The organism is Conexibacter sp. CPCC 205762, from assembly GCF_030646155.1.
GTDB lineage: Bacteria > Actinomycetota > Thermoleophilia > Solirubrobacterales > Solirubrobacteraceae > Conexibacter.
The window spans coordinates 1-53855 of sequence record NZ_JAUTDN010000007.1; the positions used below are offsets into that span (position 1 = coordinate 1).

Sequence of the window (53855 nt, forward strand, 5' to 3'; positions counted from 1 at the left end):
GGCGCCGGCGCGGCGGGGCCGCCCGGCCCGGCCCCGGCGGGCGCCGGCGTGCCGGTCGGAGCGGGCGTGGCCGTCGCGGGCACGGCGCCCGGCGCGGCCGGCAACGGCGGGGTGGAAGGCCGCATCGCGGAGCTGGAGGCTGCGCTGATCGGCCTGCGCGCCGAGATCGCCGACGGCGGGGAGACGCCCAAGTGAGCGTCTCGCCCGCCTGTCCGGGCTCAGTCCTGCGGGGCGGCCTTCGCGGCCGCCTCGTACAGCGGCGTGAGGTCGGGCTCGGCGCCGTGCAGCGGATGGTCGAGGAAGGTTCTGAAGAGCCGGTGCTCGGGACCGTGGTAGTCGGACGAGCCGGTCGTCAGCAGGCCCAGCTCGGCGGCCTTCTCGACGATCAGCCGCGTCTGCTCGGCGCTGTGCGTCGGGTAGAAGGCCTCGACGCCGTCGAGCCCGGCCGCCTTGAAGCGCTCCAGCGCCCCGAGGACCTCCGCGTCGCTGTCGAGGTCCCAGTAGGGGTGGGCCCAGATCGCGAGGCCGCCGGCGTCGTGGACCCAGGCGATCGCGTCGACGACCGTCGGATGCGTCCGCGCGAGATACCCCGGCGTTCCCGGAATCAGGTACGCGGGGATGAACGAGGAGATGTCGTCATGTCCCTCGCGCTCCAGCCGCTCCGCGTTCGCGGGATGGATCAGGACCGCCTCGGCGAGGTGCGGGCGGCCGATCGGCTTGCCGGCCTCGCGCCGCTTCTTCAGCGGGGCGTCGTCGACCTCGAAGCCGAGCTCGTTGAGCTTCGCCGCCATCCGCTCCGCGCGCAGCTCGCGGTCGGCGCGGGCGGCCAGCAGCCGCTCGGCGAGGACGGGATCGTGATGGTCGATCCCGTAGCCGAGCAGGTGGAGGTCCTCGTACTTGCCGTCGACCGAGGAGATCTCGGTCGCGGGCACGACGGCGATGCCGTGGCGCGCGCCGGCGGCGAGCGCCTCGTCGACGCCGTCGACGGTGTCGTGGTCGGACAGCGCAAGCAGCTTCACGCCCGCCGCCGCCGCGTTGGCGACGACGTCCTCCGGGGCGAGCACGCCGTCGGAGTGGAGCGAGTGCGACTGCAGGTCGAAGGTCGGCTTCGTCATGGCGGAGCACCTTACTGGTCATGCGCGGGGTCGCCGCTCGCCGCGCACGGGGGTCGGATCGCGGCGACGAGGAAGGAACGATGATGACGAGCGCCAACGTCACCTGGCACGAGGGAGTGGTCGGCCGCGAGCAGCGCTGGCAGTCGCTCAGCGCGCGCGGGGCGACGATCTGGTTCACCGGCCTGCCGGCCTCCGGCAAGTCGACGGTCGCCGCAGCGCTCGAGGCGCGGCTGATCGCCGAGGGGCGCTCCGCCTACCGGCTCGACGGCGACAACCTCCGTCACGGCGTCTGCGGCGACCTCGGCTTCAGCGCCGAGGACCGCGACGAGAACGTCCGCCGCACGGCCGAGGTCGCGCGGCTGTTCGCCGACTCCGGCACCGTCGCGATCGTCTCCGTCGTGTCGCCGTTCGAGAGCGGGCGCAACGCCGCTCGCGCGCTGCACGAGCGCGACGGACTGCACTTCGTCGAGGTGTTCGTCAACACGCCCGTCGAGGAGTGCATGCGGCGCGACCCCAAGGGTCTCTACGCGCGGGCGATGGCAGGCAGACTGACCGGCATGACCGGCGTCGACGCGCCCTACGAGGCGCCGCGCGCGCCCGACCTGGAGCTGCGCGGGCCGTGCGACATCGGCGAGGCCGTCGAGCGGGTGCTCACGGTGCTCGATCCGGTCCGCGCGGTCTGACGCCCGCGCCGGCGCTGCCGCGCAGCCTGAGGTAGTCGGCGCGCGCGGCGAAGGTCGCGCGCATCTGGGCGGTCACCTCGTCGAGGAACTCCTCGCGGTAGGCGCCGTCGGTCAGCACCGCGATCGCGTAGTAGAGGCCCGACAGCGCCGCGATCGCGCCCGCGACGCGCAGCAGCTCCCAGGTCAGCAGCAGCGGCACGTCGAGCACGGTCGTCGCGAGCAGCGCGTCGCCGCCGTCGCCGGTCCACGCCTCCAGCACCGAGCGGTCGATCACGATCATCCCGAAGGCGACGAAGAAGGCGCCGATCGCGAACGTCACGACGACGATCTGGAGGCCGTGGCTGATCAGCAGCACGAGCCCGACGTTGAGCCGCTGCCAGGTCGTCAGCTCGGGCTGATCGGCGACCTCCGGGCCGGCCGAGTCGAGCAGCAGCTCGACCTCCTTCGGCAGCCGCGCGACGAGGAAGACGGTCGCGACGAGCGCCAGCAGCGCGCCGGTCGCGATCAGCGTCGCGGTCGTGCGGTCCGCGAACACCTGCCACATCTCGGTGTTGATGAACAGCACCAGCGCGAAGATCAGCAGCAGCGGGATCGCGCGCGCCAGCAGCAGCAGCGACCGCTGCAGCTGGCCCGTCAGCCGCCGTCCGGCCCACACGACGATCCAGCCGAGCCCGAAGCCGTAGCCGAACGCGACGAGCCCGAGCAGCACGAGGTTGAAGGCGACCGTCGCCAGTCCCCAGCCGCCGTGGAAGATCCCCTGCACGACCGCCGGCAGCAGCACGAAGACGGTCAGCTCCCACGGCCCGATCCGCTGCGGGATCGCCAGCGCCGGCTGCCCCCGCAGCCGGTTGACGAGCGCCACCGCCCCCAGCGTCAGCGCCAGCGCCGCCGCCAGCGCCCCGAGATTGGCCAGCGGCGACCAGTCGACGTCGAGCCCCGCCAGCAGCTCGCCCAGCAGCACCAGCGCCAGCAGCGGGAAGGCGCGGTTGAAGACGTCCTCGCGTGCCGAGAACCCCTCGATCAGCAGCGGCAGCCCGGCCCGCCGGAACCCCCGCTCGTAGTCCTGAAGCTCCTGCTCGCGCGCGTCCATCCGCGGGTGATTTCCACCTCCGCGCGCGAGTTCCCCCTCACAACACAAGTGGTGGCGACAACCGCAGTTCGCCGGAGTACGGTGGTTTGCATGAGAACGAGCGTGATCCGGGGGAAGAACGAGGCAGGTGCGGACATGCACGGGAACAACGGCAGCGAGAGCGACGATCGTCCGTTTGACGACGCGGTCGACGCTGTGACGGGGATCGTCGAGCTTCCGTGCTCGGTGGACGAGTTCGTCGCGATGCTGCGAGGACGCGCATGACGACCGCAGTCGACACGAACGTGCTGCTCGACGTCCTGGCGGAGGACTCCCGGTTCAGCTCTCAGTCACGCGCAGCGCTGAGCGCGTGCGGCCGACGCGGGCCGCTCATCGCCTGTGGTGTCGTCTGGGCCGAGACGACCGCTGCGTTCGCGGATCGCTGTGCCGGTGCGCGTGCGCTGGTGCGGCTGGGCGTCCGTCTGGTGCCGCTCGACGCGACCGCTGCGACCGCGGCCGGACAGGCGTGGCGCAGCTACCGCGCGGAGGGCGGCACACGCAGTCGGGTGATCGCCGACTTTGTCGTCGGCGCGCATGCGGCCGTGCATGCCGACCAGTTGCTGACGCGGGATCGGGGGTTCAGACGGCTTCGCTTCAGCGGGCTGACGCTGGTCGATCCGTCGTGCTGACGGGCGTCAGCCGCCGGTCACGTCGCGGCGCATGAAGGTGAGCAGGGCGGCGGTGAGGGAGGGGACGGCGTAGAGGGCGCAGACCCAGGCGGAGCGGGCGATCGGGGCCCAGTCGATCGGGTCGCGGAGGAGGCCCTGCCAGGCGTCGAACTGGGTTGAGAGGAGGTAGGGGCGGATGCTCTCCAGGCCGGAGATGATGCCGACGATCTGGAGGATCAGGGACAGCATCAGCGTGCCGACGACGGCGGCCGCCGAGTTGCGGGTGACGGTCGACAGCAGCAGCGCGATCGAGGCGACGGCGAGCACCGGCATCAGGTAGGCGAGCAGGGCGGCGCCGAGCAGCAGCAGGCCGCGGCCGACCTCGATCGGGGTGCCGGAGAGCGAGGTCAGCGGGTCGAGGCCGTAGCGCAGCGCGCCCAGCAGCAGGCCCGTGCCGGCGAACAGCAGCAGCGCGAGGATCGCGTAGGAGAACGACGCCAGCAGCTTCGCGAGGAAGATCTGGTGACGGTCGGCGGAGCGCGTGAGGATCGTCTTCAACGTGCCGTTGCTGTCCTCGTTGGCGACGATGTCGCCGGCGACGAGCGCGACGATCAGCGGGAACAGCCAGATCGAGCTGAACAGCAGCAGCACCGGCGGGACCGCGAGGCCGGTCTCGGTCACGTAGCGTCCGAACGGCACCTCGTCCGGCCCGTTGCCGTTCGCGGCCAGCGCGACGATGAAGATCACCGGCACGAGCACGGCCGCGCCGAGCCCGAGGAAGGTGCGCTTCTGCGCCCGCAGCTTCAGCAGCTCCCAGCGGTAGATGCTCGCGACCGACGGGCGGCGGCCGCGGCGGGCGGCGGACGTGGCCGCGGCTGTGCCGGGGCGGGTGGCGGTCGCGTCGGCGCGGGGAGCCGGCGGCGCCTCGGTGGCGGCGGCTGCGGTGGCGGCGCTGCGGAGGAACTCGGGCGCGCTCACGCGGCCTCCTCGCCCTCGGTCAGTTCGAAGAACAGCTGCTCCAGCGAGGCCGCGGCCGGCACCAGGGCGACGATCGCGATGTCTCTGCGCGCGAGCGCGAGCGACAGCTGCGCGACCTCGCGCTCGTCGGCGGCGAAGGTGAGGCCGTCGCGGCCGGAGGCGAGCGAGGTCAGACCCGGGCGGTAGGAGCAGACGTCCCAGGCGGCTTGGTCGTCGGTCGTGCGCAGGCGCCAGCCCTGCGCCTGCCCGCTGGCCCGGTGCAGCAGCGCGTCCAGCTCGCCCTCGTAGATGACGCGGCCGGAGCGGACGATCGCGACGCGGTCGCACAGCTCCTCGACCTCGCCCATCAGATGCGAGGACAGCAGCACGGTGATGCCGTCGGCCGCGAGCCGTCTGACCAGCTCGCGCATGTCGCGCATGCCGGCCGGGTCGAGGCCGGTCGTCGGCTCGTCGAGCAGCAGCAGCCGCGGGTCGCGCAGCAGCGCCGCGCCGATCCCCAGCCGCTGCTTCATCCCGTGCGAGTAGCCCTTGACCTTGTCGCTGTCGCGGTGCGCGAGGCCGACCGTCTCCAGCGCCGCGTCGATCCGCTCGGCCGCGTCGCCGCCGTCGAGCGCGGCCATCAGCTCGAGGTTGCGGCGGCCGCTCAGGTACGGGTAGAAGCGCGGCGCCTCGACGAAGCCGGCGACGCCGTCGAGCGCCGCCGCGCCCTCCAGCAGCGGGTCGCGCCCGAACAGCCGCGCCGCGCCCTCGTCGGGCCGGATCAGCCCCAGCAGCATCCGCAGCGAGGTCGTCTTGCCCGCGCCGTTGGGGCCGAGGTAGCCGTAGACGGTGCCGGCCTCGACCGTCAGGTCGACGTGGTCGACCGCGGTCAGCTCGCCGTAGCGCTTGACGAGGCCGCGCGCCTCGATCGGCGGGGCGGCTGTCGCGATCGCGCCCACTAGCGCAGCTCCCGTGCCGCCGTCTCGGCCGCCTGCGGCCCGACCGAGCCGAAGACGACATGCCCGACGCCGTCGCGCTCGAACGTCACGATCGTGCCGAGCGCGGTCGCCAGCTCGCTGCCGCTGCCGCCGTCGATGTTGATCTGCGGCAGCTGCAGCGCGTGGTCGCCGCCCATCTGCCCGAACGCGCCGCCTCTCTCGGCCTGCGTCTGCACGACCACGAGCGCGCCGACGCCCTCGCCGTAGAGGCTGATCGCGGCCTCCTCGCCGTGCGGTCTGACGAGCCAGACGGCACGCCGCGGCAGGCCGGCGAGCGACTCCGGCGCCGCCAGTCTGAACGGCAGCTGCGCCTGCACCGCCGCGACGCCGCGCACGGCTCTGCCGCCGCCGTGGGCCTTGCCGGGAAGCCCGTCGAGCTGCGGGCTGAGGTCGGTCACGGTCGCGTCGGCGGGGATCGCGTCGGCGAAGACGCTGTCGTCGACCGGGCCGTAGGAGACGTCGCTGGCGCTCAGCTGCAGCACCGGCTCGGGATCGTCGTCGGCGTAGATGCCGAACCGCAGCGGCGCGCCGTTGGCGGCGTCCCAGACGAGCTGGGCGGCGCCGAGCAGGCCGCCGTCACCGGGCGGCGCGATTCGCACCGAGTAGCTGGGGCGGCCTGCGACGTTGGTCGGCTGCGGGCCGCTGACGTCCCATTTGCGCGTCAGCCGGTCGAGCCCACGCTGGATCTGCGCGAGCGTCGGCGCGGCCGCGTCATGCGCGGGCGCGGCGTCTCTGCCCTTCGGCAGCGCGAAGCGGTAGGCGCTGTTGGAGGCGCCGTCATAGGCGGTGATCGTCTCGCCGTCGCTGACGATCTGGGCGTCGCCGCGGTCGGACTGCAGCTCCAGCCGGAAGCGGCCGTCGGGCGCCCACCACAGCCGGCCGCTCGCGTTCGACAGCAGCGGCGAGACGCCGCGCGCCGGCAGCGAGCCGGCGGGGATCAGGCGGTTGTCGAACTCGACGCGGGCGCTGACGCCCGCGACCGGCGGCGCGTCGAGCGCCTGCTTGACCGCCGGCGCGAGGCCGATCTGCGGCGGGCGCGCGTCGCTGCCGCCGAGCGCGGCCTGCGCGATGCCGACGCCGGCGAGCAGCGTCACGAGCGCGGCGATCAGGAACGTGAGTCTGCGGGTGGAGATCGTGCGGAGCCGGTGCATGACGGTCCTTCGCGTCGAGGGGACGCGGGTGTTGTATGCCCGATCCTTGAGAGATCTGTGAGAGCGACCGCGTGCGCCGGGCGCGTCAGCGCGCGGGTGCGGCGGCGGGATCGGCGCGCGGCAGCTCGATCGTGAAGGTCGCGCCGGCCGCGCTCGCGCTGCCGCCGTGGCGCTCCGCGGTCGCGCGGACGATCGCGAGGCCGAGCCCGGAGCCGCCCGCGGCCGCGCCCTCGGCGCGCCAGAAGCGCTGGAAGGCGCGCGCCGCCTGTTCGGGCGTCAACCCGGCGCCCGTGTCGCTGACGCTGAGGCGGGCGCTGCGGGCGCCGCCGGCGACGGCGATCGCGACCGGGCCGCCGGCCGGGCCGTGGCGCTCGGCGTTCTCGACCAGGTTGCGCAGCGCCCGCTCCAGCGCGGCGCGGTCGCCGCGGACGAGCGCGCGCCCGCCCTCGGCCGTCACCGTCGCGCGCGGGTGGTCGGCCGCGACGGCGCGCGCCAGCTCGGCGAGGTCGAGCGGCTCGCCGGCCGCCGCGATCGGGTCGCCCGGCGTGGGTGTTGTGAAGCCGCCGCCGGCCGCGTCCTCGCGCGCGAGCGCGAGCAGGTCGTCCAGCAGCGCCGCCATCCGCGCGGCGTCGGCCTCGATGTCGGCGAGCGCGTCGGCGTCGGCGCCGTGGCGGGCGACGTAGGCGGCGTTGCCGCGCAGCGCGGTGAGCGGCGTGCGCAGCTCGTGCGAGGCGTCGTCGACGAAGCGGCGCTCGCGCACGCGGGCGGCGGCGAGCGAGTCGAGCATCGCGTTGAGCGTCGCGGTCAGGCGGCCGATCTCGTCATCGCCCGCGCCCGCCGCGCCCGCCGCGCTCGCGCCCGTCGCGCCCGCGCCCGCCGCGCTCGCACCCGTCGCGCCCGCACCCGCCGCGCCCGCGCCCGTCGCCCCCGCGCCCGCATCCGCCGCGCCTCCGTTCGCGCGGCGTCCGCCCAGCCGCCGCTGCGGGTCGCCGGTGCGGGCGATCGCCTCGGCGTCATCGGTCAGGCGCGTCAGCGGGCGCAGCGCCCGCCGCGTCAGCAGCACCGCCAGCAGCCCGGCGAGCGCCGCCGCCAGCAGCGCGGCGATCAGCACGAGCGTGCGCAGCGGGCCGGTGATCTGCTCGATCGACGCGGTCGTGCCGGCGACGGCGACCGCGCCGCCGGCCGCCGCGCCGCCGCCGACGACGCCGAGCGGCGCGGCGTAGACGCGCAGCGGCTCGTCGCCGAGGCGGACGTCCTCGAAGCCGCTGACGCGTTCGTTCAGCGCTCTTCTCAGCGCCCGCCCGGCCGGCAGCACGCGGCCGCCGAGCGCGCCGGAGCGGGCGACGATCCGGCCCTGGTCGTCGACGATCTGGACGTATGCAGCGCTCGTGCCGACGCGCCCTTCGAGCACGCCGGCCGCGGTCACCAGTCTCGGCGTGGTCGCCGCCAGCCGCGCGACCTCGACGGCGCGGTCGCGCAGGCCGTCGTCGAGCGAGCGGTCGAGCTGGCGGTCGACGAGCGCCAGCGCGGCGGCGCCGAGCAGCGCGACGGCGATCAGGATCGCCAGCGCCGCGGCGAGCGCCACGCGCATGCGCAGCGGGAGGCGGGACATGGCCGCGAAGCCTAGTGGTTGACACAAACCCCCCTTCGTGTCAATCTCACGAACGCAGTGGGGGTTGGCGACTACGGAGGAGACGTAGGTATGTCATCTGTTGCACACGGCGACGAGGCCGGTCAGCATCACCACCATCACGACGACGGCGTCGAGCTGACGCCGGCGACGTGGAAGGACGGCAAGCGCTACGCCTGGCTGCTCGGGCTGCTGGTGCCGACGCTGCCGTTCATCGCCTACGGCCTCGTCCAGGCGACCGGGCTCGGGGTCTTCTGGTTCTTCGGCCCGTTCCTCGTCTTCGGCATCTTCCCGCTCGCCGACCTGATCGTCGGGATGGACGCGAGAAACCCGCCCGACTCGGTCATCAAGTGGCTGGAGCAGGACCGCTACTACCGCTGGTGCACCTACGCCTACATCCCGATCCAGTACGCCGGGCTGATCTTCGCCTGCGTGCAGTGGAGCAGCGGCGACCTGTCGGTCGTCGACTCGATCGGGCTGGCGCTGACGATGGCGATGGTCAGCGGGATCGCGATCAACACCGCCCACGAGCTCGGCCACAAGCGCGCGAGCCTGGAGCGCTGGCTGTCGAAGGTCGCGCTCGCGCAGTCCGGCTACGGCCACTTCTTCATCGAGCACAACCGCGGCCACCACGTGCGCGTCGCGACGCCGGAGGATCCCGCCAGCTCGCGCCTCGGCGAGTCGTTCTGGGCCTTCCTGCCGCGCACCGTCAAGGGCAGCCTCACGTCCGCCTGGGAGCTGGAGGGCGTGCGGCTGGACCGCCTCGGCGCGCGCCACGTCAGCCTCAAGAACGACATCATCAACGCCTGGCTGATGACGGTCGTGCTGTTCGCCGCGCTGACCGCGGTCTTCGGCTGGGTCGTGCTGCCGTACCTGCTGCTGCAGGCGGTGATCGGCTTCTCGCTGCTGGAGGTCGTCAACTACCTCGAGCACTACGGCCTGCTGCGCCAGAAGCGCGAGGACGGCCGCTACGAGCGCACCCGCCCCGAACATTCCTGGAACAGCAACAACGTCGCCTCCAACGTGCTGCTCTACCACCTCCAGCGCCACAGCGACCACCACGCCAACCCGATGCGCCGCTACCAGGCGCTGCGGCACATGGACGAGGCGCCGCAGCTGCCGACGGGCTACGCCGGCATGATCGTGCTGGCGACGATACCGCCGCTGTGGCGGCGCGTGATGGACCGTCGCCTGCTGGAGCACTACGGCGCGGACGTGACGCGCACGAACATCCAGCCGCGCAAGCGCGCGAAGCTGGTCGCGCGCTACGGAGCGACGGCATGAGCGCCTTCCGCTGCCCCGGCTGCGGCTACGTCTACGACGAGGCGGCCGGCCACCCGCGCGAGGGCTTCCCCGCCGGCACGCCGTGGAGCGAGGTGCCGGACGACTGGGCCTGCCCCGACTGCGGCGTGCGCGACAAGGTCGACTTCGAGCCCGACGAGTGACGCCGGCAGGCGCGGCTGCCACCATTGGGGCGATGGGACCGGCCCGCACGCCCTACGCCGTCGCAGCGAGAGAGCTGCTGCGCGACACGCTCTTCGACGCCGCGCGCGACGCGATGCAGGAGCGGCCGTGGGCGGAGGTGACGATGGCTGAGATCGCCTCCGCGGCCGGCGTCAGCCGCCAGACGCTCTACAAGGAGTTCGGCTCGCGCGACGAGTTCGCGCAGCTGTTCGTCGTGCGCGAGGGGACGCGCTTCCTCGACGCCGTCGAGCAGGCGGTGCGCGCCCATCTCGACGATCCGAGAGCGGCGCTGGCGGGCGCGCTCGGCGTCTTCCTCAGAGCGGCCTCCGAGGATCCGCTCGTGCGGGTGCTGCTGACCGATGACGGCACCGGCGGGATGCTGCCGCTCGTGACGACGCAGTCGCGGCCGGTCGTCGCGTTCGCCTCCGCGCGCCTGACCGAGGTGATCCACGACGGCTGGCCGCAGGTCGCATACGCCGACGCCGAGCTGCTCGCCGAGACGCTCGTGCGGCTGGCTATCTCCTACGCGATGCTGCCGAAGGACCCGCCCGACGCGGCGATCACGACCGTGATGACGGTGATCGAGCCGTTCGTCGAGCAAGCGCTCGGCCGCGGTCCCGCCTAGGTCTCCGGCTTGGCCTCGGCGGCGTCGAGCGCCGCGAGCTGCTGCTCGGAGGGCAGCGGCCGGGGCTACGCGTCCATGACGAAGCCGACGCCGCGCACCGTGCGGATCAGCGGCGGGTCGCCGAGCTTTCTGCGCAGGTAGGCGACGTAGCGGTCGACGACGTTCGGCTGCGCTTCCAGCTCGCCGCCCCAGACCTGCTCCAGCGCCTGCTCGCGCGTGACGACCGCGCGCGGGTCGCGCAGCAGCAGCTCCAGCAGCGCGCTCTCGCGCGGGGTCAGCTCGAGGTCGCGGCCGGCGCGGGCGCCCTGGCCGCTGCCGAGGTCGAGCGTCACGTCGGCGAAGGCGAGCAGCTCTGGCACCGCGCGGCCACGCCGCAGCAGCGCGCGCAGGCGGGCGCTCAGCTCCTCGCTGGCGAACGGCTTGACGAGGTAGTCGTCGGCGCCGGCGTCGAGCCCGGCGACGCGATCGGAGACCGCGTCGCGCGCGGTGAGCAGCAGGATCGGCGTCGCCAGCCCCTTGCCGCGCAGCCGCCGCGCGACCGCGAGCCCGTCGAGGCCCGGCATCGCGACGTCGAGCACGACGGCGTCGGGCACCGAGCGCTCCATCTCGGCCAGCGCGGCGCCGCCGTCGGCTGCGGCGCGCACCTCCCAGCCCTCGGCACCGAGCGTGCGCGCGAGCATGCGGCGGACGGGGGCGTCGTCGTCGACGACGAGCACGGTCGGCTTCGACATCACCCAGGAGCGTAGTCCGGCGGGGAGCTGTGGTCGGTACGGGAGACCGCACGCCGCGTCCGCGATCGGGGTCCGGCAGGCGGCGGGCACGCGGCGGAGATGCGACGACGTGCAAGTTAGGCTACCCTAATAAAGGCACCCTAACTCTGACCTGAAGGCCCCCTTCACCCATGGATCACACCGTCGCCCGCCCCGGGGCGCGCGGTCGTCGCACGCTTGCGCTCGGCGCGGGCGTGCTCGCCGCCGTGCTCGGATCGCCGGCCTTCGCCGCCGCCGCACCGACCGCAACGCTGTCCCCGACGACCGTCTACGAGGCGGGCGCGCGCCAGCTCGCCGCCGGCCCCGGCACCGCCCGCACCTACACGGTCAGAAGCACCGGCAGCGACCCGCTCGCGATCGCCGCCGTGAGCCTGACCGGCCCCGACGCCGGCCAGTTCGCGATCACCGCCAACGGCTGCGCCGCGCGCGGCGCCGCCAACCCGCTGGCGCTGAACGAGACCTGCACCGTCGCGGTCGCCTTCGCGCCGACCGCGGCCGGCGCCGGCGCGCGCACGACGACGCTGCAGATCGCCACCGACGGCGGACCGACGCTGACAAGCGCCGCGATCAACGGCAGCGGCCGCAACCTCGAGGCCTCGGCGCCCGCGCTCGCCTTCGGCGCCGCGCGCGTCGGCGCCGCGCCGGTCGAGCGCACGGTCACGCTGACCAACCGCGACAGCGCCGCCTACACGCTCGGCAACGTCACGCTCGCCGGCAGCGGCGCGAGCCAGTTCTCGAAGCTCGCCGACACGTGCAGCGCGGCCGTGCTGGCGCAGGACGCGAGCTGCTCGATCACGCTGGCGTTCGCGGCGACGACGCCCGGCGTCAAGGCCGCGACGGTCGCCGTCGCCGGCTTCGGCCCTGCGCCGGTGACGCTCTCGGCGATCGGCACGCAGCCGGCCGCGGCGCTCGCGCCCGCGCGGCGCGACTTCGGCGTGCTGAGAGCGGGGACGGCCTCCGAGCCGCAGACCTTCACGCTGCGCAACAGCGGCAACGGCCCGCTCGCGGTCGGCGCCGTCACGCGCGAGGGGCTCGACGCCGAGCGCTTCACGGTCACCACCGACAGCTGCTCGAACACGACCGTCGCGGCCGGCGCGAGCTGCGCCGTCGCGGTCGTCTTCGCACCCGAGCGCAGCGGCTGGCGGACGGCCTCGCTGCGCTTCCCGACCGACGTCGGCAGCGCCGGCGCGGCGACCGTCGCGCGCCTCTCCGGCCGCGGTGCCGGCCTCGGCGACGACAGCGACCCGCTCGGCCTCTTCGCGCTCGCCGACCAGCCGCTGCTGCGGCTCGACGGGGACGGCGGCGACGGCGTCTCGAATGTCGCCTCCGGCTCCTGCGATCTTGACGGCGACGGCTACGACGACGTGATCGCGGGCGCGCCGCTGTGGAGCCGCACGCCGGTGACGAACTCGTGGGAGGGCGGCGCCTACGTCCGCTTCGGCGGCCCGGCGATCGGCTCCGGCGATCTCGCCGCGCACGGCGACGGCGACGTGCTGCTGATCGAGGGCGAGCAGCCCTCCAGCCAGACCGGCACCGGCATCGCCTGCGCCGGCGACGTCAACGGCGACGGCATCGACGACCTCGCGATCGGCGCCTGGGCGTACGAGTACGGCGACGGCCGCCCGAGCGGCACCGGCGGCTCGCGCGGCGTCGCCTACGTCGTCTACGGCGCCAGAGACCTGCGCCAGCAGAGCCCGCTCGACCTCGGCCACCTCGGCGAGCGCGGCTTCCGCGTCGTCGGGCCCGACCTGCCCGAGTACGACCACCTCGGCTTCGCCGTCGCCGGCCTCGGCGACCTCGACGGCGACGGCCGCGGCGAGCTGGCCGTGATGGCCAACACCGGCGACACGACCGACGCGACGCCGGCGCGCGCGAACAACGGCATCGTCTGGGTGCTGCGCGGGCAGGCGGCGGCGACGACCGTCGACCTGTCGGCGCCTGGCGCCGCGCTGCTGCGGATCGACGGCGCCTCGCCCGGCTCGACCGCCTCCCCGTTCGGCCAGATGATCGGCCTCGAGGGGATCGGCGACTTCGACGGCGACGGCACGCCCGACCTCGCGATCGGCACCTACACCGCCGTCGCGTTCGGCCGCTCGACCGCCTCCGGCGCCGCCTTCGTGATCAGCGGCGCCGCGCGCGGCCGGATCGACCTCGCCGACACGTCGTCGTGGCTGACCGCGATCGGCGGCGCCTTCGCCGGCCACCGGCTCGGGATCGACGTCGCCGCGGCCGGCGACGTCGACGGCGACGGCAAGGCCGATCTCGCGATCGGCGCCGACTCGACCTCCGCCGCCAACAGCGACGCCGCCTACGTCGTCTACGGCCGTGCCGGCGCGCACGCCGACCTGCTCGATGCGGCGACGCTCGGCAGCGCCGGCTACCGCATCCTCGGCGCGCCCGGCAGCTCGACCGGCTTCTCGCTCGACGGCGTCGGCGACGTCGACGGCGACGGCCACGACGACCTGCTCGTCGGCGCCTACGGCGCCGGGGCGGCCGGCAGCGCCTGGCTCGTGCACGGGATCGCCGACCCGGCGACGCTGCCGCTGACCGGCGCCGACGGCGGGCTGATCCCCGCCAACGCGGCCGACACGACGCGCACGCTGCCGCTCGCGACGGCAACGCCTGAGCAGGCCAGCCGGCTCGACGGCCAGCAGGCCGGGGACCGCTTCGGCCGCGTCGTCGCCGGCATCGGCGACGTCGACGGCAACGGCGCGCCCGACCTCGCGATCGGCGCCGACATGGCGCTGCGGCGCGAGCGCGCGAACGCCGGCGAGGTGACCGTCGCGCTGCTGCCGGCGGCCGCGCCCGCCTACACGCCCGACCCCGATCCGGAGCAGCCGGGCAGACCGGTCGACCCGACCGACCCCGGCGCCCCGGTCGATCCGGGCACGCCGGTGAACCCGGGAACGCCGTCGAACCCCGGCGGCGAGACGCCGACGACCCCGGGCACGCCGCTGAGCCCTGGGACGCCGGCGAAGCCCGGCGCCACCGGCATCCGCACGCTGCGGGTCGGCTCGGCCGCGCTGCGCGTCCCGCGCGGGACGGTGCGTGCCAGCGGTGCCGGCACGGTCGCGCTCGGCACCGCTCGCTGCGCGCGCGCCGGGGCCAGCCGCTGCCGTCTCACCGTGACCGTCACGGTGAAGGCCGGCGGCAAGCAGTGGAAGGTGACGACGACGCGGACGGTGCGCGGCCGCGCCGTGCGTCTCACCGTGAGCTTGCCGCGCGCCGCGCGCGCGGCGCTGAAGCGGACGGCCACCGGAAGCCTCATCGCGCGCGTCGTGTCGCGCGACGAGGACGGCCGTCGAGGCTCGGGGACGTGGCGCGCCGCGCTCGTGGGGAAGCGATGAGCGTCCTCGCCCGTTCCCGGGCCGCCCTGCTCGCGCTCGGCACGCTGGCGGTGCTCCCCGCCGGTGCGCCGGGCGCGGGTGCGGCACCCGCCGGCGACGCGCCCGCCGCGCGCGCCGCCGCGACCCGCGCGCCGAAGCCCGTGAGCTGCGCGACGCGCACCGTCACCGTCACCAGCGGCCGCAGCGCGACGCTGGCGCTCGACTGCCGCGCGAGCGGTCGCTTGGTCGTGCGCGGGCGCGCCAAGAGGGGCGCGGCGGCGATCCGCTCGATCGTCGCCAAGCCGCGCCACGGCCGGCTCGTCAGGCTCGATCGCCGCTCCGGGACGGTCCGCTACGTCCCCTCCGCCGGCTTTCGCGGGAGCGATCGGCTGAGCTTCGCGATCGTGCAGGGAAGACGCCGCTATCGCGGCACGATCTCCCTCCGCGTCCTGGCTGCGCCGACGCGTCCGGGGCTCACGAGACCCGAACCCGTGCCGACCGCACCGGCGCCGGCGCTGCCTGAGGCGAGAGCGCCGACCCCGGCCGATCCCGGTCCCGGCGAGCCGCAGGGCGACGGCCTGCCGCCGCAGCTGCCGCCGGCGCCGAACTCGTACGCCGCCGCCAACTGGACCCCGACCGTCTACGACAGCTGCCCGGCGAGCGTCCACGAGCGCTACTCGGTGATCGGCCCCGACGGCAAGCGCTACCCGACCTGGCACCCGCCGACGACGACCGACCCGGCGACCGGCAGACGCTGCACCTTCGGCCACGAGCACGGCCGCGACCCGCACGGCTCCGACATCTTCGGCTGGGTCGCCGACCACCTCGCCAACGCCGGCGCGCGCGAGTACGCCGGCATCGCGTTCGGGCTCGCGACCGAGTCGCTCGACAGCTACGCGGCCGCCAACCCGGGCACGAGAATCCGCCACGAGGACCACGTCGGCTACAAGGTCGACTACGAGAACGACGTGCGGCTGCTGAGCGCCGGCGGCGTCGACCTCAGCGTCACCTGCGACTACCTCGTCTCGGTCCACCAGGGCTCGCACTCGCCCGACGCGCTCTCCAACAACGTTCACGAGCTGCTCTATGCCGTCCGCTGCGACGACGGCACCGAGCTGATCGCCGACACGATCAGCCGCTTCGGCCAGCCGGGCAGATACGTGCGCTCCTGTGACACCGCGACGAGCGTGACGACGACCGACAACGGCTACCCGTCCGGCGGCGGCCGGCGCGAGATCCCCGATCGCGCCTGCGTCGAGCAGACGGTGCTGGTGCCGGCCGGCCGCACGACCTCGGCGTGGGCGCTGTACGAGAAGTGGAGCGCGGTCAACGAGCTGAGAACGGCCGACGGCCATACGCTGGCGACGTTCGACCCGGCCTTCGGCGTCTTCGACCCGAGCCGCTACGGCGACCCGTCGGCGAGCGCGAGACTGGGCCGCACGCTCGACCTCTGCTGGGAGGTCGAGCCCAACGGCGACCGCGCCGCCTCGACCCTCTGCGACCGCGCGACCAGCGGCGGCGCGCTGCCGGCCGCGTATGCGTACAACGACCCGCGCTCGCCGTTCCGCGGCGTCCATCGCGACGTCTACCTGCGCGAGACGCGGCTCGACAACGCCTCCGGCGGACGGCTCGTGTGGACCGACCCGTACGGCGGCAGAGCGTCGAGCACGCCGTTCCCCGGCGCGCTCTGCCAGCTCGTCGCGACGGTCGACACCAGCGACCGTCCGGCGCTGCAGGAGCGCGTCTACGGACGCAACCGCCCGAACGCCGACGAAGGCGTCCACGCGCCCAACTGACCGATCTGCCGGGCCGGCGGCGGAGCTAAAGGGAACCTAATGTTAGGATGCCCTAATCGCCCCCGCTGCCAGGCCCCGGCAGGTGGATCGATCGACCCTCGACAGGAGCACGATGACCTACCTGAAGACGCGCTGGCGTCAGGCCCCGGCGGCGCTCGCCGTCGGCGCAGCGCTCGCCTTCGCCGCCTGCGGTGACGACAGCAGCGACTCCGCGAGCACCTCGACCGCAGCATCGACGACCGCCGAGGCGGCGGCGATCGACTACAGACCGGTCCAGGACTACCTGTTCGACCACTCCAGACGGCTCGTCGACGACACCGCGACGCTGCAGAGAGATGCCGAGGCCTACTACGCGCTCGCCGAGGCGGCCGACTTCGACTACGCGCAGCTGCTGAGAACGAGACGGGCCGAGGTGCAGAGACTGGTCACCCAGCTGCAGAGAGATCTGCGCACCGCCAACCCCTCCTACGAGGAGATGGAAGGCGTCGTCGCGGGCGTGCCGGAGCTGGCCGACTACGACAACATCATCGACGCCGGCAGCGACGGCTCGGACCCCGAGAACGCGGTCCCGTTCACGATCAGAACGCCCGGCGGCAAGACCTACAGACAGCCCGGCAACTTCTTCGCGCTGGTCGAGACCTCCGTCTTCGGCACCGACCCGAAGTTCACCGTCAGAGGTGTCAGAGCCGACCTGAACGGTGATGGCAAGGTCGTGTTCCCCGAGGCGCTGCCGGACGCGGACTTCCTTGTCGCGACGACGAGAGAGTTCAACGCCACCGCGAGAGAGCTGGACGCCTCCGCGCATGAGTGGGAGCCGGCGCCCGAGGACGTCTTCACCGCCGTCGTCGTGATGACGCCGACGATGTCGGAGTACTTCGAGGCGTGGAAGAACTCGCGCTTCATCGCCGGCGACAGAGCGACCGAGGCCGGCTTCGTCGGCACCTCGCGCCTGTCCGACATCGCCGACATCCTCGGCGGCCTCGTGCTCGTCTACGACTCGATCGAGCCGACGATCGGCTCCGTCGACAGACAGCAGGCGGCGCAGACCGGCACGTCGCTGAGAAGACTGACCGCCTTCGCCGAGCGGCTGCGCGACGAGGAGGCCGACGGCAAGAGATTCACCGCCAGCGACGCCGACACGCTCGGCGGCGAGGCACAGGACCAGGCCGAGGCGATCGCCGGCCAGGTCTCGCAGGCGGCCGTCCAGCTCGACATCACGCTGGAGAACTGAGCCGCGCATGACCCGTCGCCCGCTGCCGTTCCTGCTCACCCTGCTCGCGACGCTGCTGCTGTGCGGCGGCGGCGCGCTGGCCGGACCCGCGGGAGCGGCGACGGGCGACCAGCCGTGGCGCGTCGTCGACGACGTCCGCGGCGAGCTGTTCGAAGCGCAGACGGCGCTGATCCTGGAGACGCCGGCCGACGCCGTGCGCGCCGTCAGACGCGCCCGTCAGCGTTACGACGGCGCGCTGTCGAGAACGGTCGCGGCCGCCGACCCCGACGCCGACAGAGCGATCGACGCCGCCTTCGGCGACGCGCTCAGAGCGGCCGCCGCCGACGACGAGATCGCGCTCGCGGCCGCCCGCGGCGAGATTCGCGCCGCGCTCTTCGCCGGCTCCTACGCCGTCACCGTCGACGCGGTGCAGGACGGCGACGCGAGGACCGCGCGCAGCTGGCTGCTGCTGCGCGAGTTCCGCACCGCGACCCGCTTCACCCGCCCCGGCGGTGACGCGACGCTCGCCGTCCGCCAGCTCGCGCGCAGAAGAATCGCGCCCGACGCGGCCCGCGCGATCGTCGTCAAGGACCTGCTCGACGCCTACCAGGGCCGCCTGCGCGAGCTGCTCGACGACGCCGCCCGCGGCGACGAGCGCGCGCTCCCCAACCGCACCGCCGAGGCCTCCGCGCAGGCGGCCGGCTACTTCGGCATCCTGCTGCCGCGCTACCTGCAGGACATGGGCGACGTCCGCGCCGACAGAGCGCTCGCCGCCTACAACCGCATGCAGCGCGCTGCCCGCAGAGGTGACTCGGCCGCGTTCAGAGCGGCCCATGCCGACGCGGTCGCGGCGCTGGAGGGCTTCACCGCCGCGCCCTTCACCGACGAGGAGGCCGCCCGCCGCGCCCAGCAGCTGCTGCGCTTCCTCGCGCTCGTGCCGGTCGAGTACGGCCGCGGCACCAACGACGGCAGCGTCACCAAGGACTTCGAGATCGAGGAGGCGGTCGCGTTCCAGAAGGGCGCCGACGCCGCCTTCCAGGATCTGCAGGCGATGCTCGCCAAGCGCGATCCGGCGCGCACCGCGACGGTCGCCGACCAGCTCGACAGACTCGGCGGGCTCGTCGACGAGGCGACGAAGAGAAAGGAGGGCGTCGCGCCCTCCGGCGACGTCGAGCAGCTCGCGGGCGAGATCGAGGACGGGCTGACGGCGACGATGCCGTCGGCGTGGCAGGAGGCGACCGACGAGTCCGACTACGACCTGATCGCGCTCACGCTCGACCGCATGGAGGCGGCCGCCGGCGCCGGCCAGTACCAGCAGGCCGAGCAGGCGCGGCTGGAGGCGTACGCCTTCTTCGAGTTCGGCCCCGAGCGGCGGCTGAAGGCGTTCGACCCCGGCCTCGCGCTCGACGTCGAGGGGCTGATCTGGTTCGGCGCGCTCGACCAGGAGGGCCTTGCCACGTTGATCGCCGACCGCGCCTCGCGGCGCGACATCCATGCGACGCGGCTCGTGCTCGACGAGCGCCTCGGCGACGCCGCCGCGACGCTCGGCGACAGCGCCAACAAGACGCAGGTCGTCGTCAACTCGGCGATCCTCGTCTTCCGCGAGGGGCTGGAGGCGGTCCTGATCCTCGCCGCGATCACCGCCTCGTTCATCGGCGCCAAGCGGCGGATGCGGCGGCCGGTGCTGATCGGCGCCGGGCTCGGCCTGCTCGCCTCGGTGATCACGTGGGTGCTGGCGCAGACGATCCTGACCTCGCTCGACCAGTACGGCGAGAAGCTCGAGGCGGTCGTCGGGATCATCGCGATCGCGGTCCTGCTGCTGATCACGAACTGGTTCTTCCACAAGGTCTACTGGAGCGAGTGGATCGGCAAGTTCCACCGCCAGCGCAAGCGACTGGAGAGATTCGACAGAGTCGGCTTCATCTCGGCGCAGGTGATCGGGCTCGTGCTGCTCGGGCTCACGAGCGTCTACCGCGAGGGCTTCGAGACCGTCCTCTTCCTGCAGTCGCTGCAGCTCAGCGCCGGCACCGCGACGGTCGTCGAGGGCGCCGGGCTCGGGCTCGCGATGGTGCTCGGCGTCGCCGTCCTCACCTTCGCGCTCCAGCGCAAGCTGCCGTACAAGAAGATGCTGATAGTGACCGGCGTGATGATCGGCTTCGTGCTGATCGTGATGGTCGGGCAGACGGCGCGCACGATGCAGGGCACCGGCTGGCTGCCGATCACGCCGCTCGGCTTCGATCCGCCCTACTGGGCGAGCCTCTGGTTCGGCGTCTACCCGACGGTCGAGACGGTCGTCGCGCAGCTCGCCGCGGCCGCCTTCGTGATCGGCTCCTACTACCTCGCGCAGGAGGTGCGTGTGAAGCGGCCGCAGCGGGCGGCGCGCAAGCGGCGCGCGGCGGCGGCCGCGGAGACGCCGCAGCCGGCCGAGGCCGAGGCACGGGAGGCCGACGCGCAGGCCGCGACGAGCGACGCTCGCTAGCCTCTCGGGGGTGCTCGACAAGATCACCGACGCCGCGCGCGACGCGGTCACCACGCTCGGCTACCCCGGCATCTTCCTCGCGATGGTCGCCGAGAACGTCTTCCCGCCGATCCCCTCCGAGGTCGTCCTGCCGCTCGCCGGCTTCGAGGTCGACGCCGGCACGCTGAACTTCGTCCTCGTCGTGCTGGCGGCGACGCTCGGCTCGCTCGCGGGCGCGCTGATCCTCTACGCGATCGGCCTCTACGGCGGCCGCCCGGCGGTGCTCAAGTGGGGCTCGGTGCTGCGCGTCGGCGAGCAGGACCTCGACCGCGCCGAGCAGTGGTTCGACCGCTGGGGCGACTGGGTCGTGCTGGGCGCGCGCGTGATCCCGCTGGCGCGCTCGGTCGTCTCGATACCGGCCGGGATGATGCGCATGAGCCTGCTGCGCTTCTCGCTGCTGACGGCCGCCGGCTCGCTCGTCTGGAACATCGCGCTCGTCTTCGCCGGCAAGCAGCTCGGCGCCAACTGGGAGGACGTCACCGGCGCGATCGAGACGTACGCGCTGCCGCTCAGAATCGTGCTCGTGGCAGGGATCCTGGCCGGCGCCGTGTGGCTGCTGCGGCGCCGTCGCCGCACCGCCGAGACGGTCTAGGCGATCCGCGCCGGGGTCGGCGGCAGACCGGCGACCCCCGGGCGAGCGACCAGCAGCGATCCCGCCGCCGGCTCGGCGGCGAGCTGGGCGGCGTCGTAGCCGTGGCAGGAGGACGTGATCAGCAGGTCGCGGTCGTCGGCGCCGCCGAAGGCGCAGCTGGTCGGACGCAGCAGCGGCACCCGCAGCTCGTCCAGCAGCGCTCCGCCGGGGGTGTAGCAGCGGACCGCGCCGCCGTCCCAGAAGGCGACCCAGAGGTTGCCGTCGGCGTCGACCGCGAGCCCGTCCGGCTGTCCCGGCCGCGCGCTCGTGTCGAGCGCCGGCCCGGCGCTGCCGAGCAGCTCTCCGCGCAGCGGGTCGACGCGATGGCGCGCGATCGTCCGCCGCGGCGAGTCGGCGAGGTAGAGCGTCTCGCCGTCGGGCGACCAGCCGAGGCCGTTGGGGACGTCGAGCCCGTCGAGCACGCACGTCAGCAGGCCGTCGTCGCCGAGCCGCTGCAGCGTTCCGCCGCCCGGCGCCATGTCGCGCCGCGTCGCGCCGACCCACAGCCGCCCGCCGGGGTCGACCTTCGCGTCGTTGACGCGGACCGTCGCGGGGTCGGCGGCGAGCGCGGCGAGCGGGACGACCTCGCCGCTGCCGCGCGCGAGCCGCGCCACCCCGGCGCCGAGCGCGAGCAGCAGGTCGTCGCCGCCGGCGAGCGGGATCGCCGCGCCCGGCAGCGCGCCGACCGCGTACGCCGTCGAGCCGGTGGCGGTTGTCGCGTGGACGCGCTCGGCGAGCATGTCGACCCACAGCAGCTCGCCGCGCGCGGCGTCCCAGCAGGGGCCCTCGCCGAGCGCGGCCCGCGCCGCGTGGAAGACCTCGACGGCGCCGCTCACCGTACCGCCGCGAGCAGCTCGCTCGCGCGCTCTCCCGCCGTGGCGGGATCGGCCAGCAGCGGGCCGCCGACGCCGAGCGCGACCGCCCCGGCGGCGATCCAGGCGGGCGCCGTCGCGGCCGTGATGCCGCCGGTGGGCACCAGCGGCGCCTGCGGGAAGGGGCCGTGCAGCGCGGAGACGATCGACGGCTCGAACTGGTCGGAGGGGAACAGCTTGATCAGATCCGCGCCGAGCGCGAGCGCCTCGCCCAGCTCGCTCGCCGTCGCGACGCCGGCGACGACCGGCACGCCGTAGCGGTGGCCGCAGGCGATCGTCTCCGGCACCAGCGACGGCGTCACGAGGAAGCGCGCGCCGGCCAGCAGCGCCAGCCGCGCGCTGGCCGCGTCGAGCACCGTGCCGGCGCCGACGAGCGCGCCGGGACGCGCCCGCGCCAGCGCGGCGACGGCGTCGAGCGCGCCCGGCTGCGTCAGCGAGACCTCGATCACGTCGAGGCCGGCGTCGGCGACCGCGGTCCCGACCTCGGTCGCCGTGCGCGCGTCGCGGGCGCGCAGGATCGCGATCAGGCGCAGGCGCGCGATCCGTGCGCACGTCTCCCAGCGGTATCCGTCAGTCATCGGTCGCAGCTCTCCGTTCGTGGGTCATGCCGGCAGCGGCAGGCGCGCGTCGAGCAGCTCCTCGGCGCGCAGCTGCTGCCACAGCCCGGCCGGGATCGGCGCGGCCAGGTGGGCGACGTCGGCGCGCACCTCGGTCGCGCTGCGCATGCCGACGAGCACGCCGGCGACGGCGGGGTGGGCGAGCGGCAGCCGCAGCGCGGCGGCCGGCAGCGCGACGCCGTGCTCGGCGCAGATCGCGGCGATCCGGCGCGCCCGCGCCAGCACGCCGGCGGGCGCGGGCGCGTAGCCGAAGCGGGCGTCGTCGCCGGGGGCCGCCAGGATCCCGCTGTTGAAGACGCCCGCGGCGACGACCGCGACGCCGCGCGCGGCGGCCGCGTCGAGCGCGGCGAGGCCGTCGGCGTGCTCGAGCAGCGTGTACTGCCCCGCCAGCAGGACGCAGTCGACCTCGGCCTCGGCGAACAGCCGCGCCGGCGTCGCGGCGACGTTGGTGCCGACGCCGATCGCGCGCAGCAGCCCTTCGTCGCGCAGCTCGCAGAGCGCCGGCAGCGCCTCGTCGACGGCGCTGCGCCAGTGCGGCTCCGGATCGTGCAGGTAGACGACGTCGACGCGCTCGACGCCGAGCCGTCGCAGGCTCCCCTCCAGCGACCGTCGCACGCCGTCGCGCGAGAAGTCGGGCACGGCGGTGCGGGCGGGCGCGGCCGCGAACGTCGGGTCGATCGCGTCGCCGTCGCGGCGCGGGCGCAGCAGCCGGCCGACCTTCGTCGAGATCGTCACGGCCGGCGTCCGCAGCGCCGTCCCGAGCGCGGCGCCGAGCCGCTCCTCGGCGAGCCCCGAGCCGTACAGCGGCGCGACGTCGAAGCAGCGCACGCCGGCGGCGATCGCGGCCGCGACGGCGCTGTCGGCAGCGTCGTCGGGGAGCGGCTCGTAGAGGTTGCCGAGGGCGGCGGCGCCGAAGCCGAGCGGGCTGGCGGCGAAGGCCGCCGCCGGAAAGCGGCTCATGCCGCGCGCAGGTCCCCGAGCACGGCGGCGAGCGCGTCGCGGATCGCGGCGGAGGCGGCCGCTCCCAGCTCCGCGGTCGCGGCCCGCGGCTCGCCCATCACGCCGCTGGCGGCGATCTGCTCGAAGCTGCGCTGCAGGCGCGCGCGGCCGCCGCGCAGCATGTCGGCGTCGTCCCAGCCGAAGGCGGGGGCGCTCTCGCGCGCGGGGATCAGCTCGCGCCGCACCAGTTCGGGAGCGGCGTGCAGCAGCAGCGCCGTCTCCAGCTCGCATGCGTGGCCGACTCCGCCGGGGCCCGCGCTCGTCAGCGCCAGCAGCTCCGGGCCGGCGGCCTGCCACCACGCGGTCACGACGAGCCGGCGATCGGGCCAGCGTGCGCCGAGCCGCTCCAGCACGACGTTGGCGATCGCCGTGTTGCCGCCGTGGGCGACCAGCAGCACGAGCGAGCGGAAGCCCTGCTCCAGCACGGAGTCGGCGAGCTGCTCGACGTAGGCGCCGAAGGCGTCGTGGCCGACCGTCAGCGTGCCGGGGAAGGCGCTGTGGTGGGCGGAGACGCCGATCGCCACGGTCGGCAGCACGAGCAGCTCCTCGCCGAGCAGCGCGTCGAGCGAGCCGGCGACGTGGTCGGCGATCAGGCGGTCGGTCGCGAGCGGCAGGTGCGGGCCGTGCTGCTCGACCGCGGCGAGCGGCAGCAGCACCGGGACGGCCCGGTCGACCGCGCCGAGCCCGGCGCTGGTGAGCAGCTCCCAGCGGCTCACGCGACCACCGCCGCGGCGGCCCACAGCTCCACTTCGACGAGCAGTCCGGGCAGCAGCTGGCAGCCGATCGCGGTGCGGACCGGCAGCGGCGCGGGCATCAGCTCGCGGTAGACCTCGTTGAAGCTCTCCCACTCGGCGAGGTCGGTCAGGTAGACGTTGACCTTGAAGACGTCGGCGAGGTCGAGGCCGGCGGTCTGCAGCTGGGCGCGGCAGTTCTCCAGCGTCGCGCGCGCCTGCTCGCGCACCGTCGTGCCGATCAGCGCGCCGTCGGGCGCGATCGCCGCCTGGCCGCTGATCACGACCGTGCGGCGCGGGTCGACCTCGAGCACCGGCGAGTAGGGGCCGGCGGTGACGTGCTGGGCGGCGCCGGCGGGAACGCGCTTGGCGGGCGCGGGCGCGGGGCGCGGCGGCAGGAAGCCGACGAAGCCGACGATCCGCCAGCGCTCGTCGATCCGGCGGCAGAGGTAGATCGTCCGCCACGCGAGCGTCTCCACGTCCCCGTCCTGCAGCCGCAGCGGCCCGTCGAAGCGCTTGTGCACGAGCGCGCGGTCGCGCTCCAGCTCGATCCCGTCGAGGAAGGTCGCGGCGGCGAAGTCGGCCGCCGGGTCGAGCGCGCGGGCGACGTCCTGCGCGGCGCCGTGCAGCCACCGCTCGCGGTATTCCTCCAGGCCCGGATAGCCGAGCCGCCAGGCGTCGGGATCGGTCGACGCGGCGCCGTCGACGGCGATGAACGAGCCGCCGTCGAAGTCGTCGGCGACGCGCTCCCAGTCGGCCTCGACGTACGCCTCGATGTCGCGCCGCACGAGCATCTCCCAGATCTCCGCGCGGTCGGCGTCGGCGCCGTCCCAGGGGTTGCGCAGGTGGGCGAGCGAGGTCATCGGAACTCCTTGCGGGTGACGGTGCGGGCGTCGACCGCGGCGGCGTCGAGCGCGACGCCGAGGCCGGGTCCCTGCGGCAGCAGCGCGAACGGCGGCTCGATCCGCAGCGGCTCGGCGAGCAGGTCGTGGGAGCGGATCAGGCGGCCGAAGACGTCGCTCGGCCAGGTGCAGGAGCGGGCGGCAGCGCAGGCGTGCAGGTACGCCGCCTCGCAGACGCCGAGGTCGACCTCGGAGCCGTGGAAGAGCGGCAGGCCGGCGAGCGAGGCGACCGCGTCGGCGCGCGCGAAGTCCCACAGCCCGCCGTTGACGACGAGCCCGTCGACGGCGCGGTGCTGGACCGCGAGCGAGACGTCGGCGAGCCGCTGGCCGAGCTGCGGGTAGGGGACCGCGACGTGGCGCGCGATCGCGAGCGGGCTGGCGCGCCGCAGGTCGGCCCACGCGTCCCACGAGAAGGTGTGCGGGATCGGGTCCTCGATCAGCGCGACGTTGCCGACGGCGGCGAGCGCGTGGCAGCGGTCGAGCGCCATCCGCGGCGTCTCCCAGCGCTCGTTCGGGTCGAGCACGACCCGCATCGACGGCGCCGCCTCGGCGATCTCGCGGCACCAGCCGGCGACGTCGTCGTCGGCGTCGCACTTGAACTTGATCGTCGTGAAGCCCTGCGCGGCGTAGTCGGCGACGAGCGGACCGATGTCGCCTCGCAGGCGGTGCCCGCTCCAGGCGTTGACCTCGACGCGGTCGCGCAGCGCGCCGCCGAGCAGGTCGGCGAGCGGCATCCCGCGGTGGCGGGCGAGCGCGTCGGCGAGCGCGATCTCGAAGCCGTCGTACTCGCGTCCGTAGGCGAACGGCAGCCGCTGCAGCGCGTAGCCGGCCGCGTCGCTGCCGAGCAGCATCCGCGCCATCTCCTCGACGACCGGCCAGCGGTGGTCGCGGTACAGCTCGCCGAGGCCGACGGTGCCGTCGGCCAGCTCGAGCTCCAGCAGCAGCTTCGGGAGCGTGTCGAACTGGACCGACCAGCCGCCTCTGGCGCCGGTCGCGAGCTTGTGCAGCGGGCGGTCGACGCCCGCGCTCTGGAGCGCGATCGGGTTCGCGGGGACGACGACCTCGGTCGCGGTCAGCCGGACGATGCGGGTCGCTGCGTCGTGTCTGCTCATACCGGTGCGTCGCGGCGCGTCAACTGCGCGGTCATGCCGGCGTCGATCGCGAGCGACTGGCCGCTGACCCCGTGGGCGAGGTCCGACAGCAGGAAGCCGGCGGCCCAGCCGCAGTCGAGCGCGCCGATCGGCTCCGGCAGCGCCTGGTCGCGCTCGACGGTCCGTCTCGCCCACGCCGCGGCGTCTGCGGTGACGGCGGCGAGCAGCTCCAGCCCCTGCTCGGAGTGCACGTAGCCAGGGGCGATCGCGTTGACGCGGATCGCGTGCGGGCCGAGCTCGACCGCCATCCCGCGGGTCAGTCCCTCGACGGCGGCCTTGGCGCTGGCGTAGATCGCGTAGCGGTCCTCGGTCGCGCGCGCGTGGACGGACGAGACGTTGACGATCGCCCCGCGCCCGCCAGCCGCGATCAGCCGCCGCGCGAAGCCGCGCGAGACGGCCCAGACGCCGCGCACGTCGACATCGTGGACGCGGTCGAAGTCGCCGGCGTCGGCCTCGTGGGCGCGGCGGGTGAGGCCGACGCCGGCGTTGTTGACGAGCCCGTCGAGCGGGACGCCGGCCCGCTCCTGGGCGCTGTCGAGCATCCGCTCGACCGCGGCCGGGTCGCTGACGTCGCCGACGACGCCGATCGCGTCGGGCCAGCGCGCCAGCACCGGCTCCAGCTCGGCGTCGCCGAGCCCGTTCAGCACCAGCCGCGCGCCGAGCGCGGCGACCGCCGCGACGACGCCTGCGCCGACGCCGACGCCGGTCGCGCCGGTCACGAGCACCGTCCGTCCGGCGAGCAGCGCCGACGGTGCGACCGGCGGCTCGCTCACCGCGCGGCTCCGGCCGCTTCGGCGTCGAAGGCGAAGCCGAAGCCGGGCGCGTCGCTGGGCCGCACGAGGCCGTCGGGGCCGACGGCCGGGTCGGTCACGATCGGGTTGCCGTGCACGAGCGCCTCGTAGTAGGTGGTGTTCGGTATCGCGAGGCAGAGGTGAGCGTGGACGGCGCCGGGCCCGTGGACCTCGGCGCGCAGCCCGAACGACTCCGCCAGATGGGCGATCCGCAGCGCGCCGGTGACGCCGCCCTTGTAGAGCGCGCTCGTGCGCACGTAGGTCGCGCAGCCGGCGGCGATGAAGTCGGCCATGTTCATGTGCGCGCCGTCGGAGGTCTCGCCGACCAGCAGCGGCACGTCGACGCGCTCGGCCAGCCAGCGGTGCGCGGTCACGTTGAACTCGCGCATCGGCTCCTCGTACCAGAGGTAGCGCGCCTCCGACAGCGCCTCGCCGAGGAAGACGGCGTCGGGCAGGTCGAAGGCGGCCGAGCCGTCGTACATCAGCGGCACGTCGGGGCCGACGTGGGCGCGCAGCGCCTGGCAGAGGGCCGCGTCGCGGCGCGCGTCGCCCCAGGCGTGCAGCTTGATCGCGGTGAAGCCGCGGGCGAGGATCTGGTCGGCGACGTCGAGGTACTCCTCGGTCGTCGCGTAGGTGACGGTCGAGCCGTAGGCGGGGATCGCGTCGCGGAAGCCGCCGAGCAGGCGGTGGACCGGCTGGCCGGCGAGCTTGCCGGCGAGGTCCCACAGCGCGACGTCGACGAGCCCGAGCGCGTAGATCGGGAACTCCTCGATCCGGTCCAGCTCCCACAGGCGGTGCCAGAGGTACTCGCGCGCGAGCGCGTCCTGGCCGACCAGCTCGTCGCGCAGCCGCCGCTCGACGAGGTCGCGCACGATCACGCCGCGCGCGGTCGGGACCTCGCCGCAGGCGCCGTCGCGGGTGCGGATCCGCAGCACGCCGCCGGTGACGGCGCCGTCGGAGCCGGGCAGGCCGTCGCGCCAGCGGAACGGCGCCGGCGCCGGCAGCTCGCGCAGCTCGAACTCGACGGCGACGATCGTCGTGTCGGCGCTCATCGGCCGCCCGCCTCGCCGGGCTCGCTGAAGAGCCGCCGGCGGATCGTGTCCTGGTAGTCCTCGAGCGTGTGCTCGATGTGGGCGGCCATCGCGCGCTCGGCGCCGTCGCCGTCGCCGGCCGAGATCGCGGCGGTGATCGCGGCGTGCTCGGCGGCGCCGTCGGCGAGCGAGTTGCTGCCGGCGCCGGCGAGGCCGATCGTCGCGACCTGCCACGTCAGCTCCTGGATGCGGCTGATCGTGCGCTCCTGGAAGACGTTGTTGGCGGCCTTCGCGAGCAGCCGGTGGTAGCGCTCGTCGGCGCGGTTGAAGGTCTCGTGGTCCTCGGCCGCGGCCGCCGTCGTCAGCTCGGCGGAGAGCGTCTGCAGCTCGTGCAGCTGCTGCGGCGTCGCGCGCGCCGCCGCCATCCGCGCGGTGTGGCACTCGAGCGTCTCGCGGAACTCGAACAGCATGTGCACCTGCTGCAGGTCCGCCGGCATGAAGAGGCCGAACGCCTCGTCGGTGAGCAGGTTGCCGGGTCTGCCGACGTAGATGCCGGCGCCCTTGCGGACTCGCAGCCGCCCCATCGCGGAGAGGATCTTGACCGCCTCCCGCGTGACCGAGCGGCTCGTGTCGATCAGCTCCGACAGCTGCTTCTCGGTCGGCAGCCGGTCGCCGGAGGCGAGGCCGTTGGCGGCGACGTACTCGAGGATCCGCTCGGCGGCGATCTCGTAGCCCGGCCGGTAGCCGGCGTCCTCGTCCGCCGCGGTGACGGGCTCGGGTGGGTGGCTGCTGGCAAGGGGTTCTGTCATGACGGCGGAGACTGTTTCAGATTCATTTCTGCGATGCAAGGGTGAAATGACAAGATGAATCAGACTCTTGACGGAGTAACGGTGACTTTGCCACACTGCGGCGGCGCCTGGGTCTGAGTCTTCTCGGTCCAGAGCGTAAATGAATCTGATCTATTTTCGCTCCGGGGTCGCCGGAGCGTCACCAGGAGAGGCCAGATGGGACAGATCAGGCGTGTCACCGCCGGAGCGCTGCTGACGGTCGCGAGCGCGCTCGCGCTCGCCGCGTGCGGCAGCTCGGACTCCGGCAGCAGCACGAGCACGAGCGCGAACAGCGCCGCGACGAGCGGTGGCGGACAGCTGACCGTATGGGCCGACGCCACCCGCGTCGAGCAGGTGCGCGCCTACGCGAGAGCCCACCCGCAGGCCGACCTCAAGATCGTCACGATCCCGGCCGACGCCGGCTACGTCTCGACGAAGGTCCAGCTCGCCAACCGCACCCGCAAGGGCTGGCCCGACGTCGTCTTCCTCGCGACGCCGTCGGAGATCTCGGCGCTGCAGGGTCCGCCCTACAACTACGCCGCGCCGCTCGACGACGTGATCGGCCAGGACGTGCGCGACGGCTTCGCGCCCAGCACGATCACGAACTGCACCTTCGGCGGCAGAGTCGTCTGCATCCAGAACGACCTCGCGCAGACGGTGCTGTGGTACGACGCGCCGCTGATGAGAAGACTCGGCTACGACGTCCCGAGAACGTGGGACGAGTACGCCGCGCTCGGCGAGCGGGTCGCCAGAGAGCATCCGGGCATGGTCGTCGGCGCCTTCGGCGACCACATGATGGAGCAGGTCTTCTACGGCTCCAGCGGTTGTCCGATCAAGCAGACGACGGGCGCCGACAGCGTCCGCATCGACCTCCACGCCGACGAGTGCACGCGCGTCAACGAGCTGCTGCAGCCGCTGATCGACAACAGATCGGTCTCGCTCTCCGGCCTCTTCGACCCCGAGTTCACGAGACTGATGAGAAGCGAGCAGGTGCTGATGCTGCCGATGGCGTCGTGGATGGGCGACTTCGGCTTCAAGGCGCTGAGATTCCCGGCCGGCAGACTGACCGCGACGACGATGCCGACGTGGCCCGGCGAGGACGTGCCCTACGCCGGCACGGTCGGCGGCGGCGTCTGGGCGATCTCCCAGCACACCGGCGACAAGGTCGCCGCCGGCAGACTCGTCGAATGGCTGACGACCGACACGAGACTGCAGCAGGGCCTGACGACCTACCCGGCGTTCGAGGCCGCCGCCGACGCGTGGGCGAGAGCGAAGGCCGACGACGACTACTACGCCGCCGACCCGGTGCCGGCGATGCAGGAGGAGGCCGGCAAGATCCGCGAGAACTGGAACTACGTCAGATACGAGGCGGCCTGGCAGCCGTCGTTCGCGGAGATCGTTGTCGCCGGCCTGAAGAAGGGCGACAAGCTGGAGGCGCTGATGGACCCGTGGCAGGACCGTCTCGTCGAGGCGGCTCAGACGGCCGGCTACAGCGTCGAGCAGCAGTGAGATGAGCGACGCCGTCGCGACCCGCAGGCGCATCCTGCCGACCCGCGCGTCGCGGCGGCGTTCGCGCCTGGCGCCGTACCTGTTCGTCGCGCCGTACGCGGTCTTCCTGATCGCGTTCGGCGTGGCGCCCGCGCTCTACGCGCTGTGGATGTCGTTCCGCCGCAACTCCGACACGGGGCTCGGCACGACCTTCGACGGCCTCGGCCGCTGGAGAGCCGTGCTCGACGACTCGCGGCTGCCCGACGCCGCCTCCCACGTCGGCACCTACCTGCTCGTGTGGCTGCCGACGATGCTGGTCGTGATCGTCGTGCTGGCGCTGCTGGCGCACGCCCGCCGCGGCCGCTTCTCGACCGCGATGCGCTTCGCCTGGTACCTGCCCGGCGCGGTCACCGGATCGGCCGCGGCGCTGCTGTGGCTGTTCATGATCAGCCCGGCGCTGAGCCCCTTCGGGCCGCTGCTCGACCTGCTCGGGATCGAGACCGCGACCGACGCGCTGACGCCGTCGCGGCTGCCGCTCGTGCTGGCGCTGATCGCGACGGCGGTCACCGCCGGCGGCTGGATCGTCGTCCTCTACGGCGCGATGTCGGCGCTCCCGGGCGAGGTCTTCGACGCCGCCCGGGTCGACGGCGCCAACGCCTGGCAGCTGGCGACGCGGATCAAGCTGCCGATGGTGCGCAAGTACCTCGCGCTCGCGCTCGTCTCCTGCTTCGCCTACGGCACGCAGGTGTTCGTCGAGCCGCAGGTGCTCGGCTCGGCCTTCAGCGGGCAGATCAGCCCGACCTGGTCGGTCAACCAGCTCGGCTACTTCTACGCCACCCAGCAGGGCGACTTCGGCATGGCCGCCGCGCTCTCGCTGATGCTGCTGGCGGTCGGGCTCACGGTCGCGCTCGTGATCGTCTTCCGCACGAAGCTGTACGCGACCGATGCGACGGAGCGCTAGATGCTGCCGCTGACAGGACGCACCGGCCGCATCGTCGTGATGCTCGCGACGGCCTTCCTCTTCGGCGGGCCGCTCGTCTGGCTCGCGCTCGCGCCGACGAAGACCAACGAGCAGCTCAGCGGCGACTTCCCGCTCTCGTTCGGCTCGTTCTCCCAGGTCGGGACGACGTGGGACAACCTGATGACGTTCAACGACGGGCAGATCCTCGTCTGGCTGCAGAACTCGGTGCTGTACTCGGCCGCGTCGGTCGCGCTGGCGATCGTGCTCTGCCTGCCGGCCGGGTACGCGCTCGCGACCTACCGCTTCCCGGGTCGCAAGCTGCTGCTGACGCTGACGCTGCTGACGATGATCGTGCCGCAGGCGGCGCTCGTGCTGCCGCTGTTCCTGGAGATGGCGCAGCTGCGGCTGATCGACACGGCGTGGGCGGTGATCCTGCCGAGCGGGCTGTTCCCGTTCGGCGTCTACCTCGCCTACCTCCACTACGCCGCGGCGCTGCCGCCGTCGCTGCTCGACGCCGGTCGCATCGACGGCGCCAGCGAGTGGGAGCTGTTCCGCCGCATCGCGCTGCCGCTGTCGAAGCCGGCGGTCGCGCTGATCGGCTTCTTCAGCTTCACCGCCGTCTGGAACAACTACTTCCTGCCGTTCATCATGCTGAGCGACGACAGCCGCTACACGCTCCAGATCGGCCTCCAGACGCTGCTCAGCTCGACGCCGGCGATCAATCCGGCGCGCGGTCTCGGCGACCTCCCGATCCAGGCGCCCGAGGCCGCGCTGGCGGCGCTGCTGACGGCGGCGCCGGTGCTCGTCGTGTTCCTCTTCTCCCAACGCTTCCTCGTCGCGGGTCAGCTCGCCGGCGCGGAGAAAGGCTGAGCGATGGCGCTCGCAGAACGACTCGCCGGGCGGACGATCGCGGTCACCGGCGCCGGCTCCGGGATCGGCCGCGCGATCGCGCTGCGGCTCGTCTCCGAGGGCGCGCGCGTGCTCGCCGCCGACCGTGACGTCGCGGCTGCCGAGGCGACCGCGGCGCTCGCGCCCGGCGGCGCCGTCACCGCCTGCGCGACCGACGTCACCGACGAGCGCGACGTGCGCGAGATGGTCGCCCGGGCGGTCGCGCTCGGCGGCTTCGCCGGGCTCGTCAACAACGCCGGCGTCGGCGTCGCCGGGACCGCGCCGGAGACGACCGTCGAGCAGCTCGACGCGGTGCTCGCCGTGAGCGTCCGCGGCACCTTTCTCGGGATCGCGGCGGCGGTCCCGGCGCTCGTCGCGGGCGGCGGCGGCGCGATCGTCAACGTCTCCTCGATCGCGGCGCTCGTGGGGATCCCGGATCGCGCCGCCTACAGCGCGGCCAAGGGCGCGGTGCTGGCGTTGACGCGCGCCGCCGCGATCGACCACGTCGGCGCCGGGGTGCGCGTCAACTGCATCGTCCCCGGCACCGTCGAGACCCCCTGGATCGAGCGGATCACCGCTGGCGCGGAGGATCCCGCGGCGGCGCAGGCCGCGATGCAGGCGCGTCAGCCGCACGGCCGCTTCGTGCAGCCGCAGGAGATCGCGGCGATGGCCGCCTACCTGCTCAGCGACGAGGCGGCGTCGGTCGTCGGCGCGGCGATGGTCGTCGACGGAGGCATGACGGCGCGGTGACGAGCGGCGGCGCGGGTTGAGCCGCGCTAGATCATCCGCCGCTGGGCTGCCCAGCGCGTCAGCTCGGCGCGGTTGGACAGCTGCAGCTTGCGCAGCACATTGGAGACGTGCGACTCGACCGTCTTGACGGAGATGTGGAGTCTCGCGCCGATCTCCTTGTAGAGATAGCCGCGCGCGATCAGCAGCAGCACGTCCTGCTCGCGCGCGGTCAGCTGGTCCAGCTCCGGGTCGGCGGCGCCGATCGTCGCCGGCGCGCCCCTGGCGCCGTCGCCGGCCTCGCCGCCGCCGAAGGCGTCGAGCACGAAGCCGGCCAGCCACGGCGAGAAGACGGCGTCGCCGTCGGCGATCTTGTGGATCGCGTCGACCAGCTCGTCGGGCGCGATCGACTTCGTCACGTAGCCGCGCGCGCCGGCGCGGATCACGGCGACGACGTCCTCGGCCGCGTCGGAGACCGACAGCGCGAGGAAGCGCACGCCCGGCCGCTCGGCGTGGACGGCCGGGATGACCGCCTGGCCGCCGCCGTCGGGCAGGTGGACGTCGAGCAGCACGACGTCGGGGTCGAGCGCGCGGATCGTCCCGATCGCCTCCTCGACCGTGCCGGCCTCGCCGACGACCTCGATCGTCGGGCCGAGCCCGGCCTTGAGGCCGGCGCGGAAGATCGCGTGGTCGTCGACGAGCACGACCTTGCGCAGCGGCAGGTTCACGGGCGGGCCTCCGGGGCGGGCGCGCTCGGCGGAGCGGGCGCGGCGGGCAGACCGGCGCGCGGCAGCGTCAGCTCGATCTCGGTCCCTTCGCCGACCACGCTGTGAATCGTCGCATGCCCGCGGTGGCGGGCCATGCGCGCCTCGATCGACTCGCGCAGGCCGCGCCGGTCGGGCGCGACGAGCGCGCGCTCGAAGCCGCTGCCGCGGTCGCGCACGAACACCGACGCCTCGCGCTCGCCGACGCGCGCCAGCACCGACACCTCGCTGACGCCGGCGTGCTTGGCGGCGTTCGTGATCGCCTCGCGCGCCGCCATCGCGAGCGCCTCCAGGTCGGGGTCCAGCGGCGCGTCGCGCGGCTGCACCAGCCTCACGCCGACGCCGTAGTTGGCCTCGACCTCCTGCGCGGCGTGGCGCAGCGCGGCGGCGAAGGTCGCGGGCGCGTCGGCGTCCTCCCTGCCGTACAGCCAGGCGCGCAGCTCGCGCTCCTGCTGGCGCGCGAGCAGCTGCGCCCTTCGCGCGTCGGGCTCGCGCTGGATCAGCGCCAGCGTCTGCAGGACCGAGTCGTGCAGCCGCGCGGCGACGCGCTCGCGCTCCTCCGTCTGGATCCGCTCGCGCCGCTCCGCCTCGGCCTCGATCCGCGCCTGCCGCAGCCGCGGGCCGACCAGCAGGCCGATCCCGGCGGCCGCGACGGAGGCGGCGATCGCGGCGCTGACGAGCGCGGTCGCGTCGGCGCCGAGGCGCAGGAACAGCAGCGCGCCGAGCGCGACCAGCACGAGGCCGCCGACGGTGCGGGCGGCGTCTCTGGTGTCGAGCAGCGGGCCGGCCGGCGTCGGGATCGACTGCTGCGGGTTGGCCTGGCGCCAGATCAGCGCGAGGCCGCCGAGCAGCAGCACGCCGGGGCCGAGCACGTCGAGCGGCAGCAGGATGCCGGTGCTCGACAGCACCGCCGAGCCGACGAGGATCAGCAGCAGCAGGCCGGCCGCCTCCTGCGCGCGGGCGCGGTAGGGGCGGCGGGGCGCGTCCAACGGCGGGGCCGGCAGCAGCAGCGCGGCGGCGAGGTAGACGGCGATCCCGATGCCGCCGGCCGCGGTCGCGACCGCGAACGCGAGCCGCACGACCACGGGATCGACGCCGAGCCCCTGCCCGATCCCGCCGCAGACGCCGAGCAGCACGCGATGCTCGGCGCTGCGCGCGAGCGGGCGGTGCGCCGGCGCGGGCGCCGGCAGTGCGTCAGTCACCGCGTCTGAGGCGGGCGAGGAATCGGCCTGGGCCACGCTGAGACGGTACCGCCGGCACGTCGTGGACGACGGTCGTGGCGGTGCCGTCGACCACGTCGCCGCTCGTCGGCGTGGATGCGGGCGGGGGCGTCGGCGCCGGCGCGGCGGCGGGCGCGGCCGGCGGCGGCGTCATCGGCGCGGGCGGGGTCGGTGCAGCGGACGCGGGCGCGGCAGGCGCGGGCGGCGCCCCCGGGGCGCTCGCCCCGGAGACGTCCGGCGCCGCGTGCTTGCGATCGCGCAAGGTCAGCCAGACGATCGCGATCCCGGCGAACGGCAGCGCGCTGGAGTCGAGCGCGGGCCACACCAGCTCCTCCGGCTGCAGCCGCGAGACGATCAGCAGCAGCCCGGCGAACAGCACGAACGACCAGCCGAGGACCTGCTCGCGGCCGTCGTCGGGGCGGCCGCCGAGCAGCACGCGGCCGTCGTCGCGCGGCATGATCAGCGCGAGCGCCGTGTAGGCGATCACGAGCAGCGGGAAGGCGAGCGCGCCGGCCAGCACCGCGGCCGAGCGCACGACCAGCGGCCGCAGCTCGAAGCTGCGCGCGATGCCGGCGCAGACGCCGAGCAGGATCTGGTCGTCGGCGCGGCGGCGCAGCAGCGGCCGCGTCGGCACGGAGGCGTCGGGGTTCATGCGGAGGCTCCTTGCTGGCGGTCAGGCGTGGTGGGGCGCGCGCGAGGGCAGCGCGTCGGGCCGGTCGCCGATCGCGTTCAGCTCCGCGACCGCCGCGCCCGGCACCAGCAGCAGCCGCGCCAGCGTCGCGCCGCGGGCGGCGAGGCCGGGGCGGCGGGAGGCACGGGCGCCGCGGGTGCGGGCGCGGGCGGGCCCGGCGAGGGCGGTGGAGGCGGTGGGGAGCGAGGCGATCTGCGGCATTGGTCGGCGTCCTGAGACGAGGGTGTGCGGTGACGCTCTCGACTATGGACCCGCGACCGCCGTTGCACCATCCGGCATGACCCGGAGTCGACCCTGAGAGGGCAGCCCCGGGAGAACCCGGCCTTCTGCGGGTACCGGATCACCATGCCCGCACGCGAGGAGAGCGAGGAGGAGCGGCTCGACCGCAACCTGATCGAGCTGCTGAACGAGCTGCGCGTCGCGCTGCCGGGCGTGCAGGTGCTGTTCGCCTTCCTGCTCGCGGTCCCGTTCCAGAAGGGCTGGGACACCGTCACCAGCTTCCAGCGCGACGTCTACTTCGTGACGCTCTGCCTCGTGCTCCTGACGACCGTGCTGCTGGTCGCCCCGACCGCCTACCACCGCCTCAACTTCCGCGCCAGACGCCGCCCGGAGCTGGTCGCCGCCGCCAACCGCCTGACGATCGCCGGCCTCACCACGCTCGCGCTCGCGCTCGTCGGCGCGATGGTGCTGATCGCCGACTACCTCTTCGGCACCACCATGACGATCGTCACCGGCGCGCTCAGCTTCCTCCTCTTCGCGCTCCTCTGGGCCGCCCTCCCGCTCGCCCACGACTTCGACGGCGACTGAGCGTCAGGCCCGCGCGCCGGCCTGCGGGTCGAGGCGGGACATCTGGACGTTGGCGCCGAGCGTCGAGGTCGAGCCGCCGCGGTAGACGCCCTTGACCGGCGGGATGTCGGCGTAGAAGCGGCCGTGGCCGATCTTCACGTGCGTCTCGCCGGCGAAGCGGCGGTTGGTCGGGTCGACGCCGACCCAGACCGGCTCGCCGCGACCGTCGACGCCGGGCAGCAGCGCCTCCAGCCAGGCGTGGGTGTCGACCTCCAGCGAGTCCGAGCCCTCGTCCTCCGGCGCCGCCCACAGGTAGCCGGAGACGTAGCGGGCGGCGATCCCGTGGCGCCGCAGCAGCACCAGCGAGAGGTGGACGAAGTCCTGGCAGACGCCGGCGCCGGCGGCGAGCAGGTCGCTGACGGTCGAGCCGACGTAGGTCGCGCCGCGACGGTACTCGAACGTGTCCGGCACCAGCTCGACCAGCAGCCGCAGCGCGGCCAGGGGATCGGCGGCGGTCCTGATCGACGCCTCCAGTTCCTCGATCCCCGCGATCGGCGGCTGGTCCTGCCAGGGCAGCAGGAACTCGCCCGCCGCCTCGACGTAGGCGTCGGAGGTCAGCGCCGACCACGGCCCGTGCGGCGGCTCCGGCGGCGCGCTCGTGACGACGCGGGCGCGCACGTCGATCGTCAGGTGGTCGTGCCCGGTCGGAATGCCGAACTCCAGCACCTCGGTGCCGAAGTAGTCGAGGTGGCGGGTGACGCGCGCCTCCGGGTCGATCCGTGTGTGGAACTCGTCGCAGCGCTGCGAGGAGGTCGTCGCCGGCCGCACGCGCAGCGCGTTGAGGTTGTCGCTGACCGGCGAGCCGTATCTGTACTCGGTCAGGTAGCGGATCGAGAAGTGCACGGTCAGACCACCATCGCGATCCCGCGCTCGCCGGCGGCCATGCCGGCGAAGTAGCGATCGGCGACGTCCTGGTCGACGGCGACCAGCTCGTGCTGCGCGCGCTCGCAGATGTCGACCAGTTCGGTTCCCGCCGGCAGCATCCGCCGCTGGAAGTCGAGGTCGGCGGCGAGGCGGCTGACGCGCAGCACCGGCTGCGAGTCGCGCGGCGAGGCGTCGGCGGCGGCGAAGGCGTCGTGCAGCGAGTCGACGCAGGCGGCGACGCTGTCGGGATAGGCGCGCTCGAAGATCAGGAAGCGCGCGACCGGCTGCGCGTTCGGCGGCGCGGTGACGGCGCGCAGGTAGGCGTGGAAGCCGCCGACCGCCTGCAGCAGCGCGAGCGCGTTGCCGTCGCGGCGCGGGTCCTGCTCGGCCGTCGGCAGCGCGATCCGCAGCAGCCGCAGCATCATGTCGGCGACCTCGATGAAGGAGCCGGCGTCGAGGAACGACTTCGCCTCGTCGCGCAGCATCGCGCGGTCGGCGATCCCCCAGATCAGCGCGGTCCGCTGCTTGACGTACTGGGAGGCGAGGTAGGGGCCGGCCGGCGCCGACCATCTGGCGGTGCCGTCGCCGCGCAGCGTCAGCGTGGTCGTGTTGATCGCCTCCCACATCTCGGCCGAGATCACGTCGCGGACGGCACGGGCGCCCTCGCGCGCCCGCTCGACCGAGGCGAGCATCGAGTCGGGCCGGTCGGCGTCGAGCGTCAGCCGCGCGAGCGCATGCCCGCGGCCGAGCGCCTCGTCACCGGGCGTGCCGCCGAGCATCATCAGCAGGCCGTGCCAGCCGAGCGTCAGGCCCGGCCCGGAGTCCGACGGCGTCTGCAGCTCCGAGCGGAAGACGCCGTCGACGGCGCGCGCCGTGAACTCGGCGCGCGCGAGGTTGCGGCCGAGCCAGTACAGCTCGTGCGCGATCCGCGCGAGCATTACTGCGGCTCCTGCTGCTGTTGCTGCTGCTGGTTGGTCCAGGCGTCGCCGTAGCGCATCTCCGGCAGCGCCGGCGGGCTGGAGACGTCCGCCAGCGGCGGGCCGGCGCGGTCGGCGTCGTCGCCGTCCTCCAGCACCCACGTGTCCTTCGAACCGCCGCCGCGCGAGGAGTTGACGATCATCGAGCCCTCCTGCAGCGCGACCCGCGTCAGCCCGCCGGGGACGATGTCGATCCGCTCGCCGAAGACGGCGAACGGGCGCAGGTCGACGTGGCGCGGCGCGAGCAGCCCGTCGGGCCCGACGGTCGGCACCGTCGACAGCCGCACTACCTCCTGCGCGATCCACGCCTCCGGCTTCGCGCGCACCGCCGCCGCGACCTGCTCCAGCTCCCGCTCGGTCGCGTGCGGGCCGATCGTGACGCCCTTGCCGCCGGACTCGTCGGTCGGCTTGACGACGAGCTGGTCGATCCGCGACAGCACGTGCTCGCGCACCTCCTCGTCGGCGAGCAGGTAGGTCTTGACGTTCTCGAGGATCGGCTCCTCGCCGAGGTAGAAGCGGATCATCTCGGGGACGAAGTGGTAGACGGCCTTGTTGTCGGCGACGCCGGTGCCGAAGGCGTTGGCGATCGCGACCGAGCCGGCGCGGTAGGCGCGCACGAGGCCGGGCACGCCGAGCAGCGAGTCGGGCCGGAACTCGAGCGGGTCGACGAAGTCGTCGTCGAGCCGGCGGTAGACGGCGTGGACCCGTTCGAGGCCGCGCGTCGTGCGCATGTAGAGGACGTCGTCGCGCACGACCAGGTCGGAGGCCTCGACCAGCTCGACGCCCATCTGGCGCGCGAGGAAGGCGTGCTCGAAGTAGGCAGAGTTGAGCGAGCCGGGCGTCCACACGACGACGGTCGCCTCGCTGTCGGCCGACGGCGCGACCGAGCGCAGCGCTCTCAGCAGCAGCTGCGGGTAGTGGTCGACCGGGCGCACGCGGTAGTTGGCGAACAGCTGCGGCACGAGCTGCGTCATCGCGGCGCGGTTCTCGAGCACGTAGGAGATCCCGGAGGGCGTGCGGACGTTGTCCTCGATCACCTTCCAGGAGCCGTTGGAGTGGCGCACGAGGTCGCAGCCGGCGACGTGCGTGTAGACGCCGCCGGGCGGGCGGATGCCGTGGACGGCACGGGCGAAGTTGGGCGAGCTGACGACCAGCCGCCACGGCACAATCCCCTCGCGCACGATCTCGCGCGCGTGGTAGATGTCGTCGACGAAGGCGTTGAGCGCGCGGATCCGCTGCGCCAGGCCGCGCTTGAGCGTGCGCCACTCGTCGCCGCCGATCACGCGCGGGACGAGGTCGAGCGGGAACGGGCGCTCGCGCGTCGGCCCGTCCTCGCCGCTGGTCTCGAACGTGATCCCCTGGCGCAGGAAGGTCGCGTCGCGGCGCCTGCCGACCTCGGTCAGGCCCTCGGCGCCGATCCGCTCCAGCTCGGAGATCAGCGCACGCGCGACCTCGCGCGGCCGCCCGTCGGTCTCGAACAGCTCGTCGAGGAAGGGGGCGCGCGGGTTGTAGCTGTCGATCGGTGGGGCAGTGGTGTCTGACATCGTCGGCGAGGATTCTCTCCCCCGTCCAGGGCTGCGGCATTCGCCGCATGGAGCGACTTCGGACACCGCGACTGGCCCGTTTGTCGGTGCACGGTGTCCCGTCGGCTGCTCACAGCGTCAGCTCCCGCGTGAGCTGCAGCGCCGCGCGCAGGCGCAGGTCGTGGCTCGCGACGAGCAGCGCGCCGGGCCAGTCGGCGAGCGCCGCCTCGAGCGTCTCCAGCGAGGCGACGTCGAGGTGGTTGGTCGGCTCGTCGAGCAGCAGGCAGGTCGCCCGCAGCCGTGCGAGCACGGCCAGCTCCGCGCGCGTCCGCTCGCCCGGCGACAGCGTCGCCGCCGGCCGCTGCGCCTGGTCGGGGCCGAGGCCGTAGGCGCCGAGCGCGGTCCGCGCCTCCGTCTCGTCCAGTCCCGTCAGCTCCCGCACCGCGCTCGCCAGCGGTCGCGCGTCGGCGGCGAGCCGGTCGCGCGCCTGGCCGAGCACGGCGACGACCGCGCTCGGCGCCAGCCGCCGCGTGCCGGCCGCCAGCGGCAGCGTGCCGGCGAGCGCGCCGATCAGCGTCGACTTGCCGCTGCCGTTGGGCCCGGCCAGCAGCACTCGCTCGCCGTGCGTCAGCGACAGGTCGAGCGGCCCGAGCACGAAGTCGCCGCGCTCGATCACGGCGCCGTCGAGCGAGACGACCGCGCCGCCGCCGCGCTCGGCCGTCGTCAGCTGCAGCTTCAGCGGCCGCTCCTCCCAGGGCTTGTCGGGGACCTCGACCCGCTCCGCCCGCCTGGCGACGGTCGCCGCGCGCTTGGCGACGCCGTCGGCGCGGGCGCCGAACCACTCGGCGACGTGCTTGTCGTTGTCGCGCGGTCTGCGCGCGACGCGCTTCGTCGTCGCCGCGCTGCGGCGGCGCGCCTCGTCGGCCGCGGCGTGCAGCTGCGCGCGCTTGGCGAGCGCCTCCTCGTGGGCGGCGAATTGGCGTGCGCGATCCTCCGCTCGCGCCCGCTCGTAGCTGTCCCAGCCGCCGCCGTGGTGGGTCGCGGCGCCGCTGCGGGCGTCGAGCGCGACGACCTCGCCGGCGACGTCGGCGAGCAGCGCGCGGTCGTGCGAGACGACGACCGTGCCACCGGCGCGCTCGTGCAGCAGCGCGCGCAGGCGGCCGAGCCCGTCGGCGTCGAGGTGGTTGGTCGGCTCGTCCAGCAGCACGACGTCGAAGCGCGAGGTGCGCAGCGCCGCGAGCCCGGCGCGCGCCGCCTGGCCGCCGCTGAGCGTCGCCAGCGGGCGGTCGAGCAGGGCGGCGTCGAGCCCCATCTCGGCGGCGGCCGTCTCCAGCCGCGCGTCGGCGTCGGCGCCGCCGAGCGTGACCCATGCGACGACCGCCTCGGCGTGCGCGTCGATCGCCTCGAGCTGGCCCTCGTCGAGCGCGGCCGTCAGCAGGTCGAGCGTGCGCGCCGCGGGCGCGACGCCGATCCGCTCCATGATCGTCGCGCGCACGCTGCGCGCGCCGTCGGCCTCCGCCTCGCTCGCGAGCTGCGGCAGGTAGCCGACCGTGCCGTGCGTCCTGACGGTCCCGCCGTCCGGCTGCTCCAGCCCGGCGAGGATCCGCAGCAGCGTCGACTTGCCGGCGCCGTTGGGCCCGACGAGCGCGATCCGGCTGTCGCCGCCGACATGCAGGTCGACGTGGTCGAGCACGGTGCGGGTGCCGTGCACGCGGGTGATCTGACGGGCGTCGAGCAACGCCGATGACATGCAGTGCTCCTTCGTATGCGCAAGGTTCTTCCGGACTCGTGACATCCGCGACGACACGGTCTGTTGAAAGACCGGTCGCTGCTCATGGCGGGTGTCTAATCCGAGATGCGCATAAGCAGGCCCCTGCGGGCCGACGACGACCGTAGCACGCGCTCGCGCCACGGCGCAACCGCGCGGGCCGCTCAGGCGCGGCCGGCGGCGAGGTCGCGCAACCGTGCGCTCGCGCCGTAGCGCACGCTGCGGCCTCTGCCGGAGGCGACGACGAGCCCGGCGTCGAGCAGCCGGCGGAAGTCGGCGCTGGCGGTGGCCGGAGAGACGTCGGCCTCGGCCGCGTAGGCCGCGCGGTCGACCGCGCCGAAGAGGCTCTGCTCGAGCGCGATCACGAGCCGCTCGGGCCAACCGCGCTGCTCGGCCAGCGCCTCCAGCCGGCCCCAACGGCTGCCGGCGTCGGCGACCTGGCGCAGCCGCCGCTGCGCCTGGGCGAGGTGGGCTTCGAGGCAGAAGGCGATCCACGGGCGGGCGTCGCGCTGCGGCTGGTAGCCGCCGCCCTGCACCTGCTGGAGGACGGCGTAGTAGTCGGCGGTGCGCTCGCCGAGCTGCTCTTCGATCGAAGTCAGCTCGGGCGCCAGCACGCCGTCGCGCGCGAGCACCAGCGACTGCACGATCCGCGCGACGCGGCCGTTGCCGTCCTCGAACGGGTGGACCGAGACGACGTGCAGGTGCGCCATCGCCGCACGCACGACCGGATGCGCGTCGAGGTCGCCGCGCTGCAGCCAGCCGACGACCTCGCGCATCAGCTTCGGCACCTGCGCGGCCGACGGCCCTTCGAAGGCCGGCGCGCCGCCGCCGGCGCGCGTGACGTAGACCGGCCCCGTGCGCCAGCGCCCCGGCCGTTTCGCGTCGTGGAAGGCGCACGCGTCGAAGTGGAGGTCGAGGATGACGCGATCGAGCCATCTGAACGACGGGTCGTCGGCCAGCGCGTCGACGTGGCGCAGCGCGTGCGCGTAACTGGCGACGGCGACGCGGTCCTCGTCACCGTCGTCGACGACGGCGACGCGGTCGACGAGGTCGAGCGCGTCGCTATCGGCGACGGTGAAGCCCTCGATCGCGGTCGAGCTGGCGACCGCCGTCGCGCGCGCCTGGCGCCGCAGCCGCCCGACCCAGCGGCGCGGCTCGCGCGTCTCCCCGTCGAGCCGCGTGCGCAGCTCGTCCAGCTCGCGCAGCTGGGCGAGCTGCTGGCGCGTCAGTCTCGGGATGGCATAGAGCATGCCATCCACTTTAACATCTAGACGCTTATTCGTCTAATCTTAAAGACGCAAAATCGTCTAAGAGGTAGCGGCCGCCGCCGGCACGGGCGCGAAGGCGGCGATCTCGTCGGCGAGGCGGAGCGGCTGGTCGTGGGGGACGAAGGTCGCGGAGTCGGCGATCTCGACCATGCGGGCGTCGGCGAAGCAGGCGGCGATGCGGCGGCCGAGGTCGATCGTGAAGAAGCGGTCCTTCGGCGCCCAGCAGAGCAGCGCCGGGCCGTCGAAGCCGCGCAGGCGGGTGGCGACGTCGGCGAGGTCGGCCGGCTTGACGGCGCGGCAGAGCTTGGCCGCGTCGCGGCGGACGCCGGCGTCGCTCAGGTACGGCTCGACCCAGTCAGCCGACTTCGCCGGGTCGAGCCTTCTGTTGACGAGCAGGCCGAACGCGAGCGGGCTGTGGCGCACCGCGGCGATCCGCGTCGGCAGCATCGCGACGCGGAACAGGCCGGGGTGGCGGGCGGCGCCGAGGATCAGGCCGAACGGCTTCGGCGGGAAGGTCGTCAGCCCGTCGCAGTTGGTCAGCACGACGCGGCCGATGCGGCTCGCGTCGGTGTCGAGCAGGAACTGGCAGAGCGCGCCGCCGGTGTCGTTGCCGACGAGTGTCGCGTCGCTGGCGCCGACCGCCTCCGCGAAGGCCGCCAGCAGGCGCGCGACGCCGCGCGGCGAGAGATCGGCGTCAGGCTCCAACGCGACCTTGTGCGATCCCAGCGGCAGGTCCGGCTGGAGCGTGCGGTAGCCGCGCGCGGCGAGCGCGTCGGCCGTCTCGTCCCACAGCGATCCGTTGACGAGGAAGCCGTGCACGAACAGCACGACGGGGCCGTCGGGCGGGCCCAGCTCGCGGTAGCGGACGGTCCCCTGCGGCAGTGTCACCTCGGGCATGGCGGGTGCCTCCCATAGTCTTCTCGACGGTGGTTCCAATAACATACGTACAGTCTGTATGAGAGTCAACCGGCGCACTCAGGAGGAGCGTTCGACGACGACCCGCGCGGCGCTGCTGGCGGCTGCGCGGCCGCTGTTCGCGGCGCAGGGGTTCGGCGCCGTCGGGACCGAGGCGATCGTCAGAGCGGCCGGCGTCACCCGCGGCGCGCTCTACCACCAGTTCGCGGACAAGACGGGGCTCTTCGCCGCCGTCTACGAGCAGGTGCAGCAGGAGCTGGCGCTGCGGATCGCCGGGCAGCTCGGCGGCGTGACCGATCCGGCCGAGGCGCTGCTCGCCGGCATCGACGCCTGGCTGGAGGCGGCGACCGAGCCCGACGTGCAGCGGATCGTGCTGATCGAGGCGCCGGCGGTGCTCGGCTGGGAGCGCTGGCGCGACGCCGGCCAGGCCAGCGCGATAGGGCTCGTCGAGGCCGTCCTCGGCGCCGCGATCGCCGCCGGCAGCATCGTCGAGCAGCCGCTGCGGCCGCTCGCGCACGTGCTGATCGGCGCGCTCGACGAGGCCGCGCTCTACATCGCCCGCGCCGACGACGCCGACGACGCCGACGCGGCGCGCGAGCAGATGCGGACCGTCCTGCGCGCGCTGCTCTCCGGGCTGGAGCCAAGCGAGCCGGGAGACGGCCGCGGATGAGCAGCAGCAGCCCGAGCGGACGCGAGCGCCCGCTGCAGAGCAGACGCGGGATCCTCGAACCGGCCGCCGAGGGCCCGATCTTCCGCCTGCGCCGCTACGTCCCCGCGCTCGACCTGCGACACGCGCTCGACCGCTTCTGGGCCGTCGAGTGGGATCTGCGCGGCCGTGCGCCGTTCGAGCAGCAGATCCTCAACCACCCCAACGTCAACCTCTCGTTCGAGCCCGACGGCGCCTTCGTCTGGGGCGTCGGCACGACCCGCACCAGACATGCGCTGCGCGACCGCGGCTGGGTGCTCGGCGCGAGATTCCGTCCCGGCGGCTTCCGCCCGTTCGCGGACGTCGCCGTCGCCTCGCTGACCGACCGCGTCGTGCCGCTGCGCGAGCTGTTCGGCGCTGCCGACGCGGATGGGCTCGAACGGCGCGTGCGCGGAGAAGGCGCGCCGCAGCAGCGGATCGCCCACGTCGAGGCGTTCCTGCGCGAGCGCAGCCCCGGGCCTGACGCGCGCGTCGCGGAGGTCGCGGCGATCGTCCAGCTGCTGCTCGACGAGCCGTCGATCACGCGCGTCGACCAGCTCGCCGCCCGCTGCCACGTCTCGGTTCGCACGCTGCAGCGGCTGTTCCACGACTACGTCGGCGTCAGTCCCAAGTGGGTCGTGCGGCGCCAGCGGCTGCACACCGCCGCCGAGCGGATCGCCGACGAGCCGTCGCTCGACCTCGGCCGGCTCGCGGTCGAGGTCGGCTACTTCGACCAGGCGCACTTCATCAACGAGTTCAAGACCTTCGTCGGGCGCACCCCGGCCGGCTACGCCGCCGCCTGCGCCGCGGCTGCGGCACTGGCGGCGGCATGAATCGATCGCTCTGATTCAGCGTTGAATCAGAGGCAGTTGATCGAGAAGTAGCCCCACGCGTTGTACTGGTAGGCGCGCACTCCGCGCGAGCCCTCGCGTCGGTACGGCTCGTCGCGGATCTGCACCCGCGTGCCGGTCGGCAGCGTCGCTCCGTACGGGTCCGAGAAGCTGTCGGAGCCCGCGTTGTAGTTGCGGTAGAACTGCCCCGACTGGCAGGTGATCGACTCCCAGTGGGTGTAGGTGCCGGCGTCGCCGGCGGTCGCGCTCGGCGCCGCCACGGCGCCCGCGATCATCGTGCTCGCGACCGCGGCCGCGAGCAGCTTGCGAGGCGTCTTCATGCGCATCAGCTCCTATCCGAGGTCGCCGCAGAGGATCCAGACGTTGCCCTTCTGCACGCTGCCATAGGCATCGCCGTTGCACCAGACGGCCGGGGCGCCCGAGTCGCCGTTGGCGCTGTTGCCGTTGTAGTAGAAGCGCTCGCCCGGGGCGAGGTGGCCGGCGTACGGTCCGTGGACCGAGACCGAGGTCGCGTAGTGCAGGTCTGCTCCCTGCGGATTCGTGACCGGATGGGCGCCGACCGTGACGCCGAGCGCCGAGCCGGCGGATGCCAGCAGGGCGACCGCCGAGACGGCGAGCAGCGCGATCGTACGTGGGAGGACGCGAGACATCGCATGCTCCTTCCGTTGGATGTGGGCCTGAGGGCGCGCCGCGCCGCTCTCGTCGTTCCCCTGGTGCGGCGCGCCGTTCAATCACCTAGCCCGGCGGAGGCGATCTCCAACCCTCAATTCGCAGATCGTCATCCAACTGACGAATGAACGATCAATCGTCAGGGGAGCGGTCGATCGTCGCTATCGTGCGCGCGAAGCTGGTGTGGAGCTGGGGCTCGCGCCATTCCTCCGGCCGCGTGCACTCGATCGCCAGCTCCGCACCGCGGCCGTCGAGCGTCAGCGTGCCGACGTGGTTGTCGAAGGTCGCAGGCGCCATCAGCCGCCAGCGCAGCCGCGGTCGCGGGACGCCCGCCGCGCGTGCCAGCAGCCGCGCCGCGCGCGCCGCGACGGGCGTGTGCATGAAGCGCATGAAGCTGCGCTCTCGGACGTCGAGCGGGTTGCGCATCGGCGAGCAGACCGCCTGCACGACGGCGCTCTGCACGCCGCTGCCGGCGGGGAAGCCGGCCTCGGCGACATAGGCGTGGTGGACGTCGCCGGACAGCAGCACGATCGAGCCCGGCGCGCGGCCGCGCTCGCCCGCGCCGACGGCGCGCAGCTCCTCGACGAGGCGATCGAAGCTGTGGCGGAAGGCGGCCCAGTGCTCGAGGTCGACGCCCTGCCGCAGCTTCTCCCCGAGGCGCGCCGCCAGCTTCCCCCAGGCGCCCGCGCAGACCGCCTCGTTCCACGCCTCGACGTCGTGCAGCGCCGGCGCCAGCAGGAACGGCAGCGAGGTCGCGATCAGCAGGTGGTCGACGTCGCCGGTCAGCTGCTCGCGGACCCACTCGAACTGCTCGTCGGAGAGCATCCGGCGGTCCCTGTCGTCGTGCACGACGCGACCGGCGCGCGAGTCGAGCACGATCAGCCGCGTGCGGCCGAAGTCGCGCCGGAACGACCAGCGCGTGCCGGCGACCTCGTCGGCCGCCTGCTCGGCGAACGCGCGCAGCAGCGGCTCGCCGTCGCCGGCGTGGGCGCGCAGCCGCGCCAGCAGATCCTCCTCGCGCAGCTCGGCCGGCGAGAGGTTGCCGAGGTGCTGGTAGAGCCAGTAGGACATGTAGGCGCCGATCAGCCGCTCGCGCCACCACGGCAGCCTGCGCACCATCTCGACCCACGCGCCCGACGTGTTCCAGTCGTCGCGCACGTCGTGGTCGTCGAAGATCATCGCGCTCGGGATCGATGCCAGCAGCCAGCGGATCCGCTCGTCGCCCCATGCCTCGTGGTAGAGCCAGGTGTACTCCTCGAAGTCGGCGACCTCCAGCGGCGCGTCACGCTCGCCATGGCGCTCCTGCATCCGCTCTCTGACCCTTGGCGAGACCTCGTCGGCGTAGACCTGGTCGCCGACCAGCAGCAGCGCGTCGGGCCACTCGCGCGCCTCGGTCGCGCTCATCCGCCGTGCCAGCGCCGCGAGCGCGTCGACGCCGCGGCCGCGCTCGTCGTCCGATTTCGAGAGCGTGTACGGCGGCTCGTGCGGCGCGGCGACGCGGCAGGAGGCGAACGCCAGCCGCAGCTCGTCGTCTCTGCGCGGCGTGCGCACGCAGCCCTTGGGCTCGTTCGCACGCGGCCAGGCGCGGACGCCGTCGAGCAGCAGCTCGTACTCGTGCTCGGCGCCCGGCTCGAGGCCGTCGGCCACGACGAGCGCGTAGTGGTGGCCGGCGATCTCGAAGGTGCGCGAGCGCGCGCCGAGCGCGGCGACCTCGCAGGGGCGGTCGGTCTCGACCCAGACGGTCGCGTCCGTCGGCCCGACATGGCGGAGCAGCGGACCGAGGATGAGCGTTGGCACGGCGCCGGTCATACCCGGTAGCGTTCGCTGGCATGAGCGGCGAGGCGCAGTTCCACGAAGGGCAGAGAGTCTGGGTTCACGGACTCGACGGTCAGGCGCGCGAGGCGATCTACGTCGGCGGCGGCGACAACGCGACGTTCTTCGGCGGGCCCGGGCTCGTCTACGTCGTCTTCCCCGACACGCGCGAGGGCGCTGAGGTCGAGGAAGCGCGCGTCACGGCGCGCTAGTCGCGCCGCGGCCGCGGCTGCGCGGCCCGGCGGCCGGCAGCGCCGCGTCGAGCAGCACCGCGGCGGCGGCGCGCGCCTCTGCCGCCGGCTCGTCGGTCGCACCGATCGCGGCTGACACCATCGCGCCGTTGACGAGCAGCGACAGCTGCGCGGCCAGCGGCGGCGACCCGCCGGCCTCGCCGACGAGCCGCTCCAGCAGCTCGACCCAGGCGCGCTTGTGGTCGCGCACCGTCGTCGCGATCGACTCGCTCGACGGCCCCAGCTCGCCGAAGGCGTTGACGAACTCGCAGCCGCGATAGCCGGGCTGCGCAAACCAGTCGGCGAGCAGGTCGAAGAGGGCGAGGATCCGCTCGCGCGGCGGCTCCGTGCGCGCTGCGATCGCCTCCAGCTGCGCGAGCACGACCTGCTCGCGCTCCCGCAGCGTCGCCGTGACGAGCGCCTCCTTCGACGGGAAGAGCGCGTAGATCCGCTTCAGCGAGATGCCGGCGGCGTCGCGGATCGCATCCATCCCGACGGCCTGCACGCCGCGTTCGGCGAACAGCCGGCCGGCGGCGTCGAGGACCTGCTCGCGTGCATCGAGAACCATCGTTCTCTATCGTAGGCGACAGCAGTGAGAACGATCGTTCTCACTGTTCTGCAGGGGCGGCGCCGCGCGGGCGCCGCCGTCGTCGTCCGCTGCCCTGGAGCCGCCATGCCCCGCTCGCTCGTCCTGCTGTTCGCCGTCGCCTGCGGGCTGGCGGTCGGCAGCGCCTATGCCGCTCAGCCGCTGCTCGACGCGATCGCCGACGCGCTTGCGCTGCCGCTCGGCGCCGCCGGCATCGTCGTGACGGCGACGCAGGCCGGGCTGGCGCTCGGGCTGCTGCTGGTCGTGCCGCTCGGCGACCTGCTCGACCGCCGCCGTCTCGTCGCCTGCCAGCTGACCGTCGGCGCGCTCGCGCTGACGCTCGTGGCGCTGGCGCCCAGCGCGCCGCTGCTGCTGCTCGGCGCCGTGCTCGTCGGCGCCTCGTCGGTTGTCACGCAGGTGCTCGTCGCCTATGCGGCGGTGCTCGCCGCGCCGGCCGAGCGCGGCCGCGTCGTCGGCATCGTCACGAGCGGCGTCGTCAGCGGGATCCTGCTCGCGCGCGTCGTCGCCGGCGTCGTCGCGGACCTCGCCGGCTGGCGCGCCGTCTACCTGCTCGCGGCCGGGCTGACCGTCGTCGTCGGGCTGCTGCTGGTGCGGCGGCTGCCGCGCACGGCCGCCGCGCCGCCGGCTGGCGCGGCCGCGTCGCCCACCTCGGTGCCGGGCGGTGCTGCGTCGTACGCCGCCCTCCTCCGCTCGACCGTCGCGCTCGTCGCGCGCGAGCCGCTGCTGCGGGCGCGGGGCGGGCTCGCGCTGTTGACCTTCGCCGCCTTCTCGACGCTCTGGAGCGCGCTGGTGCTGCCGCTGAGCGCGCCGCCGCACGGGCTCAGCCACGCGCAGGTCGGGCTCTTCGGCGTCGCCGGGCTCGCCGGCGCGCTCGGCGCCGCGCGCGCCGGCCGGCTCGCCGACCGCGGACGCGGCCAGCGCACGACCGGCGTCGCGCTCGCGCTGCTGCTCGCGAGCTGGGCGCCGATCGCGCTGCTGGACCGCTCGCTGCTCGCGCTCGCGGCCGGGATCGTCGTGCTCGACTTCGCAGTGCAGGCGGTCCACGTGAGCAGCCAGAGCATGCTGCTTGCTGCCCTGCCGGTGGCCGGGAGCCGGGCGATCGCCGCGTACATGGCCTTCTACTCGGCCGGCAGCGCGCTCGGGGCGATCGCGGCCACGAGCGCCTACGCCGCCGCCGGTTGGGGCGGCGTCTGCCTCCAGGGTGCGGTGCTGTCGCTCGTCGCGCTCTGCTGGTGGGCGCTCACGCAGGCGACACCGCGACGATCGCTCCGCTAGGACGGTGGTCCTAGCGCTTGCCGGTGCCATTAGGATGGGTGTCCTGGGCAAGCCGGAGGCGTGGTCGATGGCATCGGACAGTCGAGAACGGATGGTGCGCAGCGCGGCGGTCCTGCTGCGCGAGCACGGCTACGCCGGCACCGGCTTCCGCGACGTGATCGCCCACAGCGAGGCGCCCTGGGGCTCGATCTACCACCACTTCCCCGGCGGCAAGGCGCAGCTCGCCGAGGAGGCCGTCCGCTACGCCGGCGACTTCGTCGCGCAGCTGATAGAGCACTCCCCGCCCGACGACCCGATCGTCTCCCTGCGCGGCTTCATCTCCGTCTGGAGAGCGGGCCTGGAAGCGAGCGACTTCCGCGCCGGCTGCCCGATCGTCGCGGTCGCCACGGAGGCCCCGGCCGACCAGCCCGCGCTCGGCGAGGCCGCAGCCCACGCCTTCGCCTCGTGGGAGAGAGCGCTCGCCGCGACCCTCCGCCGCGCTGGCGTCACGGCCGCCCGCTCCCGCCGCCTCGCGACGATCACCGTCGCCGCGATCGAGGGCGCGATCGTCCTCTGCCGCGCCCGCCGCACCACCCGCCCGCTCGACGACGTCGGCAGAGAGCTGGAGCTGGCGATCAAGGACGCGCTGCCGGGCGGCTGAGCGGACGCGCGTCGCGCGTCGCGAAGGGTACAACGGCGAGCGGTTCGGGCGGCGGGTCGTGCGAGCGGCGCCGGTGCCGGCGCCGCCGTTACCTGCGGCGTAATCGACGCGCCGCGGGGGCGGTGGGAGATTGCGTGGCGTCAACCGCAAGGAGGAACGTCATGACCGCCACCGCTGACATCGCCACCGTCGTGAACGACTACATCGCCGTCTGGAACGAGGGCGACCAGGGGCGCCGGCGCGAGCTGATCGCGCGCACGTTCACGGAGCAGGCGACCTACGTCGATCCGCTGATGAGCGGCCAGGGGGTCGACGGGCTCGACGCGATGGTCGCCGCCGCGCAGCAGCAGTTCCCGGGCCATCGCTTCGAGCTGAGCTTCGGGCCCGACGCGCACAACGACGTCGTGCGCTTCGGCTGGACGCTCGTCGGGATCGAGAGCGGCGCGGCGGCCGCCGTCGGCGTCGACTTCGCGACCGTCGCCGCCGACGGCCGGCTGGCGACCGTCACCGGGTTCCTCGAGCCCGGCGCGCAGGGCTGACCGGCGCGCCGCCCCGACCGGGGAGCCGTCGCCGGGGCACACGGCGACGGAGGGTGGCGCCGCATGGCGGCGGCGTGATGAACTACCGGCATGCGCCGCCGTCACGTCGTCATGCTGCTGGTCGCTTTGGCAGGCGTGCTGGCGTTCGTCGCGCTGCCGGCCGTCTACGTCCGCACCCAGGTGCTCGACCGCAACCAGCTCGCCGACCGCGTCGGCGCGGCGGTGACGTCGGAGCAGGTCCGCGCCGTCGCGGCGGCGCGGATCGTCGACGAGGCGGTCGACTCCGGCGCCGACGAGCTGCTGACCGCCCGCCCGCTGGCGGTCGCCGGCGTGCAGGCGCTGCTCGGCACCGCGGTCGTGCGCAACCTCGCGCGCGGCATCTCCAACGACGCCTACGACCTGCTGGTCACGGGCGAGAGCGGCACCTACGTGCTCGACCTCGGCCGCTCGACCGCGTTCGTGCTCGAAGGGCTGAGGTCGGTCTCGCCGAGACTGGCCGACTCGCTGCCGGAGGGCTTCGACCCCGAGATCCTGCGGATCGACTCCAACGACCCAGCGCTCGTCTCCGTCCGTCGCATCGCCGACCTCGGCGGCTGGCTGGCGATCGTCGCGCCGCTCGGGGCGCTCGCCGCCGCGCTCGGCGCGCTGCTGCTCGGCCGCGAGGATCGCCGCCGCGTGCTGCTCCAGCTCGGCTGCAGCTTCGCGCTCGCCGGCGCGCTGCTGCTGTTCCTGATGACGATCGCGCGCGGTGCCGCGGTGCCTGGCCTCGAAGCCGGCGCCGACGTCTCGGCCGCCGCCGGCGCGCTCTGGGACGCGATCCTCGGCGACCTCGCGATCTGGTCGCAGACGCTGCTGCTCGTCGGTCTCGTCACCGCCGCGGTCGCCGCCACGAGGCGCCAGCAGCAGGGCGTCGCCGGCCGCCTGCTCAGCACCGTCCAGCGGGTCCGCCAGGCGACGACGCCGAAGGTCCGCGTCGTGCGGGCGCTGGCGCTGCTGGCGGCCGCCGCGCTGGTCGCGTGGGAGCCGGCGCTGGCGCTGCGGATGGTCGCGATCGCGCTCGCCGTCTACGCGATCTCGGAGCTGACCGCGGTGCTGGACCAGACGAGCGACAGACGCGCCGCCAAGCGCGCCCAGGCCGGTGCCGGCGGGGCCGCCAGAGCCGGCGGGCTGCGCGTGCGGCCGCGCGTCCCGTCGCCGCGAGTCGTCGTCCCGATCCTCGCGATCGCCTGCGCGGTCGGCTTCGCCGGCTTCCTGACCGACGACGCGCCGCAGCCGCCGGCCGCCGCCGCGGTCCCCGCCGACGGCTGCAACGGGTCACGCGCCTACTGCGACCTGCGGCTCGACCAGTACGCCTTCGCGACGACCCACAACTCGTTCAGCGCGGCGCAGGATCCGGGCTGGCTGATCCCCAACCAGCGCTTCGGCATCGCCAGACAGCTCGAGGACGGCATCCACGGCTTCATGCTCGACGTCCACATCGGCGTGCGCACGAACAAGCTCGTCCGCACCGACCTGCAGGCCGAGGGCAGCGACCGCAACAAGGTCGGCAAGGTGCTCGGTCGCGAGAACCTCGCGACCGCGGAGCGGCTCGGCGGCCGGATCGGCGCCGGCGAGCTGCGCGGCCGGCGCGAGCTGTTCCTCTGCCACACGCTCTGCGAGCTGGGCGCGGTCTCGGCGCTGGACCAGCTGAGAGCGTACCGGCGCTGGCTGACCACCCACCGCGACCAGGTGCTGCTGTTCATCGTCGAGCCGTACGCGCCGCCGGCCCAGATCGCGCGGCTGTTCCGCGACGCCGGGCTGCTCGACGAGGTCGTCACGCTCGATCGCACCGCGCCGCTGCCGACGCTCGGCGACCTCGTCCGCACCGACCGCCGCCTGATCGTCTTCAGCGAGGGCGAGTCCGGCGCGCCGCCGTGGTACATGCCGGCGTGGTCGTTCATCCAGGACACGCCGCTCGGCGCCGAGAAGCCGTCCGAGTTCTCCTGCAGACGCTCGCGCGGCGACGCCGACAGCCCGCTGCTGCTGATCAACCACTGGGTCGACACGTTTCCGCCCAACCCGCGCAAGAACCGCGAGATCGGCGGCGCCTTCCTGACGAGACGGATCGAGCGCTGCGAGCGCGAGCGCGGCATGATGGCCAACCTCATAGGCGTCGACTTCTACGACCGCTCCGGCGTCGTGGCGGCGGCCAGGACGCTCAACGAGCAGTCGGTCAGAGCGAACGAGCGGATCGACGAGCAGGCCGGCGTCGGCGACGACAGCGGCGGCGCCGCGGTCGACGGCACGCAATAGTCCGCTTCGCGGTGGGAGATCCGTCATCGTTGACGGATGCGCCTTCCCCGCCCACGGACCAGACGCCTGCGGATCGTCGTCGCGGTCGCGCTCGGCCTGCTGCTGACGCTGCTGGTCGTCAACTGGACGTGGGGCCGGCTGCCGGCCGAGCCGGCGCGCAGCGGCACGACCGCGCGCGTCGGTGAGGTCGACCTGCGCTGGATCGAGCACGACCCGCCGGCGGCCGGCGCGCCCGCCGTCCTGCTGCTGCACGGCCTGCCGGGAACGGCTGAGGACCTCGAACAGGTCGCCAAGCTGCTGCCGGCATACCGCACGATCGCGGTCGACCGGCCCGGCTACGGCTTCTCCAGCGGCGGGCACCACGACGTCGACGCACAGCTCGACACGCTGACCGCGCTGCTCGACCGCGAGCGGATCGACCAGGCGATCGTCGTCGGCCACTCCTACGGCGGCACGCTCGCGCTTGCGCTGGCCGAGCGCGCGCCGGAGCGCGTCAGGGCGCTCGTGCTGGTCGACGCCGCCGCGGCCGGTGACAGCACGGCCGCTGCTGATCGCGCTCAGGCGCGGTTCGTGCAGGCGCTGTCGCTGCCGCTCGTGCAGCCGCTCTCCGACCTCGTCTTCGGCAGCGCGGTGCGCAAGCTGTCGGCCCAGCAGGGCGCCCGCAACGCGTTCGCGCCCGACCCGGTCGACCCCGCCTACGAGCATCGCCTGCTGAGCGAGACGATGCGCCACGAGGACCTCGACGCCTACGCCGGCGAGCTGCTGAAGCTGGACGACACGATCGACGTCGTCGACGCCGGCCTCGCCCGGGTCAACGCGCCGGC

The 53855-nt window shown here is 74.1% G+C and carries 55 protein-coding genes (1 of these 55 running past the window's edge); 25 read left to right on the forward strand and 30 right to left on the reverse strand.

Annotated elements, in window-relative coordinates:
- The coding region (locus tag Q7L73_RS08680; protein ID WP_304715527.1) for a hypothetical protein at positions 1-195 on the forward strand (195 nt) is incomplete at its 5' end.
- 23 nt (positions 196-218) lie between these two features.
- Here Q7L73_RS08680 and Q7L73_RS08685 read toward each other — a convergent pair.
- Positions 219-1115 carry a PHP domain-containing protein gene (locus Q7L73_RS08685; protein ID WP_304696205.1) on the reverse strand — a complete coding sequence of 299 codons (897 nt, stop codon included), beginning with the start codon at positions 1113-1115 and terminating at the stop codon, positions 219-221.
- 80 nt (positions 1116-1195) lie between these two features.
- Between Q7L73_RS08685 and cysC the strand changes: the two genes are divergently transcribed.
- A complete protein-coding gene (cysC, locus tag Q7L73_RS08690) occupies positions 1196-1798 on the forward strand; it encodes an adenylyl-sulfate kinase (protein ID WP_304696203.1) in 603 nt (200 codons plus the stop codon).
- On the opposite strand, the gene Q7L73_RS08695 is transcribed toward cysC, so the two are convergent.
- Positions 1767-2888 carry a hypothetical protein gene (locus Q7L73_RS08695; protein ID WP_304696201.1) on the reverse strand — a complete coding sequence of 374 codons (1122 nt, stop codon included), beginning with the start codon at positions 2886-2888 and terminating at the stop codon, positions 1767-1769. The genes cysC and Q7L73_RS08695 overlap by 32 nt on opposite strands.
- A gap of 90 nt (positions 2889-2978) precedes the next feature.
- Here Q7L73_RS08695 and Q7L73_RS08700 point away from each other — a divergent pair, with 90 nt between their 5' ends.
- A complete protein-coding gene (locus tag Q7L73_RS08700; protein ID WP_304696199.1) occupies positions 2979-3152 on the forward strand; it encodes a hypothetical protein in 174 nt (57 codons plus the stop codon).
- Entirely contained in the window at positions 3149-3556 is a 408-nt protein-coding gene (locus Q7L73_RS08705; RefSeq protein ID WP_304696197.1) for a type II toxin-antitoxin system VapC family toxin, read from the forward strand. Before Q7L73_RS08700 ends, Q7L73_RS08705 begins: the two co-directional genes overlap by 4 nt.
- Before the next feature lie 6 nt (positions 3557-3562).
- Here Q7L73_RS08705 and Q7L73_RS08710 read toward each other — a convergent pair whose 3' ends face one another.
- The 4 genes from Q7L73_RS08710 to Q7L73_RS08725 all read right to left on the reverse strand — a co-directional run bounded on the left by Q7L73_RS08710 (position 3563) and on the right by Q7L73_RS08725 (position 8253).
- Entirely contained in the window at positions 3563-4513 is a 951-nt protein-coding gene (locus Q7L73_RS08710; protein ID WP_304696195.1) for an ABC transporter permease, read from the reverse strand.
- Positions 4510-5442, reverse strand: coding sequence for an ABC transporter ATP-binding protein (locus Q7L73_RS08715; protein WP_370552475.1), 933 nt, complete (start codon positions 5440-5442; stop codon positions 4510-4512). Before Q7L73_RS08715 ends, Q7L73_RS08710 begins: the two co-directional genes overlap by 4 nt.
- 8 nt (positions 5443-5450) lie before the next feature.
- Entirely contained in the window at positions 5451-6641 is a 1191-nt protein-coding gene (locus Q7L73_RS08720) for a hypothetical protein (RefSeq protein ID WP_304696191.1), read from the reverse strand.
- Positions 6642-6726: 85 nt separating this feature from the next.
- Complete coding sequence (locus Q7L73_RS08725) at positions 6727-8253, reverse strand: HAMP domain-containing sensor histidine kinase (RefSeq protein WP_304715528.1); 1527 nt, start codon at positions 8251-8253, stop codon at positions 6727-6729.
- A gap of 90 nt (positions 8254-8343) precedes the next feature.
- Here Q7L73_RS08725 and Q7L73_RS08730 point away from each other — a divergent pair, with 90 nt between their 5' ends.
- The 3 genes from Q7L73_RS08730 to Q7L73_RS08740 are packed head-to-tail and all read left to right on the forward strand — an operon-like array spanning position 8344 to position 10360.
- Positions 8344-9555, forward strand: coding sequence for an alkane 1-monooxygenase (locus tag Q7L73_RS08730; RefSeq protein WP_304688765.1), 1212 nt, complete (start codon positions 8344-8346; stop codon positions 9553-9555).
- Positions 9552-9716, forward strand: coding sequence for a rubredoxin (locus Q7L73_RS08735; protein ID WP_304688767.1), 165 nt, complete (start codon positions 9552-9554; stop codon positions 9714-9716). The genes Q7L73_RS08730 and Q7L73_RS08735 overlap by 4 nt, the downstream gene beginning before the upstream one ends.
- 32 nt (positions 9717-9748) lie before the next feature.
- Positions 9749-10360 (forward strand): TetR family transcriptional regulator, encoded by a 612-nt coding sequence (locus Q7L73_RS08740; protein ID WP_304688769.1) that lies wholly within the window; start codon positions 9749-9751, stop codon positions 10358-10360.
- 65 nt (positions 10361-10425) lie between these two features.
- On the opposite strand, the gene Q7L73_RS08745 is transcribed toward Q7L73_RS08740, so the two are convergent.
- The gene (locus Q7L73_RS08745; RefSeq protein WP_304688771.1) at positions 10426-11091 is read right to left on the reverse strand and encodes a response regulator transcription factor; all 666 of its coding nucleotides are present in this window, start codon (positions 11089-11091) and stop codon (positions 10426-10428) included.
- A 170-nt stretch (positions 11092-11261) separates the two neighbouring features.
- Here Q7L73_RS08745 and Q7L73_RS08750 point away from each other — a divergent pair, with 170 nt between their 5' ends.
- The 5 genes from Q7L73_RS08750 to Q7L73_RS08770 all read left to right on the forward strand — a co-directional run bounded on the left by Q7L73_RS08750 (position 11262) and on the right by Q7L73_RS08770 (position 20572).
- A complete protein-coding gene (locus Q7L73_RS08750) occupies positions 11262-14477 on the forward strand; it encodes a choice-of-anchor D domain-containing protein (RefSeq protein ID WP_304688773.1) in 3216 nt (1071 codons plus the stop codon).
- The gene (locus Q7L73_RS08755; RefSeq protein WP_304688775.1) at positions 14474-16252 is read left to right on the forward strand and encodes a hypothetical protein; all 1779 of its coding nucleotides are present in this window, start codon (positions 14474-14476) and stop codon (positions 16250-16252) included. Before Q7L73_RS08750 ends, Q7L73_RS08755 begins: the two co-directional genes overlap by 4 nt.
- A 112-nt stretch (positions 16253-16364) precedes the next feature.
- On the forward strand, positions 16365-17483 hold the full coding sequence (locus Q7L73_RS08760) for a hypothetical protein (RefSeq protein WP_304688777.1): 1119 nt from the start codon (positions 16365-16367) through the stop codon (positions 17481-17483).
- 7 nt (positions 17484-17490) lie between these two features.
- A complete protein-coding gene (locus Q7L73_RS08765) occupies positions 17491-19941 on the forward strand; it encodes an FTR1 family protein (RefSeq protein ID WP_304688779.1) in 2451 nt (816 codons plus the stop codon).
- 10 nt (positions 19942-19951) lie between these two features.
- Positions 19952-20572, forward strand: coding sequence for a DedA family protein (locus Q7L73_RS08770; RefSeq protein ID WP_304688781.1), 621 nt, complete (start codon positions 19952-19954; stop codon positions 20570-20572).
- Here Q7L73_RS08770 and Q7L73_RS08775 read toward each other — a convergent pair.
- Genes Q7L73_RS08775 through Q7L73_RS08815 form a run of 9 tightly spaced genes read right to left on the reverse strand, consistent with a single transcriptional unit; the run spans position 20569 to position 28514 of the window.
- Positions 20569-21447, reverse strand: a complete 879-nt coding sequence (locus tag Q7L73_RS08775; protein WP_304688783.1) for an SMP-30/gluconolactonase/LRE family protein — start codon at positions 21445-21447, stop codon at positions 20569-20571. The genes Q7L73_RS08770 and Q7L73_RS08775 overlap by 4 nt on opposite strands.
- On the reverse strand, positions 21444-22061 hold the full coding sequence (locus Q7L73_RS08780) for a bifunctional 4-hydroxy-2-oxoglutarate aldolase/2-dehydro-3-deoxy-phosphogluconate aldolase (RefSeq protein WP_304688785.1): 618 nt from the start codon (positions 22059-22061) through the stop codon (positions 21444-21446). Before Q7L73_RS08780 ends, Q7L73_RS08775 begins: the two co-directional genes overlap by 4 nt.
- Before the next feature lie 24 nt (positions 22062-22085).
- The gene (locus Q7L73_RS08785) at positions 22086-23060 is read right to left on the reverse strand and encodes an aldo/keto reductase (RefSeq protein WP_304688787.1); all 975 of its coding nucleotides are present in this window, start codon (positions 23058-23060) and stop codon (positions 22086-22088) included.
- Entirely contained in the window at positions 23057-23815 is a 759-nt protein-coding gene (locus Q7L73_RS08790) for a creatininase family protein (protein WP_304688790.1), read from the reverse strand. Before Q7L73_RS08790 ends, Q7L73_RS08785 begins: the two co-directional genes overlap by 4 nt.
- Complete coding sequence (locus Q7L73_RS08795; RefSeq protein ID WP_304688791.1) at positions 23812-24693, reverse strand: RidA family protein; 882 nt, start codon at positions 24691-24693, stop codon at positions 23812-23814. Before Q7L73_RS08795 ends, Q7L73_RS08790 begins: the two co-directional genes overlap by 4 nt.
- Positions 24690-25844, reverse strand: a complete 1155-nt coding sequence (locus Q7L73_RS08800) for a mandelate racemase/muconate lactonizing enzyme family protein (RefSeq protein ID WP_304688792.1) — start codon at positions 25842-25844, stop codon at positions 24690-24692. Before Q7L73_RS08800 ends, Q7L73_RS08795 begins: the two co-directional genes overlap by 4 nt.
- Entirely contained in the window at positions 25841-26656 is an 816-nt protein-coding gene (locus tag Q7L73_RS08805) for an SDR family NAD(P)-dependent oxidoreductase (protein ID WP_304688794.1), read from the reverse strand. The genes Q7L73_RS08800 and Q7L73_RS08805 overlap by 4 nt, the downstream gene beginning before the upstream one ends.
- Positions 26653-27726 (reverse strand): enolase C-terminal domain-like protein, encoded by a 1074-nt coding sequence (locus tag Q7L73_RS08810; RefSeq protein ID WP_304688796.1) that lies wholly within the window; start codon positions 27724-27726, stop codon positions 26653-26655. The genes Q7L73_RS08805 and Q7L73_RS08810 overlap by 4 nt, the downstream gene beginning before the upstream one ends.
- On the reverse strand, positions 27723-28514 hold the full coding sequence (locus Q7L73_RS08815; RefSeq protein WP_304688797.1) for a FadR/GntR family transcriptional regulator: 792 nt from the start codon (positions 28512-28514) through the stop codon (positions 27723-27725). The genes Q7L73_RS08810 and Q7L73_RS08815 overlap by 4 nt, the downstream gene beginning before the upstream one ends.
- Positions 28515-28709: 195 nt before the next feature.
- On the opposite strand from Q7L73_RS08815, the gene Q7L73_RS08820 reads away from it, so the two are divergent.
- The 4 genes from Q7L73_RS08820 to Q7L73_RS08835 are packed head-to-tail and all read left to right on the forward strand — an operon-like array spanning position 28710 to position 32619.
- Entirely contained in the window at positions 28710-30041 is a 1332-nt protein-coding gene (locus Q7L73_RS08820) for an ABC transporter substrate-binding protein (protein ID WP_304688799.1), read from the forward strand.
- Position 30042: 1 nt separating this feature from the next.
- Complete coding sequence (locus Q7L73_RS08825; protein WP_304688801.1) at positions 30043-30981, forward strand: carbohydrate ABC transporter permease; 939 nt, start codon at positions 30043-30045, stop codon at positions 30979-30981.
- Entirely contained in the window at positions 30982-31851 is an 870-nt protein-coding gene (locus Q7L73_RS08830) for a carbohydrate ABC transporter permease (RefSeq protein WP_304688802.1), read from the forward strand.
- A gap of 3 nt (positions 31852-31854) precedes the next feature.
- Positions 31855-32619 carry an SDR family NAD(P)-dependent oxidoreductase gene (locus Q7L73_RS08835; RefSeq protein ID WP_304688804.1) on the forward strand — a complete coding sequence of 255 codons (765 nt, stop codon included), beginning with the start codon at positions 31855-31857 and terminating at the stop codon, positions 32617-32619.
- Between the two features lie 26 nt (positions 32620-32645).
- On the opposite strand, the gene Q7L73_RS08840 is transcribed toward Q7L73_RS08835, so the two are convergent.
- Genes Q7L73_RS08840 through Q7L73_RS08855 form a run of 4 tightly spaced genes read right to left on the reverse strand, consistent with a single transcriptional unit; the run spans position 32646 to position 35471 of the window.
- Positions 32646-33323: a response regulator transcription factor gene (locus tag Q7L73_RS08840; protein ID WP_304688805.1), complete on the reverse strand. Its 678-nt coding sequence runs from the start codon at positions 33321-33323 to the stop codon at positions 32646-32648.
- Positions 33320-34597 (reverse strand): ATP-binding protein, encoded by a 1278-nt coding sequence (locus Q7L73_RS08845; RefSeq protein WP_304715529.1) that lies wholly within the window; start codon positions 34595-34597, stop codon positions 33320-33322. The genes Q7L73_RS08840 and Q7L73_RS08845 overlap by 4 nt, the downstream gene beginning before the upstream one ends.
- Entirely contained in the window at positions 34554-35231 is a 678-nt protein-coding gene (locus Q7L73_RS08850; protein WP_304688809.1) for a PspC domain-containing protein, read from the reverse strand. The genes Q7L73_RS08845 and Q7L73_RS08850 overlap by 44 nt, the downstream gene beginning before the upstream one ends.
- Positions 35232-35252: 21 nt before the next feature.
- On the reverse strand, positions 35253-35471 hold the full coding sequence (locus tag Q7L73_RS08855) for a hypothetical protein (RefSeq protein WP_304688811.1): 219 nt from the start codon (positions 35469-35471) through the stop codon (positions 35253-35255).
- A gap of 144 nt (positions 35472-35615) precedes the next feature.
- On the opposite strand from Q7L73_RS08855, the gene Q7L73_RS08860 reads away from it, so the two are divergent.
- The gene (locus Q7L73_RS08860; protein WP_304688813.1) at positions 35616-36077 is read left to right on the forward strand and encodes a DUF6328 family protein; all 462 of its coding nucleotides are present in this window, start codon (positions 35616-35618) and stop codon (positions 36075-36077) included.
- Positions 36078-36080: 3 nt separating this feature from the next.
- Here Q7L73_RS08860 and Q7L73_RS08865 read toward each other — a convergent pair whose 3' ends face one another.
- From Q7L73_RS08865 to Q7L73_RS08890, 6 genes are all read right to left on the reverse strand, one after another.
- Complete coding sequence (locus Q7L73_RS08865; protein WP_304688815.1) at positions 36081-36959, reverse strand: transglutaminase family protein; 879 nt, start codon at positions 36957-36959, stop codon at positions 36081-36083.
- Positions 36960-36961: 2 nt separating this feature from the next.
- Positions 36962-37918, reverse strand: a complete 957-nt coding sequence (locus tag Q7L73_RS08870; protein ID WP_304688817.1) for an alpha-E domain-containing protein — start codon at positions 37916-37918, stop codon at positions 36962-36964.
- On the reverse strand, positions 37918-39501 hold the full coding sequence (locus tag Q7L73_RS08875; RefSeq protein WP_304688819.1) for a circularly permuted type 2 ATP-grasp protein: 1584 nt from the start codon (positions 39499-39501) through the stop codon (positions 37918-37920). Before Q7L73_RS08875 ends, Q7L73_RS08870 begins: the two co-directional genes overlap by 1 nt.
- Before the next feature lie 109 nt (positions 39502-39610).
- Positions 39611-41230: an ABC-F family ATP-binding cassette domain-containing protein gene (locus tag Q7L73_RS08880; protein ID WP_304688821.1), complete on the reverse strand. Its 1620-nt coding sequence runs from the start codon at positions 41228-41230 to the stop codon at positions 39611-39613.
- A gap of 182 nt (positions 41231-41412) precedes the next feature.
- Positions 41413-42498, reverse strand: coding sequence for a Fic family protein (locus Q7L73_RS08885; RefSeq protein ID WP_304688823.1), 1086 nt, complete (start codon positions 42496-42498; stop codon positions 41413-41415).
- 57 nt (positions 42499-42555) lie between these two features.
- Positions 42556-43413 (reverse strand): alpha/beta fold hydrolase, encoded by an 858-nt coding sequence (locus tag Q7L73_RS08890; protein WP_304688824.1) that lies wholly within the window; start codon positions 43411-43413, stop codon positions 42556-42558.
- Between the two features lie 58 nt (positions 43414-43471).
- Here Q7L73_RS08890 and Q7L73_RS08895 point away from each other — a divergent pair, with 58 nt between their 5' ends.
- Positions 43472-44101, forward strand: a complete 630-nt coding sequence (locus Q7L73_RS08895) for a TetR/AcrR family transcriptional regulator (RefSeq protein WP_304688826.1) — start codon at positions 43472-43474, stop codon at positions 44099-44101.
- The gene (locus Q7L73_RS08900) at positions 44098-44949 is read left to right on the forward strand and encodes a helix-turn-helix domain-containing protein (RefSeq protein ID WP_304688828.1); all 852 of its coding nucleotides are present in this window, start codon (positions 44098-44100) and stop codon (positions 44947-44949) included. Before Q7L73_RS08895 ends, Q7L73_RS08900 begins: the two co-directional genes overlap by 4 nt.
- 26 nt (positions 44950-44975) lie before the next feature.
- Here the strand turns inward: Q7L73_RS08900 and Q7L73_RS08905 are convergent, their stop codons facing one another.
- The 3 genes from Q7L73_RS08905 to Q7L73_RS08915 form a co-directional block, all read right to left on the reverse strand.
- On the reverse strand, positions 44976-45287 hold the full coding sequence (locus Q7L73_RS08905; RefSeq protein ID WP_304688830.1) for a hypothetical protein: 312 nt from the start codon (positions 45285-45287) through the stop codon (positions 44976-44978).
- A 12-nt stretch (positions 45288-45299) separates the two neighbouring features.
- Positions 45300-45617 carry a hypothetical protein gene (locus Q7L73_RS08910; protein ID WP_304688832.1) on the reverse strand — a complete coding sequence of 106 codons (318 nt, stop codon included), beginning with the start codon at positions 45615-45617 and terminating at the stop codon, positions 45300-45302.
- 151 nt (positions 45618-45768) lie between these two features.
- Positions 45769-47433, reverse strand: a complete 1665-nt coding sequence (locus tag Q7L73_RS08915; protein ID WP_304688834.1) for an alkaline phosphatase D family protein — start codon at positions 47431-47433, stop codon at positions 45769-45771.
- A gap of 32 nt (positions 47434-47465) precedes the next feature.
- Between Q7L73_RS08915 and Q7L73_RS08920 the strand changes: the two genes are divergently transcribed.
- On the forward strand, positions 47466-47660 hold the full coding sequence (locus Q7L73_RS08920) for a hypothetical protein (protein WP_304688836.1): 195 nt from the start codon (positions 47466-47468) through the stop codon (positions 47658-47660).
- On the opposite strand, the gene Q7L73_RS08925 is transcribed toward Q7L73_RS08920, so the two are convergent.
- The gene (locus Q7L73_RS08925) at positions 47647-48246 is read right to left on the reverse strand and encodes a TetR/AcrR family transcriptional regulator (protein WP_304688837.1); all 600 of its coding nucleotides are present in this window, start codon (positions 48244-48246) and stop codon (positions 47647-47649) included. The genes Q7L73_RS08920 and Q7L73_RS08925 overlap by 14 nt on opposite strands.
- 105 nt (positions 48247-48351) lie before the next feature.
- Here Q7L73_RS08925 and Q7L73_RS08930 point away from each other — a divergent pair, with 105 nt between their 5' ends.
- The 5 genes from Q7L73_RS08930 to Q7L73_RS08950 form a co-directional block, all read left to right on the forward strand.
- Positions 48352-49560, forward strand: coding sequence for an MFS transporter (locus Q7L73_RS08930; RefSeq protein WP_304688838.1), 1209 nt, complete (start codon positions 48352-48354; stop codon positions 49558-49560).
- A gap of 67 nt (positions 49561-49627) precedes the next feature.
- Positions 49628-50200 (forward strand): TetR/AcrR family transcriptional regulator, encoded by a 573-nt coding sequence (locus Q7L73_RS08935; protein ID WP_304688840.1) that lies wholly within the window; start codon positions 49628-49630, stop codon positions 50198-50200.
- A gap of 161 nt (positions 50201-50361) precedes the next feature.
- The gene (locus tag Q7L73_RS08940; protein ID WP_304688841.1) at positions 50362-50739 is read left to right on the forward strand and encodes a nuclear transport factor 2 family protein; all 378 of its coding nucleotides are present in this window, start codon (positions 50362-50364) and stop codon (positions 50737-50739) included.
- A 90-nt stretch (positions 50740-50829) separates the two neighbouring features.
- Entirely contained in the window at positions 50830-53031 is a 2202-nt protein-coding gene (locus Q7L73_RS08945) for a hypothetical protein (protein WP_304688843.1), read from the forward strand.
- 36 nt (positions 53032-53067) lie between these two features.
- Positions 53068-53855: the 5' portion of an alpha/beta fold hydrolase gene (locus Q7L73_RS08950; RefSeq protein WP_304688844.1), read on the forward strand. Its footprint extends 193 nt past the window's final position; the window shows 788 of its 981 coding nt (coding positions 1-788); it begins with the start codon at positions 53068-53070; its stop codon lies beyond the right edge, outside the window.

Coding starts and splice junctions, on each gene's coding strand:
- Q7L73_RS08685 (WP_304696205.1), bottom strand. CDS start 1,115: ATGACGAAGCCGACCTTCGACCTGCAGTCGCACTCGCTCCACTCCGAC.
- Q7L73_RS08750 (WP_304688773.1), top strand. CDS start 11,262: ATGGATCACACCGTCGCCCGCCCCGGGGCGCGCGGTCGTCGCACGCTT.
- Q7L73_RS08875 (WP_304688819.1), bottom strand. CDS start 39,501: ATGTCAGACACCACTGCCCCACCGATCGACAGCTACAACCCGCGCGCC.
- Q7L73_RS08855 (WP_304688811.1), bottom strand. CDS start 35,471: ATGCCGCAGATCGCCTCGCTCCCCACCGCCTCCACCGCCCTCGCCGGG.
- Q7L73_RS08795 (WP_304688791.1), bottom strand. CDS start 24,693: ATGACCTCGCTCGCCCACCTGCGCAACCCCTGGGACGGCGCCGACGCC.
- Q7L73_RS08860 (WP_304688813.1), top strand. CDS start 35,616: ATGCCCGCACGCGAGGAGAGCGAGGAGGAGCGGCTCGACCGCAACCTG.
- cysC (WP_304696203.1), top strand. CDS start 1,196: ATGATGACGAGCGCCAACGTCACCTGGCACGAGGGAGTGGTCGGCCGC.
- Q7L73_RS08810 (WP_304688796.1), bottom strand. CDS start 27,726: ATGAGCGCCGACACGACGATCGTCGCCGTCGAGTTCGAGCTGCGCGAG.
- Q7L73_RS08870 (WP_304688817.1), bottom strand. CDS start 37,918: ATGCTCGCGCGGATCGCGCACGAGCTGTACTGGCTCGGCCGCAACCTC.
- Q7L73_RS08895 (WP_304688826.1), top strand. CDS start 43,472: ATGAGAGTCAACCGGCGCACTCAGGAGGAGCGTTCGACGACGACCCGC.
- Q7L73_RS08695 (WP_304696201.1), bottom strand. CDS start 2,888: ATGGACGCGCGCGAGCAGGAGCTTCAGGACTACGAGCGGGGGTTCCGG.
- Q7L73_RS08925 (WP_304688837.1), bottom strand. CDS start 48,246: ATGGTTCTCGATGCACGCGAGCAGGTCCTCGACGCCGCCGGCCGGCTG.
- Q7L73_RS08735 (WP_304688767.1), top strand. CDS start 9,552: ATGAGCGCCTTCCGCTGCCCCGGCTGCGGCTACGTCTACGACGAGGCG.
- Q7L73_RS08835 (WP_304688804.1), top strand. CDS start 31,855: ATGGCGCTCGCAGAACGACTCGCCGGGCGGACGATCGCGGTCACCGGC.
- Q7L73_RS08740 (WP_304688769.1), top strand. CDS start 9,749: ATGGGACCGGCCCGCACGCCCTACGCCGTCGCAGCGAGAGAGCTGCTG.
- Q7L73_RS08885 (WP_304688823.1), bottom strand. CDS start 42,498: ATGCTCTATGCCATCCCGAGACTGACGCGCCAGCAGCTCGCCCAGCTG.
- Q7L73_RS08725 (WP_304715528.1), bottom strand. CDS start 8,253: ATGTCCCGCCTCCCGCTGCGCATGCGCGTGGCGCTCGCCGCGGCGCTG.
- Q7L73_RS08705 (WP_304696197.1), top strand. CDS start 3,149: ATGACGACCGCAGTCGACACGAACGTGCTGCTCGACGTCCTGGCGGAG.
- Q7L73_RS08850 (WP_304688809.1), bottom strand. CDS start 35,231: ATGAACCCCGACGCCTCCGTGCCGACGCGGCCGCTGCTGCGCCGCCGC.
- Q7L73_RS08765 (WP_304688779.1), top strand. CDS start 17,491: ATGACCCGTCGCCCGCTGCCGTTCCTGCTCACCCTGCTCGCGACGCTG.
- Q7L73_RS08700 (WP_304696199.1), top strand. CDS start 2,979: ATGAGAACGAGCGTGATCCGGGGGAAGAACGAGGCAGGTGCGGACATG.
- Q7L73_RS08905 (WP_304688830.1), bottom strand. CDS start 45,287: ATGAAGACGCCTCGCAAGCTGCTCGCGGCCGCGGTCGCGAGCACGATG.
- Q7L73_RS08785 (WP_304688787.1), bottom strand. CDS start 23,060: ATGAGCCGCTTTCCGGCGGCGGCCTTCGCCGCCAGCCCGCTCGGCTTC.
- Q7L73_RS08730 (WP_304688765.1), top strand. CDS start 8,344: ATGTCATCTGTTGCACACGGCGACGAGGCCGGTCAGCATCACCACCAT.
- Q7L73_RS08780 (WP_304688785.1), bottom strand. CDS start 22,061: ATGACTGACGGATACCGCTGGGAGACGTGCGCACGGATCGCGCGCCTG.
- Q7L73_RS08760 (WP_304688777.1), top strand. CDS start 16,365: ATGACCTACCTGAAGACGCGCTGGCGTCAGGCCCCGGCGGCGCTCGCC.
- Q7L73_RS08755 (WP_304688775.1), top strand. CDS start 14,474: ATGAGCGTCCTCGCCCGTTCCCGGGCCGCCCTGCTCGCGCTCGGCACG.
- Q7L73_RS08920 (WP_304688836.1), top strand. CDS start 47,466: ATGAGCGGCGAGGCGCAGTTCCACGAAGGGCAGAGAGTCTGGGTTCAC.
- Q7L73_RS08815 (WP_304688797.1), bottom strand. CDS start 28,514: ATGACAGAACCCCTTGCCAGCAGCCACCCACCCGAGCCCGTCACCGCG.
- Q7L73_RS08720 (WP_304696191.1), bottom strand. CDS start 6,641: ATGCACCGGCTCCGCACGATCTCCACCCGCAGACTCACGTTCCTGATC.
- Q7L73_RS08880 (WP_304688821.1), bottom strand. CDS start 41,230: ATGTCATCGGCGTTGCTCGACGCCCGTCAGATCACCCGCGTGCACGGC.
- Q7L73_RS08900 (WP_304688828.1), top strand. CDS start 44,098: ATGAGCAGCAGCAGCCCGAGCGGACGCGAGCGCCCGCTGCAGAGCAGA.
- Q7L73_RS08825 (WP_304688801.1), top strand. CDS start 30,043: ATGAGCGACGCCGTCGCGACCCGCAGGCGCATCCTGCCGACCCGCGCG.
- Q7L73_RS08890 (WP_304688824.1), bottom strand. CDS start 43,413: ATGCCCGAGGTGACACTGCCGCAGGGGACCGTCCGCTACCGCGAGCTG.
- Q7L73_RS08945 (WP_304688843.1), top strand. CDS start 50,830: ATGCGCCGCCGTCACGTCGTCATGCTGCTGGTCGCTTTGGCAGGCGTG.
- Q7L73_RS08910 (WP_304688832.1), bottom strand. CDS start 45,617: ATGTCTCGCGTCCTCCCACGTACGATCGCGCTGCTCGCCGTCTCGGCG.
- Q7L73_RS08930 (WP_304688838.1), top strand. CDS start 48,352: ATGCCCCGCTCGCTCGTCCTGCTGTTCGCCGTCGCCTGCGGGCTGGCG.
- Q7L73_RS08935 (WP_304688840.1), top strand. CDS start 49,628: ATGGCATCGGACAGTCGAGAACGGATGGTGCGCAGCGCGGCGGTCCTG.
- Q7L73_RS08745 (WP_304688771.1), bottom strand. CDS start 11,091: ATGTCGAAGCCGACCGTGCTCGTCGTCGACGACGACGCCCCCGTCCGC.
- Q7L73_RS08940 (WP_304688841.1), top strand. CDS start 50,362: ATGACCGCCACCGCTGACATCGCCACCGTCGTGAACGACTACATCGCC.
- Q7L73_RS08800 (WP_304688792.1), bottom strand. CDS start 25,844: ATGAGCAGACACGACGCAGCGACCCGCATCGTCCGGCTGACCGCGACC.
- Q7L73_RS08820 (WP_304688799.1), top strand. CDS start 28,710: ATGGGACAGATCAGGCGTGTCACCGCCGGAGCGCTGCTGACGGTCGCG.
- Q7L73_RS08830 (WP_304688802.1), top strand. CDS start 30,982: ATGCTGCCGCTGACAGGACGCACCGGCCGCATCGTCGTGATGCTCGCG.